This window comes from Cytobacillus sp. MT66, assembly GCF_058792595.1.
Window position 1 is genome coordinate 57,672 of sequence record NZ_JBXAFB010000007.1, and the last position, 57,671, is coordinate 115,342.

Here is a 57,671-nt window from a genome sequence, read left to right on the forward strand (position 1 = left end):
TCTGCATTTCCAACACCAGGATCTGCAGATTTATGCTTCATTACAGAAACGCCAATAGAAGACTGCATCGTGAAGCTTAGAAATGAAAATATAGAAATCGAGGAAGGGCCCGTTACGAGGACTGGGGCACTAGGTCCCATCATTTCCCTCTATTTCAGAGACCCTGATCAAAATCTCATAGAAGTTTCAAATTATCTATCCTTGAATCAGCCTTAGGGTGTTCTTTTCGGAGGTTTTTTCTCCAACCGGCAGCTTTAAGGAAAAGGCTGAAATATACAAGCTTATTTATATATTTCAGCCATTGATTCTTCAATAAGTGTCTTTGGGAGTGAATGGCCCAATGCCCTTTAATTCATAGTCGAAAAATTGAAGAATGAGCTTATTTTCAGTCTCGATGCAATAATATTTGTCAATGTCGGCTTTTCCGCCTTGCAGAATGTTTGCAAGTATAGGGGAGAAGAGCGGCAAATCGGTTAAGCTAAGATGTTTTGCACCTTTAAAATGGACCGTATAGGCATCTTTGAATGGTTCATTATTGAGTTTATTCGCTGTATAAGTAGAGTTGCTGTTGAGCTGATCCCAAACATCGTCAGAATAAATGTTGAGAAGCGGGGTTGTAAAGGGCACGCTTTTTGCCACAAAATCATTCATCTCTTTCTTATAGTCAAGCTCACTAAAGAAAGGAGCATCAATATTTACAACCGCACCTATATCATCACGTTCTCTTTCAAGCCAAACACTGGCTGCGCCGCCCATTGAGTGCCCGAATACACCAATTTTCTCTGTATTAATAAGCTTGTAAACGGGGGTATTGTCACTCTTGGCTTTCTCAAGTATCGTATCGATGACAAAATTCATATCATCTGTTCGCAGCTTCATCCATTTTTGAATAAGACCATACATTTCTTCTTTCGTGTAAATGCCTTCTTTATTAAGATTGCTGATTTCACGGTTATAATCCGCATTGATCAAAGCCATTGTTCCATCATCTGATGCAGTATAAAAGGAGTGATAGGGATGATCAATTGAAACGACTACATACCCGTGGCTGGCAAGCTCTGTATAAGCTGAGGTATTGCTCGCCTTTATTCCGTATGCTCCATGTGAAAACACCAGAAGCGGAAATGATTCATCTGCCTGTTTGGGATACCAGAATTCTACGTTAACAAATCTGTTTTTCCCCGTATCAGTAAATTCCTCACTGCGGCTTTTGTCAATATAGGTGTAAGCAGCAGTTGTGACTTTATATTCACCTGTAGCTTTAGGTGCTTTATGCTGCGGAAAAATAATGGCAGGTGTAAGGGCAAATACGGTTGCCAATATGGCCAAGGCCGATTTCCACAAAACTTTAGATGTTTTGTATTGCTTGGTATTTGTTTTGTTGCGGATAAGTGAAACCGTTCCGAAAACCGCCAATATAAAAAGCAGGCAAGCAAACATAATCCAGCGGAAGCTCCAAACAATCACCGATAAAAGTGTAAGAATGACAAATGCCGTAAATAGAGCAATCCTAATCCAATTTTTAAATTTTTTGTGGTTCTGTTTCGTTACGATACAGTAGACGGCAAAAGCAATCTCCAAAACCAGCATCATCAATAAAATCCACATAGCAGCGGCACCTTCTCTTTCGTCTCATTTTTATAAATTCATCATAAAAAATGGCGGGAAAAGTGTATATAGAAAAACAGTAAGTTGCCGTTTTGAGCAAATAAGATGCAAAAAAAAGCAGTGAGCTCTCTAAGGCTCGCCGCTTTCAAAATCTATAGAGATAATTTTATTGCTTTCTCATATAACGTCATTTTTAAATGCCTTTAATTTTTCATTCATTTTTTGAGCCTCTTTTTTATCAATTTGCCATGATAGGAGCCGAACTAGGGTGTAGATCACGGCAATTTGCAGTGCCAAAATGATAACATCAAACACACTGTCCACAATAGCAAAAACGCTGGCAATGGCAATTAATATAAACTCCAAAGTGATAAAATGAATGACCATTCTTATGCGCATGTTCTTATCACTTATATTATTGGGAGAATATAATATAAACCCTGTTAATGTACTTAAAAATGAAAAGCCCATAATGATATAAATTGACTTCAAATCGAAGGCCATATCGGGATAATAAATTTGCCTTAAAAAGGTGATGACAATCATGATGAGGGCAAAGATAATCAAGAAATCTTTAATAGCCTTTTGTATAAATCCAGATAGTGGCATGCCTATCCCTCCGTTTATAATCCAAGCATATTTTTAAGCACAGGCACATACTGCCTGGATATAACAGCACGTTCCCCGTTATCAAGCACCGCTTCGAACCGGCCGCTTATGGACGGATAAACGGAAGAAATTTTGGTTAGATTTAATATCGTTGATTTGGATGCACGAAAACAGTTTTTTCCTTTGCAAATTTCCTCTAACTCATACAGCTTTTGTTTTACTTCAAAAACATTGTCCCTGCAGTAAGTAAATACTTTTCCGTCCACTGCCTCGAAATAATAAATATCCCTAAGGCTAATACGGTGAAATTTATCATTCTTATAGCCGAGCACAATGATATTTTCAGTTTTTAGCTTGTTTAGGATTTCATTTATTTCATCATCTACTTCATGACACCTAATGAGGATTTCTTCTGCCAGTTCTTTGCTTATTTCTTCAATTGAAATTTTCATCCTATCACCCGCGAAAATTCAAACTATTCTTTATCATCTTTTATATTTTATCAGATTTGCACTTTGAATGGTGGATAATAAAGGAATAGCCATACCGTTATTATAAGATTTGTTTTGGGCAAATTACTATTGCCTGGCTATTATATATTGGATTAAAGGGGATAAGAGATGGAAGCAAACAGAGTTAATGAAACGCGAATTGTTCACACCGATCAAGTCCTCCTTAATGACTTGAACAATTACCATACATTATTCGGCGGAGTTCTCATGAAAAAGATGGATGCCTGTGCAACGCTATCCGCAAGAAGGCACACAAGGGTAGAGCAGTGTGTTACAGCTTCAACAGACTCAGTCAATTTCGTGGATCCAATCCGGGTAAGTGATTCGGTCTGTATTGAGGCATTTGTCTGCTATACCGGAAAAAAGTCAATGGAGATTTTTTGTAAGGTTATTGCAGAAGATCTTGTAACTGGACACAGAAGAATTGCAGCAACTGCCTTTTTAACCTTTGTTCCTCTTGATGAAAATAAAAGGCCGGTTGAAGTACCGCCTGTCATTCCGGAGTCCGATGAAGAAAAGTATTTGTTTGAAACCGGTAAGGAACGCGAGAGAATTCGAAAGTTAAAAAGGCAACAGAATAAAGAACTTGTATCAAAACTTTCTATTGCCAAGCCATGGGATCATTTATAAAAGAAGTTTGATTTGCTGATGGTATGCTTCCCTGAAGAAACAGCTATGCCTAATGGACTATTGGTGAATAGGTGGCCTTTTAGGTCTTTAGCTCCAATTTTTCCCAAAATAACCCCAAATGAATTTGTAAATGCTATGATACATTTGTAAATATATAGTAAAAGGGGAAACGGGGATGAAATTAAAGAAGTTGGCGGTATTTGGGCCTGTTTTGGCTGCGCTATTGCTAGGAGCATGCGGAAGCGAGACAGACGACAAAGAAGCGGCAAAGCCAGCTGCTGCTGAGGAGAAGGCAGATAATAACGAAGCGGCTGAAGCGGGTACGGAACAAAAAGATAAAGCACAAAAAGACGATGGAACAATATTGAATCCGTATATTGCAGAGGATTTAAATGCAGATGTAGAAGTGGTTTATACAAATAAAGAACCTGAATTGAAACATGCGTACAGCGATGACGTAACCATTCAGATCGATGAATATCAAATTGTGCATGTATCAAATATGAATGAATCGAGTAAGTCAAATTTTGACGGCGAAGATGAGGGTTACATCCTTACATATAAAATGACATTGGATAACAAATCAAATGAAGATGTGTATTATGCAGGAGGAGTTTCATTATTGTCAGATGATGGAGCGGATTACATCATCCCTAGGCAGCATCTTGTTGACCGCAATCAATGGCTAAAGGATGACAGCAGCGAGGACTTTTCTCAATACTCTAAAGGGAAAAGTTTTACTGGGATGAACGCTCATTCGATGACCAAAGCTCAATTTGAAAAGTTAAGCTCTCCAACATTGAAAATTGATGCATTATTCCTTAATAATAATGTATCGCAAAAATTAGGAGAGGAAGCAATATTCAAAATACCTTTTAATGATGAGGGCGCTGAAAAAGCTGCTGTCTCATCGCAGTTATACCAAGATAAATTAGTAACAGACAATATCGCAGATAAAAAAGTGTTTTTTGAAAAAATGGATATCAATGAAACGAAGGAAATTGACGGTGTAAAGATCACTTTAAACGGGTTACAATATGCGGATGTAACTCCGACGGCTGCTTATAAGGATAGTTTTACCGATTTTGGTGATACCGGAGTAGTCGCTTTGACTTTGAAGCTAACCGTTGAAAATGGAAGCAAAACGCCGTTTGATAAATTCTTTGTGGACAGGAAATTGATTATCGATGACAATCGCGGGACAATGTTCAATCAAGGCATGCTTGAACCAAATTACAGCGGTGTATCCAATCCTGGAGACAAAGATGAGTTCCTGACTGTTTTCTTATTTAGAAAAGACGAGTTCGGTATCTATAACAAGTTTGATCTTGTTGTCGGTCCGCTTAAAGACAGTGATGCCAAAGAGCTGTTTAAAGAGAAAACTGTGACATTTGAATTGCCTGTGAAAAAGTAAAATGAAATCCGGCTTAAAGTGAGGTGTTCACGTTAAGCCGGATTTTTTGTTTTTTGCCTGAAGGATTTCAAACATAGGGAAAAGGAAAGTGATAAAATGAGGAGTATACAAAATATTCACACTTGATATATAGGAAAACACATTTTTATAAAGGGGACATAATGAGATGGAGAAGCTATCTAAACCAAAGGCTGCACTCGGAATTGCCTTTGTTATTATTATTTGGGGATCTATTTGGCCAGTTTATAAAGTGTCCCTTTACTATTCTCCGCCGCTTCTTTACGCAGGATTGCGAGGAATGATAGGGGGGATTTTCCTATCGCTTATCCTCATTCCCCAATGGCGGAAAATTCAATGGCGAAAGACATGGCCTATTTACTTTATCTCAGCCCTTTTTAATATCGTCATTTTTAGTGGAGTTCAAATGCTTGGATTACAGTATCTGCCTTCCGGGCTATTTAGTGTGATTGTTTATCTTCAGCCAGTCCTTGTGGTGTTTCTGGCTTGGGCATGGCTTAAGGAATCCCTATCAGTAAAGAAGGTTCTTGGTATAGTAATTGGATTTCTTGGTGTGGTTGTTGTAAGTTTTGAGGGCATATCGGGAAATATTTCATTGCTTGGAATTGTTCTTGCCCTTACTAGCAGTTTTGGCTGGGCCGTCGGTGTTGTTTATGTGAAGAAAACTAGTACCCTGGTTCACGGATTATGGCTGGTAGCCATTCAAAATATTATTGGCGGCATGTTTATTTTGGGAGCGGGATTGGTTACTGAAGATATGCATGCGATCGAATGGAACCAGCCATTTATATGGAGTTTGCTGTATGGAGCAATCTTCGGAGTAACTCTGGCGACAGCCGTATATCTAAAGCTAATGAATACTGGTGAAGCAAGCAAGGTTGGCTCTTATACTTTTTTAGTTCCGATGATCAGCGTCATTATTGGAACATTGATGTTAGGCGAGCCTTTTACAGCCACTTTACTGGCGGGAATGGTATTCATTCTATTTAGTATCTATCTTATTAATAATAAAGCCTCACGGAAAACAAAGACCGAATTGGAAATGGGCTATGTGAGTTCAAAACAAACACTTAATAGATAAATGCAATGTGTATGATGAATGGGGGAAAAGGGGGACAAGGTGCCTGTCCCCCTGTCCTTTAGTTATCTTTATTCATAGCTTTTTGGATGGCTAGCTTGGCTAACAGTAGGGTTGGGTCTATCAGCTTCATATCTGTGTTAAAGTGTGGGAAAAGAAGGGGGATTTCCGTACAGCCCCCAATTATCGCTGAAGTGCCCTTTGATTGGTATGTTTGTATGAGTTGATTTAAACCATCTAAATAAGGGTTTGTCTTTATATTGCCTTTTTTCACCTCTTTAATGGACCCGTTTACTAACTTCTGTTCTTCTTCATTAGGGATAACAATCGTATAAGGGCTGCCTTTAAATGCTTGTTGATATAAATGATGCTGAATGGTTGATTCAGTGGCAAAGAGCAGTACCTTTCCATTTATATCTAATTTACTCTCCATTAGATGTTGAACAGTATTGTCGATCATACTATAAACTGGAATGTTAACGTTTCTTTTAAGTTCATCTAACCAGATATGGGCTGTATTACAGGCTATAATAATGAAGTCAGCCCCCGCATGCTCTAAAACTAATGCTGATCGGATTAATTCTGGTAACGGATTTTCCGCTCCTTTATTAAAAGCTTCTGTTCTTGAAGGGATTTTAGGATTATTATTAATGAGGATTCGGCAATGATCTTGGTCAATATTAGCAGGGGTATTTGAAATGATCTTCTCAAATAAATCTAATGTGGCAAGGGGGCCCATTCCACCAAGAATTCCAATAGTCTTTTCCATTTTATTTAGAGCCCCTAGAACCATGATTTTTTTCTTCCTTGGGAAACCCAGCTAAATATTTTGCATAATGCAGCCATGAGTCTTTTATTTTAGAAACCGTATCATCATCTCCAATATGTGAAAAAATACTGTCATTCGGAGAACTATTATTTATTTCAATGAGCCAAATGTGATGCTTTCGGTCCATGCCGATATCTACTCCATACTTATATATGCTTTCATATTTGTCCAATTCTTTGACAGCATGAATGGCAATTTCGGACATTTGCTTCCGATAACTAAGCATCTCGGCTGTGGTTAGATTAAAAGAATTTAAAAGCAGCGTTTCTCCTCGTTCTACTTTTCCTCCGCTTGAACGATTGCTCACAACACTGCCTTCCACTCCTTTTCTGCCAACCATGCCAACATCCTCCCATTGTCCATCCTGATTTTTTATCAGAACAATCCGAAAATCAATGAGGCAATTTTTTTCAATTTCTAAATCAATTTCTTGCTGTATGACATACTTCCCGCTTTTAAATTTACTTCTTACATAATTCAGCAGTTCGGTTTCAGAAGAGAAATCAATTGTCTTATTTTCCTTATCGCTTCGAAATTTAACACAATATTTCTCAGGCGTGGATATAAACTTTTCAACACCCGCGCCCTTTAATCCTGATTTTGGCTTGACATAAACTGTATGAAAGCTTTTTAAATAGTGGAGAATATCTTCTGGTTCTTTATATAGATATGTTTTTGGCAGATGGGGGAGCAAATTTTTATTTAAACTGAGCAATTGATACATTTTCCATTTATGAATAGAACCTGAATTGAAAAAACGGGGACCATACAGTTTTTTTAATTCATTTTGCTTTTTTATGGACAAGGACACTCTCTTAATGATTACTGAAGGAAAAGGAAAAGTTCTATTTTCCCAGCTTCTTGAAATTGGGTTGAAAATAAGGCCATTTATTATTTTGTTTTTTTCATCCATACCTTCCAGCGAAAATGCTGCTATAACTCCATTAACTAAAGGATATTGTTGAATGTTAAACTTAATCTTTTTTAGTTTTTCTCTAAGTTCAGATTGATAGTTTGCAATTAACAGGCCAATAAACGGCCCTATAATGATTTTATTGTTTTCAATGGAAAGTTCATATTCAGCCTCTAATAGAAGCTGCAGTTTGTCTATAACCGTCTTGGATAATCCAATTTCATTTTCTTTCAATGTATTTAACTGTTTGCAAGCAACCTCCATTTTTTCAAAGCCAAATTCAATCGTTGTTATCTTGCCTATTAGATGACTTTGATTGGGATGGAAAAAAAGACACTGACTTTGACTATTTATGGATACTGCTTTAAAAATACCTCTCAAACGAACACCCCCTACATAGATCTTGTACATAGTATGTTTTAATAAAAGACACGTATAAACGCTTGCCCCTTAAATCAATCCCAACTGTCAAGATCCTTTAAATTGGGTGTTAAAACAAACTCTTTTTAAAAAAGCTTCATATGTTAATGGTAAATGTCCGAAACAAAAGTGACACACACTGGAGTGAAAAGAGATTGTATTCAAAAGTCCAATTAATAGAAGACAGCCAGTCAGAGGATACTGTATGTGTACATCCATTAATAGCAATAAAGATGAGACTAAAAAAAGGGACGGGATCACTTCAATTTGGAACGCAAAAAGATACGGTGAAGATAGGAATTAATGGACAAATTCAAATAAATGAATTACTCATTTCAAGTAATGTAGTAAAGAGTCTAAAAATTCCTTTATACTGTGAGTTTGATCTTATTAACGACCAGCAAAATCTTATCATTGGGCCATTCATTGGTATTGTGGCAGCAAAGCGTAAAAATGAATTAAATAAAAAATTGAATGAATTTTTAGATTATCTTTATCACTATGATCAAATAGGCGGAGCAATCATGGTTTTCTCATTAGACCAGGTTTCACCAAACGAACAAACCATACATGGCTTTATGTATAATCCCTCCAGTAAAAGCTGGGAAGAAAACATATATCATTATCCTTCCTCACTCCATCTGCGTATCCCATGGTTTCGTTCAAAATGGCAGCGTCATTTTGAATCATTCATGGGTGATACTATTTTTAATAACTTCCACTACAATAAATGGAGCATACACAAACTTCTGATGGATACACCTGAGGTAGCCAGCCACCTTCCCGAAACCATTCTGTATACAGAGCCCTCTGATGTTATTTCTTTTTTAGAAAAGCATCCTTCAGCCTATCTTAAACCTATAAATTTTTCACGGGGAAAGGGTATTATAAAAATCAATCAAATAGGGATGAATGATTTTCAAGTTAAATACACAAAAGGCAAGAAAGTCATTCAAGAAGCTTTAAATAATGAAGATGAGATCAATCACTTTTTAAGTCAAAAGTTAAAACCAAAAAGGTACATTATTCAAAAAACAATCGATCTCATTTCAAAGGATACTAGTATTATTGACTTTCGAATTTACCTGACAAAGGATGAAGCAGGAAATTGGAAATGCATTGAATTCTTTTATAAACAAGGAGTACCGGGGCAAATTGTCAGTAACTTTTTTAGAGGAGGAAGTTTTGGTATGGGACTTCACCCGCTAAAAGAGACACTTAACCTCTCAGATCAAGAAGTAAAAAAAATGGAGGAAACCATCAGCACGATAGCGCTAAAGGCTGTTAAAGCCGTAGAAAATACAGGAGTCCATTTTGCTAATACAGCCATAGACATAGGAATTGATACCAGCAAAAGGGTATGGATCATTGAAGTACAGCACTGTGTGCCAGGGCATATGGATATTGATGAAACATATTATAACTATTTAACCACTATTATGCTTTATGCTAAAAAACTAGCAGGGTTTTAACACCAGAGAAGTCTCCAGTCTAACATGAACTGGAGATTTTCTTTATCATTTAAATCTTGTCAGGCTTTACTGCCACCAGCCTACTCTAATGGACAAGTTATCCATTTATCACCTTAATTAGGTGTTAAAACAAACTTTTTAAAAAAAGTTTCATATGTTGATGGTAAATGTCTGTAACCATTTTACCATATAGGAGTGAAGAGAGATTGAATCCGAAGATTTATTTGATAGAAAATAACCATTCAGTGGATACTGTATGCTTACATCCACTTACAGCGGAAAAGATGAAAATAAAAGAAGGAACCGGATCAATTAAATTTGGAACGCAAAAAAATACTGTGAAGATAGTCATTAATGCAGAAGGAGATAAAACAAATGAATTACTCCTTTCAAGTAATGTAGTAAAGAGTCTCAGAATACCATTATTCTGTCAGTATGATCTTATTAACGACCAGCAAAATCTTATCATCGGACCATTCATCGGTATTGTGGCAGCAAGGCATAAAAAGGATTTAAATAAAAAATTAAATGAATTTTCAGATTACCTTTATCACTATGATCAAATAGGCGGAGCAATCATGGTCTTCTCTTTAGATCAGGTCTCAACAAATGAACAAACGATACAGGGTTTTATGTATAATCCTGCTAGTAAGAGCTGGAAAAGGGGCATATATCATTACCCTTCCTCACTTCATCTGCGTATCCCATGGTTTCGTTCAAGATGGCAGCGTCATTTTGAATCCATCTTGGGTGACACCATTTTTAATAACTTCCACTACAATAAATGGAGCATACACAAACTTCTGATGGATACACCTGAGGCAGCCAGCCATCTCCCCGAAACCATTCTATATACAAAGCCTTCAGATGTTTTATCCTTTTTAGAAAAGCATCCTTCAGCCTATCTTAAACCAATAGATTTTTCCAGAGGAAAGGGAATAATGAAAATAAATCAACTAGGGATAAATGATCTTCAAGTTAAATACACAAAAGGCAAGAAGGTCTTTCAAGAAGCTTTAAATAATGAGGATAAGATCAATCACTTTTTAAGTCAACACTTAAAACCTAAAAAGTATATCATCCAAAAAACAATTAATCTTATTTCTAAGGATACTAGTATTATTGACTTTCGTATTTACCTAACAAAAGACTACACAGGGGATTGGAGATACATTGGAATATTCCATAAGCAAGGAAAGCCAGGACAAATTGTCAGTAATCTTTTTAGAGGCGGAAGTTTTGAAATGGGACTTCACCCGCTAAAAGAAACACTTTACCTCTCGGATCATGAAGTAGAGGAAATGGAAGATTCCATTAATAAAATAGCTTTAAAGGCAGTTAAAGCCGTAGAAAATGCAGGAGTCCATTTTGCTAATACAGCCATAGACATAGGAATTGATACCAGCAAAAAGGTATGGATCATTGAAATACAGCACTGTGTGCCTGGTCATAAAGGTTTTGAAGAAACCCTCTACTATAATTACTTAACCACTATTATGCTATATGCTAAAAAACTAGCAGGGTTTTAACATGAAATCTCCAGTCTAATATGAACTGGGGATTTCCTTTTACAGTTCTGTCAATAAATAAGTTAAAGGAGTGTTCATTCATTGTCTAAACAATATATAGGATTTCTTACACAAAAACACTTGTATACCAGTTTGAAAAAGTATAATCAAGCGTCAATAGATATTGTTTTTCTCGAAGAAGCAGCAGAGAAAAATCATTTAGTTCCTTGTTATTTCCTTATGAGCAGTCTCTTGGAAGGTCAGGATTCCATTCCTGCTCTAGTAAAAGAAAATGGCCGTTATCAAGAAAAAACGATCCAAGTTCCTCGTGTCATTTATAACCGCGAATGTAATTTCCCACGCAGACAAAGAAAGTTTAAACATTTGGCCAAAAAGGGAATTATGGTGTTTAATGAAACTAATTTTCTCAAAAAGTATGAATTTATGGCTCTCTTGGAAGAAAATCATGAGTTTCGCAAGTATTTGCCGGAAACCAAAATAGCAAATACCAAAAATCTTAAAGAAATGATGCAAAAATATAACCAATTAATTTTAAAGCCAGACATGGGTTTTGTTGGGAAGGGGATTCATAAACTTCAAAGGATTAATGAAAAGCAATGGTGTTTATCATACCAGTCGAAAGAGGGGAAAAGAGGCACTTGGAAAGAAATCACTTTTAGTGATACGATTCCAGAAATTTTACATCAGCTTATCGAAAAAAACCTCTATTTGATTCAGAATTTGCTTCCTTTAGCCACTTATAGAGGTGCGCCGTTTGATTTAAGAGTAGCGACGCAAAGGAATGGGTTAGGGAAGTGGGAGGTATCAGCCATTATCGGAAAAGTAGCAAGGGAAGGGAATTTTTTGACTAACATTGGTCAAGGAGGCACCTCCTATGCTCTCGATGAATTAATTCAAGAGTATCCGCACCTAAGTGCTGATCATTTAAAGGAGCAAATAGTCGCACTGGCTATAAAAATAGCCAATTTATTTAGTTCTCACTTACCTCATATTGCAGACCTTGGCTTTGACCTTGCTATTACGCCGGAGGGAGATATCTATTATATTGAATGCAATTTCAGTTCGGCCTACAATAAACTTACAACAAAAAACGGAGTCTTGCTGCATGAGGGTTGGGAGGCTGTTTTTACAAAGCCTGTAGAATACGCGCGATTTTTATTAGATAACAAATTGCTAGACTAACATGGTGACAGGGGGACAGGTTTAATGTCCCAGAATGTTAGGAATTGTTTATTTTTGGCTTAAATCAGAGCAATTACTTTCATCCCAAAATCAGTTAAACGTGGTATGATGACGTTAGCAATATTTTAAGGGGTGTAAAATGATGAGCAACAAGATTAGCCAATGGCATGACGTATACGGTCCCAACCTTGGTTATTTATTAGAGCAGTATGATTTATATGTGTCTGATCCGGAGCAAGTAGATGATAGTTTAAAAGAGTTATTCGCTTCATGGGGAGACCCGCAGCCTGAAACGGCTGAAATAAATGATCAGCAGCCGCAGGTGTCTGTTTCACCGGCAGTTATTATGAACAAATTGAAAAAACTAATAGATGTTTTAAAATTTGCGGAGAATATTCGCAAAAATGGCCATTTAGAAGCAAATATCTATCCATTGGAAAAACAGCCGCCCGCAGATCTTCTTAAATTATCTTATTATGGGCTGACAGAGGCTGATGTGAAGGAAGTCCCTGCAGAAATAATTCTTTCGCAGAGCAACGGGCAATTAGGGGATGGATTAGCGGCTATTGCTCACTTAAAACAGGTATATACAGGTGACATAGGTTTTGAAATACAGCATGTTGATCCTGAAGAAAGAGCCTGGCTGCAGCAAAAAATTGAGAATGAATATAGTAAAACGGCGCTGCCAGCAGATAAAAAGGCAGATTTATTAACAAAACTATTAAAAGCAGAGGGCTTTGAACAATTTATTCAAAAGACCTATGTTGGGCAAAAGCGTTTTTCTGTTGAAGGATTAGAAGTGCTTGTGCCAGCAATGAATGAACTGGTTCAGTTGGCTGCAGAAAAAGGCATTGAAAACGTTATGATATCCATGGCACATAGAGGAAGATTAAACGTTCTTGCCCATGTACTTGAAAAGCCTTATGAAGCAATTTTCTCCCAATTCCAGCATTCTTCATGGACAAATGATGATCCTGATTATTCCGAAACAGCTGGAAGCACCGGCGATGTAAAGTATCATATGGGTGCTTATAAAAATAGGGACATTAAGGGCAAAAAAATTAAGGTTAGCTTGGCATATAACCCAAGCCATTTGGAGTTTTCCGGTTCTGTTGCTGAAGGTGCTGCAAGAGCCGCTCAAGATGACCGATCACAAAAGGGATATCCAAAACAGAATGTATTAAAGGCGCTTCCGCTGCTAGTCCATGGCGATGCTGCTTTTCCAGGCCAGGGGATTGTGGCAGAAACATTGAACTTTGCCAGAACAAAAGCGTATCAAACAGGCGGAACCATCCATATTATTGCAAACAATCGAATTGGTTTTACAACAGAGAGTGAAGATTCAAGATCTACTAGATATTCCAGTGATTTAGCAAAAGGCTATAACATTCCGATTTTTCATGTGAATGCGGATGCTCCAGAAGCTTGTCTTGCGGTTATGCAATTAGCGTTTGAATACCGCCAAACATTTAACAAGGATGTTTTGGTTGATTTAATTGGCTATAGACGGATGGGCCACAATGAAATGGACGAGCCGATGGCAACGAATCCAGTTACTTATCATGTAGTCCGCAAGCACCCAACCATAACGGCTATCTATAAACAGCAGCTGCTCGACGAGCAATCCATGTCAGAGGAACAAATAAAAGAGATGGAGTCTGCGGTATCAGCACAGTACCGCGCTGCCTATGAGCGTATTGACAAAGAGCATGCAGCGGTTCAATCGATTGCAGAATTGCAGGCAGCCCATCACCGTGACATTCCAGCAATTGATACGGCTGTAGACAAAGCGGCTCTGACTAAGATTAATTCTGAGCTATTAGCATGGCCTGAGGGCTTTAATGTGTTTGGCAAGCTAAAGAAAATCCTAAACCGCAGATTAGATGTTTTTGAGAAAAAGGGAAAAATCGACTGGGCACATGCAGAAGTGTTAGCGTTTGGCTCTATTTTGCAGGATGGCACGCCTATCCGCTTAACTGGACAAGATTCAGAGAGAGGGACATTCTCCCACCGGAACATTGTTTTATCAGATGAGAAAACAGGCGAGAAATACAGCCCGTTGCATAAGGTCAGTACGTCAAATGCATCTTTTGCTGTTCATAACAGCTCGCTTTCAGAAGCCGCTATTCTTGGGTTTGAATACGGATATAATGTGTTCTCGCCAGAAACGCTTGTTATGTGGGAAGCACAATTCGGCGATTTTGCTAATGGTGCACAGGTCATTATTGATCAATTTATTGCTGCAGGCCGTTCAAAATGGGGCCAAAAATCAGGGCTTGTTATGCTATTGCCGCATGGCTATGAAGGACAGGGTCCGGAGCATTCCAGTGCTAGATTAGAGCGCTTCTTGCAGTTGTCAGCTGAAAATAACTGGACGGTGGCGAATCTGTCATCATCAGCGCAGTACTTCCATATTTTACGCAGACAAGCGGCTATTTTAAATACAGAAGAAGTACGGCCTTTAGTTATAATGGCACCGAAGAGCTTATTGCGCCATGCTTCAGCCGGAGCTTATCTAGAAGAATTCACCAATGGCCAATTCCAGGCGGTTATTGAACAGCCTGGGCTTGGAAAAGAACAAGATAAAGTAGAGCGATTGGTCTTATGTACAGGCCGTCTTGCCGTAGAATTGGCTGATCACGTTGCAGATCCTAGCGATTTCAACTGGCTGGATATTGCTAGAGTTGAGGAATTATATCCATTCCCAGAAAAACAGATTAAGGGAATTATTAATAAATATAAAAATCTAAAAGAGCTTGTTTGGACGCAAGAAGAACCTGAAAATATGGGCGCATGGAGCTATATTGCACCAAAATTAGAGAAATTAGTTTCAGAGCAAGTTAAGGTTTCCTATAACGGCCGTCCTGAGATGTCCAGCCCGTCTGAAGGTGATCCTTTGATCCATAAAAATGAACAGCAAAGAATCATAAACAATGCTTTAACACAGACAGATACAAAGGAAACTGTTGAAGTTTGACTTTCCATATAAAGATTGACGATCAGACAAGGTTGCCCAAAGGGTGACCTTGTTTTTTTGTGTGTTTGAAGGGAGGAGTAATTTGGACATATAGCTATGAAAAGGGCTTTGATTGTCTGGAGCTGAGCTTTTTTTAGACAGAGGGCAGAGAAAAAGGTCTCCGGCGGTCCGAAGAATAGCAGCCTTTAGACAGAGAGCAAAGAAAAGGTTCTCCGGCGGTCCGAAGGGTATCGCTCTTTAGACAAAGAGCAGAGAAAAAGGGTTCCGGTGGTCCGAAGAATAGCGGCCTTTAGACAGAGAGATAAGAAAAGGGTCTCCAGTGGTCCGAAGAATAGCGGCCTTTAGACAGAGAGCGAAGAAAAGGGTCTCAAGGGTATCGCTCTTTAGACAAAGAGCAGAGAAAAAGGGCTCCAGTGGTCCGAAGAATAGCGGCCTTTAGACAGAGAGCAAAGAAAAGGGTCTCCGGCGGTCCAAAGGGTATCGCTCTTTAGACAAAGAGCAGAGAAAAAGGGTCTCCAGTGGTCCGAAGAATAGCGGACTTTAGACAGAGAGCGAAGAAAAGGGTCTCCAGTGGTCCGAAGAATAGCGGCCTTTAGACAAAGAGCAAAGAAAAGGGTCTCCGGCGGTCCAAAGGGCATCGCTCTTTAGACAAAGAGCAGAGAAAAAGGGTCTCCGGCGGTCCGAAGAATAGCGGACTTTAGACAGAGAGCAAAGAAAAGGGTCTCCGGCGGTTCGAAGGGTATCGCTTTTTAGACAAAGAGCAAAGAAAAAGGGCTCCGGTGGTTCGAAGAATAGCGCTCTTTAGACAAAGAGCGAAGAAAAAGTACCGTGAGAGTCTGAGGCCGCAAGCTCTTCAGACAATACTTCATAGAAAACAAACACACGAGTCCAAAGTATCGCAAACCTCGGACCGATGAGGCCGGAAACCAGGCAATTCTGCCTTAATTCCAGGCGTCTCTGGTCAGATCAAGCTCAAAAATCCATAAAGTTGTCCAAAGACTGTCGCGTACTAATGCAAAGAAATTAACAAAAGGGAAAAATCATTCATAATAAGTGTCACTAGTATGCCCAAAGACAGAAAAGTGTTTCTGTAAAATACGGCAAATGGTCTTTTTGCTCAAGTCAACCTTGCACCACTCGTAAATGCCAGTGGTTGTAAGCCTTCTTTCAGGGAATAAGAGTTTATATTCCTTTGCACTTCGCAAAATAGCAAGTTCCAGCCTTTCCTGTTCTCCACATTTTTCGCATATAAAGACGTTCCGTTTCTTAGCAATCTGGAAGGACCCACAGTGATTGCAATAAGTCCCTTTCTCCAGGTGGTCATAATGATAGGCAGGCAGTACTGTATAACGGTTTTTAGTTTGATGCAGCGATATTAGCCTTTGAGCTAATTTTTTGTGTCCATCATTCAATGTTGATGGCGTTTTATCAAAGTCTTTTAAAAAACGATTAACTTGCGTTGGCAGAATAATGGGAATATCCCTAGGGGCTTGATATAAGGTGAATTCAGGGCTGATAAAAATAACAGATGCTTGAATAAGGTAATTTTGCTGAAGTTTTTGGAGCAGCATGCGCAGTAAAGTAGCACTTCTATCAATTTGGTTAACTGGATTTTTGTATTCTCGGTTAGTCGTAACAGAAAAAAGCCTGTCTGATTCTAGGTAATAGTCCCCTTCAAAATTTTTTATATCTAATAGGTGAATAAAGCTATGGGTAATGATTAATGAATCAATTTGAAATTGAGAGTTGTTTACCTCAAGCAGCAAATCATTAATAATAAACTTTTCTTCCTGAAGCTGATTTGCAAGAAGATCAAATTTTAATTCGCCTTCATAGCCTTTTTCGAGGTTTATGTAACGGAATTTTTCCTTTTCAGTTAACACCATGCGCCTGTTTAAGGATCTTAATACGAGTAACTCCTCTGATTCAGTTCGTTCCTTCAGTAACATAGCCCGCCTTCCTTTCTTTTTATATAAGCTCATTTTATAAAGATTCCCATTTCTGTCAAACGGAGAAAATTGATTTTTCGGCCGCTCTGCTTTACTAATAAAGCACCCTTTGATTGAATAAACTTTATTATTAAGCAAGGTTTATATGGGAGGAGTTCATAATGGCAGTTGAAGGTAAAGTGGTGGTTATTACAGGTTCGGCGAGCGGAATTGGGTTTGAAATAGGGAAAAGCTTTGCGGAGAATGGCCATAAGGTTGTTTTAACAGACATCAATGAGCAAGGGGTACAAAAGGCTGCAGAGGATCTAAAAACCCAAGGTTTTGAAGTTTTGGGGTTTAAGGCAGATGTGACGAGGGAAGAAGATATTAAAAGCATGATCGAATCAACACAAAAAGCCTTTGGCCGTTTGGATGTTTTAATTAACAATGCTGGTCTTCAGCATGTTTCACCAATTGAGGAGTTCCCGACATCGAAGTTTGAATTGATGATCAAAATTATGCTGACAGCGCCTTTTATAGCCATCAAGCATGCATTGCCTATCATGAAGCAGCAGGGATTTGGAAGGATAATTAATATTGCATCCATAAATGGGCTTATTGGATTTGCCGGAAAAGCGGCCTATAATAGTGCCAAACATGGTGTGATTGGTTTAACAAAGGTAGCTTCACTTGAGGCCGCGCCGTTCGGTGTAACAGTGAATGCGCTTTGCCCTGGTTATGTAGATACCCCGCTTGTTCGCGGCCAGCTGCAGGACATTGCAAATACCAGAAATGTCCCTTTGGATAAGGTGCTTGAAGAGGTAATTTATCCATTGGTTCCGCAAAAGAGATTATTGAATGTCAGTGAAATTGCCGATTATGCGCTGTTTATTGCCAGTGAAAAAGCAAAGGGGATTACTGGACAGGCACTTGTAATTGATGGAGGCTATACGGCACAATAGATGAAGGGGAAAAAGTTGACGTATAAAACAGAAATATTCTGTTTATATGTCAACTTTTTCGGGTAAATATGCTATACTAAATAGTGTTAATATTAGATATGTGATTTACTTTTTGATTTAAGCAAGGTTGTTAAATACTAATTGCCATATATGTAAAAATAATTATTTTAACCTATAAAAAAATTATACTGGACTATTTATGTTATAATTGTTACAGAAAAGTTGTGTGACTTGGTTGCGCCCTGGCTTGCTGAATGCAAAATGCAGGACCGACTGCACCCTTTCTGCAAATCTTACGGGATAAGGATGGGAAAAATGAGCGACAGACAAACTAATACAGACGTTATTTTAATCGGTGCCGGTATTATGAGTGCTACCCTAGGGTCACTGCTTAAAGAATTAGTACCGGACTGGAAAATTTCCGTGTTTGAGAAGCTCGAAAAAGCAGGAGAGGAAAGCTCTAATGAATGGAATAATGCTGGGACAGGGCACTCTGCACTGTGTGAGCTTAACTACACTCCAGAAAAACCAGATGGTTCTATAGATATTACGAAGGCTTTAAAAATTAATGAACAGTTTCAAGTTTCCAAACAGTTTTGGTCACATCTAGTTAACAGCAGCCTTATAAGCAATCCGCATGATTTTATCATGCCATTGCCTCATATGAGTTTGGTGTTAGGGGAGAAGAATGTTTCTTTCTTGAAGAAACGTTTTGAGGCTCTATCAAAAAGCCCGCTGTTTAAGGGTATGGAATTCTCCGATGATCCGAAAAAATTACAGGAATGGATTCCCCTTATTATGGAAGGCCGTACATCAAATGAGCCGATTGCTGCTACTAAAATTGACTCAGGAACGGATGTAAACTTTGGCGCTTTAACGCGCATGCTGTTTGAACATTTAGGAAATCAAGGCGTTGATATCCAGTACCAACGTCAGGTTGAAGATATTAAGCGCACTGAAGATGGCTTATGGGAAGTTAAGGTCTGGAATATGGATAATGGTCAAATTGAACGCCATTATGCCAAGTTTGTCTTTATCGGCGGAGGCGGCGGAAGCTTGCCATTACTGCAGAAGACTGGTATTCCAGAAAGCAAGCATATAGGTGGATTCCCTGTAAGCGGACTTTTCCTTGTATGCAACAAGCCTGAAGTTGTTAATCAGCATCATGCTAAAGTATATGGCAAAGCAAAAGTTGGCGCTCCGCCAATGTCTGTGCCGCATCTGGATACAAGATATATTGACAACAAGAAGTCACTGCTATTTGGACCTTTTGCAGGCTTTTCGCCTAAGTTCTTAAAAACCGGATCAAATATGGATTTATTGGGTTCAGTCAAGCCGAATAATGTCTTTACCATGTTAGCTGCAGGTGCTAAGAACATGGGACTGACAAAGTACCTGATTAATCAAGTAATGCTATCCAAAGAACAGCGTGTAGAAGAGCTGCGTGAATTTATTCCGAATGCAAAAAGCGAAGACTGGGATATCGTGGTTGCTGGCCAGCGTGTTCAGGTCATTAAAGATACTGAGTCAGGCATGGGGACATTGCAGTTTGGTACGGAAGTAATTACTGCTCAAGATGGCTCAGTTGCTGCATTGCTAGGTGCTTCACCAGGTGCTTCAACTGCCGTTCAAGTTATGCTTGAAGTGATTCAAAAGTGCTTCCCGCAGCATATGCAAGAGTGGGAGCCGAAATTAAAAGAAATGATTCCTTCTTACGGATTATCATTAATTGATCATCCAGAGCTTATCGAAGTAATTCATGAGACAACAGACAGGGCTCTTGGTTTAGAGAAAAAAAAACAAGATAGCCCGAAAGTGAATACACGCGTGTTACAGGAGGTATAATTGCCAAACGGCAATTATACTTTTTTTTTTACAATCTGAAGAAAGTTTACATGTTTACAAAATGTAAACAACTGTATACAAATTTGTTTACATGTATACAAACCTGTTTACTTTCAGCAATGACGCTATGTATACGTATTTGTCATCAATGTTTACAAAAATGTATACAACATTTAAATGTTTACGGAATGTTTACAATTTAAATACTTTTCCAATAAATGATTGAATCTTTCCTCGTTTTCTTTTAACCTTTAATTATACTGCCGTTGAAAAATAAATTGAAAAGGAATGATCTGCTAATGTCAAAGTCTAGAATTGCAGCTGTAGACGTTGGAAATGATTCAATTAAAGCCATCTTTGGAGAACTAGAATATGAACTTAACATTCCTAATATTGTCGCTCGAGATATTGAAGACCGTCCAGTAATCGGAATTGAAGAATTAGATAATAAAGACCCGCTTGATGGGATACATATCAAGGTACACTCCCCTGCCCTCAAAGAAAACAATGCTATATACCGTATAGGCAACCTTGCAGCAAAGAGTGATAATGCTACAGAGCTTGATCCAGGCAGCAGTAAATCAGAGGAAGATCAAACTCTCGTCATGCTTTTTGCCACATTAGCATTGGATGCAGTGAATGAGCGAAATAAAGATATCTTTCCTAAAGAGAAGAATATCATCGATGCTAATTACATACTTGGAACCGGATTGCCATTAAGGGAAGTAAAGGAAGGCAAGGATGTAGGGTATCGCTCTAAATTGCTAGGATCGGTTCATCAGGTTGAATTTCTTGTTACGCCTAAATACCAGGGATTAAAAGTAAATATTAAATTCAATGATCTAAAGGTCTACCCTGAAGGTTTTGCCGCCTACATTAATCTTGTGATGGATAATAATTTAAAGATTAACTATAAAGATTTAATAGATAAGCGCATCTTAATTCAGGATATTGGCGGATTATCAACAGATATAGCCGTTATTAAGAATCGGACAGTAGATGACGATAAAGCTCAGGGCTTTAATCTGGGAGTTTCAGAATCATTAGAGGCCATAAGAGAAGAAATCCTATCAAAATATGGGGTGGAATTGGACAGCCGCCGCGACGTCGTTGAAATTATTACGAGGAAAAATGACCGCAATCATATTATGGTGAAAGGAAGCCGGACAAGCGTTCATGATATTACCGACCGCATCCTATTGGATTTAGCCAAAAAGCAATACCGATTATTACGAAATGTCTGGAAGAAAAACTCTCAGACCGAGATTTGCTATTTCGTGGGAGGCGGATCTATTGTTTTAAAAGAATATATAAAAACTCTCAATAATAATCTGGACGGCTATAATATTGAGTTTTTTGAGGATGAAAAAGAAAGCATCTGGATGATGGCCAATGCCTATTATAAGCTAATTGCTAATTATGTTAAAAAGTCTGAGGCCAACACTGTAAAAAAGGAAACAAAAGAAACGGTGAAGAAGTAATTTAAGGTGATCATATGAAAAAGTCTGCTTCAAATGAAATTAAAAGGGGCCAAGCTATATCCTTTCGAGTGCCTTCAGATACACCGGATCATTTGTTAAAGCAATTGCAAAAGGTAAAAGAAACAGAACGAAGGAATTTTTCCAGTAAAATGGCTGAATTTGTCCTGCATGGTGTCAGCCAATCTTTAAAAAAAGATCAGGAGACCATTACGATTCCTCTTCCGCATAAATTAAGCAAGTCACAGCGGGACTGGCTGAAGCATGAGCATTCAGAAGCACTGCTGGGCAGTATTCTTTATCATCTGTTAACGGACCCAGTTCGGGCAACAGCCTTGCTAGCCTCGCTAAACAGCAGCTCTTTGGATATTAATGAAGCTTTATATCTTCAAGAAGAGGCGTCTGCGGAAGAAACTCCTATGGAAATCGAGCAAGAAGAAGTCTTGCAAGCAACTGAATTAGAACCATTTGAGGATGACCTCGAATCCTTTGATTGGTATCAAGCGAAACAAAGCCACTCAGACCAGCAAGAAGATGAAAAAGATGAAAGTGAAAATGATGACGATGACCTGGAAAGTCTTTTAGGAGATTTTCTTGCGGAAATGAATAAGTAATTTTGTAAAGCCATCCAATAAGGATGGCTTATTTAAATGCTATTTTAATATAGTAATAATTCCACGATAAAAACAGAAAGACAGGCTAGCAGAGACACATTAAACAAGCTGGAACCTCGATAGGCGAGAAGGATGGCCGTTATAAATCCAACGAATGCTGACCAGGGTGAAGCAGTTGCATCCAAGATGGACGGAAAAACCATAACAGCTAAGGTCACGTATGGAACATAGTATAAAAAGGACCTGACGTATCGATTTTTAATTTCCCTTCGGACAAAAGTGAGCGGCAATACTCTAATCAGATAGGTGACTGCTGCCATGATGAATATATATAGGTAGACATGATTCATGATACAGCTTCCTCCTCTTTAACAGGAAATAGCACAGCTGCCATGCCCGCAATGATAAATGTTAAAACAATAATTTTTACACCGGAAGAAATAGAGCTAAGCAGCGGGAATTCTGCAAATAATAGACTTAAAATCATTGATAAAACAATAATTCCGGATAGGATCTTGCTTCCTTTTGCCGGAGGGACAATTACGGCAATCAGCATTCCATATAGTGCCACGCTTAAGGCGCTGTTCAGCCTTGGAGGCAGGATGTTTCCGGAAATAATCCCTAAAAGTGTACCCAGAGCCCATCCCGGCAATGCCACGCTTATGGCTCCATATGTATAAAAAGGATTTAATTTCCCGGGAACTGCCATCGAAACCCCGAACACCTCATCCGATATGCCAAACGCCATAATGGCCCGGTGAATAAATGGCGTGCTTGGATCAATTTTTTGTGACAAGGCGAAAGACATAAGAAAATATCTTGAGTTAATAATCAGCTGCGTCAGCGCTATTTCAAAAAACGCTGCAGAACCAGCTATTAATGTAAGTCCTGCGAATTGCCCGGCTGAAGTAAAGTTTGTTGCCGACATAAGAACTGCTTCAAACGGGTGGAATCCTGTTTGTTTGGCAATAATTCCAAAAGTAAACGACACTGCCATATAGCCCAATGCAATGGGAATGCCATCTCTTACGCCGTCTCTCCATGCTTTGAAGTTTGCATTCATCTTGATTTTCCTCTCTATGATGTTTCTAGCAATTTTGTGAATTAAATATCTTTAGAAATTTGATTCTAGCATAGAAATTTACATTAGTGAAATTAATATATATAATTATTGTATTAGTAAAACTTATTTAAGGGGGGATCTTAATGAATCGTTATGAAGTCTTTATAAAAGTCATAGAAAAGGGGAGTTTTACAAAGGCGGCTGAGGAATTGGGTTACACGCAATCGGCAGTCAGTCAGATGATTCATACTTTGGAGGAGGAACTCTCCACTACGTTAATTTCCCGCTCCCGTAAGGGGATTACGCTGACTTCCGATGGAGTCGAGTTTCTTCCCTATATCACAAAAGTTTATAATTCGTTCAGAGAACTAATTGAAAAAAGCAAGGAAATGAAAGGGCTTGAAAGCGGTAATATTCGAATTGGGACTTTTTCCAGCGTATCCTGCCATTGGCTGCCAAGCTTAATTAAAGATTTTAAACAAATATATCCATCTGTTCATTTTCATTTACAGCAAGGCGAATATACAAGCATTGTACAGTACATTAAAGAGGGCAGTGCTGACTTTGGCTTTGTGAATCCGGAGGCTGGAGGCGATCTGCATACTGTTCCCTTAAAGGAGGACGAGATGCTGGCTGTGCTTCCTGCTGGCCACCCGCTTGCTGAACACTCTACTGTAACATTGGAGGAGCTTTCGAAGGAGCCGTTTATCCTTTTAGAAGAAGGCGAATACAGTGAACCATTGGAGATTTTTAAAGAAAATGGACTATATCCTAATATTCAATACCGGGTATTTGATGATTATACAATCATGTCCATGGTGGAAAAGGGTTTGGGCATTTCCATCCTGCCGCAGCTGGTCCTTAATCGCGTAAACTATCAAATCGTAATGAAGGAAATAACCCCAAAAATTGTCCGTACGATTGGCCTTGCCTATAATAATAAAAAAACATTGCCAATCGCAAGCAGGTACTTTATTGACTTTCTCATCCAGCAATTTCACCCTAAAAATTAAAAAAGGGATCCCAGGCTAAACTGCCGGGATCCCTTTTTTATCTATTAATTCCGAATGAGATAATCAAATGCGCCTAAGGCTGCAGTTGCACCTGATCCCATTGAAATAATAATTTGTTTGTAGGCACTGTCTGTACAGTCACCAGCTGCAAATACACCTGGGAGGCTAGCAGCACCACGCTTGTCTACAATAATTTCCCCGGTTCTTGTGCGTTCAACTGTATCAGAAAGCCAATCGGTATTTGGCACAAGTCCAATTTGAACAAACACACCTTGTAATTCAATATGGTGTTCTTTGCCTGTTTCACGGTCAATATAGGTAATGCCGTTGACCTTATCAGTACCTGTAATTTCCTTTGTTTGAGCGTTCTTAACAACTGTAACATTTGGAAGACTGTATAGACGATCTTGCAAAACAGAATCGGCTTTTAGCTCAGGGGCAAATTCAATAACTGTTACATGTCTCACAATTCCTGCAAGGTCAATGGCAGCCTCAATGCCGGAATTCCCTCCGCCAATGACAGCTACATCTTTTCCTTCAAATAGAGGTCCGTCACAATGAGGGCAGTAGGCAACACCCTTATTTTTAAACTCCGCTTCCCCAGGGACGCCAACATTACGCCAGCGGGCACCAGTTGATAGAATGACAGCTTTACTCTTAAGAACAGCGCCGTTTTCCAATTCGACTTCGATAAAGTCCTTCTTTTCTAAACGTTTGGCGCGCTGTAAATTCATCACATCAATGTCATACTCTTTCACATGCTCTTCAAGACTTGCTGCTAGTTTTGGCCCTTCGGTGTATTTAACACTAATAAAGTTTTCAATTCCTAGTGTATCCATAATCTGGCCGCCGAAACGTTCTGCAACAATTCCTGTTCGGATGCCTTTACGAGCAGCATAAACGGCTGCACTTGCGCCAGATGGGCCGCCCCCAACGACAAGCACATCAAATGGCTCCTTATTGGATAGCTCAGAAGGATCCTCAGAGTTGCCCATTTTCGCAAGAATTTCCTCCAGTGACATACGGCCGCTTCCAAAGACTTCACCATTTAGGAAAACAGTTGGAACTGCCATTACGTTTTTGCTTTCCACTTCTTCTTTGAATGCTGCACCATCAATCATCGTATGTGTAATGCCAGGATTGAGGACACTCATCACATTCAGTGCCTGTACAACATCAGGGCAGTTATGGCAGCTTAAGCTAACGTATGTTTCAAAGTGATATTCGCCTTTGATATTTTTAACTTGGTCAATGATTTTCTGATCAACCTTAGGAGCTCTGCCGCTCACTTGAAGCAAAGCTAGCACGAAAGAAGTAAACTCATGCCCAAGAGGGATGCCGGCAAAAGCGATGCCAGAGTCTTCTCCAATACGGTTGACACTGAAGCTAGGTGTTCTATCTAAGGTTGTTTTTTCTGCCTTAACTTTAGATGACATTGTTGCCAGCTCATCAACTAGAGACAGCATGTCATTTGATAATTTATCAGTTCCTGCACTGACTTTAAGCAATACATCGTTTTCCATAAGCTGAAGGTATTGATTGAGCTGTGCTTTTATTTCTGTGTCTAATATCATTTATAGCACCTCTTAAATTTTTCCAACAAGGTCAAGGCTTGGTTTAAGTGTTTCAGCGCCTTCTTTCCATTTTGCTGGGCAAACTTCACCAGGATTGTTGCGAACATATTGAGCTGCTTTAATTTTGTCAATAAGAATGCTGGCGTCACGGCCAATGCCATCTGCATTAATTTCAACAGCCTGGATGACTCCGTCTGGATCAATGATAAATGTACCGCGGTCAGCAGCTCCTTCTGCTTCTCTTAAAACTTCAAAGTTGCTGGAAAGGACATGTGCAGGGTCACCAATCATTGTATAAGTAATTTTTCCAATAGCTTCTGAAGAATCATGCCATGCTTTATGTGTAAAATGAGAATCTCTTGATACAGAGAATACTTCTACACCAAGTTCCTGAAGTGCTGGATATTGCTCCTGAAGATCCTCTAGTTCAGTTGGGCAAACAAATGTAAAGTCCGCTGGATAAAAACAAACAACACTCCAATGACCTTTAAAGTCTGCATCTGTTACTTCAAGAAATTCTCCGTTTCTATAAGCTTGTGCTGTAAAAGGTTTAACCTCTGATCCAATAAGTGACATAATGATAATTCCTCCTAGTGATATATTAAAATTACAGACTGATTGTTTAAAGAGAATGATAAACACTATCAATCTATAATTATTTCTTATTTACAATTATTATTATATGGGTTTAATTATTAATGTCAATATAAATACAATAATTATTCTAATTTAATAGTTGGTATGAAAAAGAAAGAGTGACGCCAGAGGCATCACTCTTATTTCCCTATGTACTTGACTGAATACATATGTGTCCTTGCAAGGTCAATGACCTCTTTAATAAATTCCTCCTGGGGTTCTTCAAAACCTGTATGGATCCAATGCCGAATGAGCCCGAAAAATCCATAGGCGGTATAGCGTTTAAAATAATCCATATTGACTGGCATATTGTTAATCGTTTCAAAAGCAAACTTTTCCTGATAAATCTTGAGAATGGTTTGCGGAAACCTTGTGTGAAGGCCAGGTAATGTGTCATCATACTTAATCAATTCAAAAAAATCCCGATGCTCATATATATAAGAAACAATATTCATTGAAGGGGGATGTATTTTAGCAGTATATACTTTTTGCCCTGGTACATATGGTTTGCCTACAGATTCTTCTAATCCATCTAGCATAGAGTTGAGTAAATCATCAGCCAGTTCAATTTTATCCTGATAATGGACATAAAAGGTACTGCGGTTATAGGCCGCGTAATTGACAATGTCTTTAACAGTGACGGAATGATAGCCTTCTTTTTTTATAAGTTCTATTAGTGATGTTTTCAAATGATCCTTTGTCCGATTTTTCTGCTGAGATGTTCCGCTATTCAAATTATTCATGACAAAACCTCCCCGAAGGTAGACAGTTAAATCCAAAGTGTCTAACTAGTAGACACTTAATGATATCTTGATGATTGTGATAAATAAACAGCGTAGTAAAATGAAATTGTGAACAAAATAGTACAAATTCAGTTTTCACTTTTCATTTTTGTGAAAATAGAGTATGGCTATTGAATCCATTATACAGGGGGAATTGATGATGGGAAAATTACAAGACAAAGTAGCGGTCATTACTGGGGGAGCATCAGGAATTGGTGCAGCAACAGCGCGATTATTTGTTTCAGAAGGGGCAAAAGTAGTGCTTGTTGACTTAAACGAAGAAAAAGGAAAAGCTTTTGAGGCAGAATTGAAAGCGCTTAACGCAGAAGCTCTTTTTGTAAAGGCAAATATAACCAGTGAAGAAGATGTAGCAGATATTTTTAAACAAACGATTGAAACATTCGGTAAAGTAGATGTTGTCTTTAACAATGCAGGAATCGGACGTGTTCATTCATCACATGACTTGGAATATTCCGAGTGGCGCAATACAGTCAATGTTGATTTAGATGGTGTATTCCTAGTAGCGCGTGAAGCAATCCGCGAAATGCTAAAAGCTGGCGGCGGTACAATCGTTAATACGGCTTCTATGTACGGCTGGGTTGGCTCACCAGGTTCAGCTGCTTATAATGCTGCAAAAGGCGGTGTCATCAACCTTACACGCTCACTTGCACTGGAATATGCTGAAAAAAGTATCCGTATCAATGCTTTATGCCCAGGTTTCATTGATACACCAATCATTCCGGAAGAGAGCAAACAAGTTTTATCGGAAATGACTCCAATGAAGCGACTAGGCAAAGCTGAAGAAATGGCTAAGGCTGTGTTATTTATGGCTTCTGACGATTCTTCATTCATGACTGGTAATACGTTAACTGTTGATGGCGGTTATACTGCTCAATAATACACTTTTAAATAGATAAGATTCACTTTTTAGGGGGACATTTAAAATGGGTAAATTTGATGAAAAAGTTGTTGTTATAACAGGTGCAGCTGGCGGAATTGGAAAAGCAGTCGCAAAAAAGCTTGCTGACGAAGGGGCAAAGCTATCTTTAGTAGATTTAAATGTTGATGCAGTTAAAGAAGTGATCTCTGAGCTAGGCCTTGATGATTCAAGAGCAATCGCTCTGCAGGCCAACGTTGCTAAAGAAGAAGATGTCATAGCATACGTTGATGCTACAGTTGAAAAGTTTGGAAAAATTGATGGATTTTTCAACAATGCAGGGATTGAAGGAATCACAGCAAATATTGAAGATTACCCAACTGAAACGTTTGAATTAGTCTTTAATGTCAATGTGAAGGGTGCCTTCCTTGGACTTAAATATGTTGTTCCTGTGATGAAAAAACAAGGATCCGGCAGCATTGTCAATACAGCATCAGGTGCCGGTCTAATTGGTGCACCAGGCATGGTTGGCTATAATAGCTCAAAACACGCTGTCATTGGCATGACCAAAGTCGTTGCATTAGAGGCAGCTCCATTTGGTGTCAGAGTCAACGCAGTAGCTCCCGGAGTAATTAACACTCGTATGATGCGTCAAATTGAGAAGAATACAGTTCCGGAGGATGCGGAAGGAGCAAGAAAGGCATTTGGTGCAGCTGTGCCGCTTGGAAGATATGGCGAAGCGGAAGAAGTAGCAAATGTAGCAGTCTTCTTACTATCTGACGATGCTTCCTATGTATCACAATCCATCTATACGGTTGATGGCGGACAAATTAACCAGTAATACATTAAAACCTCTCATGTAATCCGTGAGAGGTTTTAACTTTATCTTTGTTTTGTAATCGAGACCAATGATTTAAACACGACACTGTTGTCCCTTTGATTGATGCCCTCGATGTAGACGGCATTCTCATCTATCCTGGAAACATCTTTATATAAGGTAATAGAGTCTCCTGGAAGTGCCTCTTGGTTAAAATGAAGGTCAATGGTTTGAATGGTGTAGTTCTGATGGTCTTCGACAGGAAAACAATCCATGATATAGTCGACATACTTGGAATTGTTTAAGTGCCCGTTAAAGTCAATATCACTATAGCCAATGACTTTGTTATAGGCAATGTCTAATTGGCCAAAATCCTTTAGCTTAGCTAATCTTCCTTCCATTGCCCGTTCTGTCCGATCAGCCGGATGGTGGAAACCAATGAGTTCGCTTCGCTTAAGTTTTCTCTCCTTTATGTCCATGATCACCCATTTAGAAACAGCCTTAATAATGATATTTCCGTTCGCATCCTTTACAAGGTAATCCCGGTCAAATTCCACTTTACCCGGTGTTAGCGGCCAAGTTTCAATTGTAATTTCCTCATCCCATGTGGGGATTCTCTCAATATTCACCTGAATTCGGGTTAAAACCCACGCAACACCAAACTTCTTTTCCAGTGTGGCAATACCAAAGCCAAGCTCGTCGGCAGCCAGACTGGCAATATCCTGAAAATAGCTAAACAACGTGCTAAGCTTGAGCTTTTTTGTAAAATCAACATCCCTTAAATCAACATGATATTTTCCCTTAAAAACGGATGAAACAGCTGTCATTTCTATTTCTCCTTTATAAATATATTACTTAATTTTACCACATTTGGCAGGGGGCATGTCATCCTCAGCATCTTAGGAGGAGCGGGATTTCCCTCGATTTCCTATTAGCCCTTACTTGTAAAATTTGTTTTATTGAAATATTATTTTTACCTGTTTATCATAGAATATAGGAGATTAAAAAGATTAATAGAACTTTATATATTTTTTAAGTAAGGAAAGGAAGTATTAAGACCAAATTGAAATTAAAAAAGAGTTTATTTACCTTACTATTCATGTCCGTGATTTTTATTTTGTCTGGCTGTGGTCAGGAGGAAATGGTTACAAACGTAGGGAAGTTAAAGTTTGAACAGCCATTAAACATCCCTCCTTTATTGGAGCCCGAAATTCAGTCGGATGGCACCAAACATTTCACATTAACGATGCAAAAGGGACAGACAGAATTTTTCCCTGGGAAAATGACGGATACGTGGGGAATCAATGGTTCTTATCTTGGCCCTGTCATCAGGGTGTCACGCGGAGACAAAGTGGCCTTTGATGTTGAAAATAACATTGGTGAAGTTTCAACACTGCACTGGCATGGGATGAAACTGCCTGCGGTAATGGATGGGGGCCCGCATCAAATGATTGAGGCCGGTGAAACGTGGAAGCCGCACTGGACAATTGACCAGCCAGCAGCCACTACCTGGTATCACCCGCACTTGCACGGAAAAACTGCTCAGCATGTTTACCGGGGACTAGCAGGGATGTTTATTATCGACGATGAGGATTCGAAGAAATTACCTTCAAATTACGGTGTAGATGATATCCCGCTCATTGTCCAAGATAAATTGTTTAAAAGCGATGGCCAATTATCCGAGAAAGATGACACCACCTTCGGCTTGCTTGGTGATGAGATTATTGTCAATGGGACGCATGACCCATATCTAGAAGTCACATCAAATAAAGTACGTTTTCGTCTGCTGAATGGGTCAAATGCCAGAGCCTATCATTTTGGCTTTACGGATGGCCGCTCTTTTCAGCTGGTGGGCAATGATGCCGGTCTATTAAATGAGCCGGTCACAATGGATCGAGTTATGCTCAGTCCCGGAGAGCGCGCAGAGATCGTTGTTGAATTTAAGCCGGGAGAGGAAACTATTCTTCACAGCTTTAATGGGGGCGTCGGTATTGAGAATGGAGAATTTGATCTGTTAAAAATTAAAGCAGCTGATCAATTGGCAGAGTCCGCTCCAATACCTGACAAACTTTCTTCCGTACCGCCAATTGAAGCGCCTGAGCATGCAAATGTCCGGACGTTTAAAATGACTATGGAAAATACGATTAATGAGAAAAAGATGGATATGTTCCGCATTGATGAGGTCGTTCCAGCAGGCACTACGGAAATATGGGAAATCAGCAATATAGGCTGGTCACATAATTTCCATGTTCATAATGCAGCCTTTAGGGTCTTAGATGTAAACGGGCAGGAACCTCCAGAATACGAGAGAGGCAGAAAGGACACGGTGTTCATTGCTAATGGGGCGAAGGTACGGATTGCGATTGAATTCGGCAATTATCCTGATCCTAAAAACCCGCTGATGTATCACTGCCATATCCTGCTGCATGAAGATGCCGGCATGATGGGGCAATTCATGCTTGTAGAGCCTGGGACTGAATCGCAGATACCAGCTGAGCTTCCGCGTAAAGAGGATGAGTCACAGCATAGCGGCCATTAAATAACAGCATATTGCCAGGAAAGAAGGGCACGGGATCGAGATAATGATCTCCGTGCCTTTTTATGTGCAGATTTTTGATTCTTAGTGTGCTAAAGGCGTAGTAGGGCGGGGTGCCTTTGGACAGGGATAATGGAAACTGTGGATATGGAGTCTGAAGAATACCTTGGTTTAGACAGGAAAGGCAAAAAGAAGAGAGACAGAGTCCGAAGTGATGCCCGCTTCAGACAGGAAAGGCGAAAAAAAGAGAGACAGAGTCTGAAGCGATGCCCTCTTCAGACAGAAAAGGTGAAAAAAGAGAGACAGGGTCCGAAGTGATGCCCGCTTCAGACAGGAAAGGCGAAAAAAAGAAAGACAGAGTCCGAAGTAATGCCCGCTTCAGACAGGAAAGGCAAAAAGAAGAGAGACAGAGTCCGAAGCGATGCCCGCTTCAGACATAACCAGATAAACTAAAGGGCCCTTGTGTCCGAACCAACGCTCCTCGTACAACTTAAAATAAGTTTTTTTGGACTTTGGACGGGGTATTTTTGGCAGTGTAGTTAAGATGTTTAGGCGGTTCTGTAATAGGTTAAACACAAGAAAAGGGAAATCCGTTATATTTTCCATAATCAAAGGGATAACTGGAAATAATAAGACGGAGTTAATAGGGGAGGAATTCAATGGACAAGAATATTTGGAAAAACCCCGTGTTTTTAGTTTCAGCATCCGTTATTTTTATTTTGGTTATTATAGGAGCTTTGGCGCCAAAAGGGTTTGGCGCAATTGCGGGGAAATTGTTTGATTTCACGACTGTTAATTTTGGTTGGTTCTACCTGCTGGCTGTCTTTATTTTAATAATTTTCCTTGTAGGACTTGCAATCAGCAAATATGGGGCCATTCGGCTTGGCGGAGACAAGGATCGCCCCGAATTTACCTTTTTTACATGGATTGGAATGCTATTTTCTGCTGGTTTTGGAGCGGGGCTTGTTTTTTGGGGAATAGCCGAACCAATGAGCCATTTCTTTGAGTCACCTGTGGCTGGAGTTCAAGGCAGAACGGAGGAAGCAGCCAGGGTTGCAATGGGGTATGCCTTTTTCCACTGGGGGGTTAGCCAATGGGCAGTGTTTGCGATTGTCGGACTAGTGATTGGCTTCCTCCAATTTCGAAAACAAAAAGATGGACTAGTCTCCACCGCATTGGAGCCTGTTACGGGCGGTAACCGCATCGTAAAAAATACAATTGATTCGTTCGCGGTTATTGCAACTGTTATGGGGATTGCTACTTCAATTGGCTTAGGCGTTTTGCAAATGAATGGGGGATTAAATGCCGTATGGGGGATCCAGAATTCAGTGGGGGTTCAGATGCTTGTGATTGCAGTCATCTTTATTGCCTACATGCTTTCCGCTACAACGAGTCTAGAAAAAGGGATAAAGATCTTAAGTAACTTAAATTTAGGATTGGCGCTGGCGCTTCTGCTTTTTGTTTTTATCGTCGGACCAAAAGTGTTTATTATGGAATCCTTTACATTGGCTATCGGTGATTATTTGACGAACTTTATTCATTACAGCTTAAGGCTCCAGCCATATATTGGCGGTACATGGGTGCGTGATTGGACCATTTTTTATTGGGCATGGGCGATTGCCTGGTCTCCATTTGTTGGTGCTTTTGTGGCAAGGGTCTCCAAGGGGAGGACTATTCGTGAATATATATTAGGTGTAATGATTATTCCTCCGCTCATTGCTTGTGTATGGATAGCTGTTTTTGGAGGCACAGCTCTATGGCTTGATCTAAATAATGGGACCAATATCGCTGTTGCTGTAAATCAGGATTTAACATCAGCCCTCTTTAAAACATTGGAATATTTGCCGTTCAACACGATTCTTTCTTTGCTTTCCATTTTGTTAATCTTTACTTTTCTAGTGACATCTGCTGATTCCGCTACTTATATTTTGGCGAGTATGACCATGTTCGGTAGCCTTGCACCACCGCGTTTTGTAAAATTTGTATGGGGAGTGCTGATGGCAGCGATTGCCGCCGTTTTGCTTTATGCCGGCGGATTAGAGGCTTTACAGACTGCGTCACTAATATCTGCATTGCCATTTACAGTGTTGCTGCTCCTTCTTCTCGTCGCTATCGTCAAGCTGATCCGGCATGAACCATTGCCAATAAGAAAAGCTGATTTAAGGCGATTTCGCAGGCTTGAAACCGCTGTTAAAAAAGCAAAAAAGGAATAAAAGAGTAAGTCCTATCCAAAGGGGGACTTGGCCATCTAATTACAGATAGCTTGCATTTTGGCAATCAGTACTTCAGCAGGTGATTTCATAAATTGTATAAAGAATAAATTCGGATTGCCATTTTTTCGCAGGCGGAGTTTTGCTGGATGCTGTTGACATAAGAGTAATAAGACACTATGATAATTATATAAATTGTATACGTTTCTCCTAAAGGGGAGTAGCTTTTACAACAAGGTCGTCATTTCGGAGCTTTGGCTCTCGGCTTTGTTGGCAACTTACACGGTTGTTAGCAAGACCTTTACCAATGGTAAAGGTCTTTTTTGATGTTTTTAAAGCCTTTACCATTGTCGGTAAAGGCTTTTTCTATTTGCTGAGGAGAAATTAAATAAAAAAGGAGGATTTGTTGGATGGAACTATCGATTTTATTTGAGTACTCATGGGTATTATTGCTTCTTATTGCTTTAGAGGGATTGCTTGCTGCTGATAATGCGCTTGTGTTAGCGATTATGGTTAAGCATCTGCCGGAAGAACAAAGGAGGAAAGCTTTGTTTTACGGGCTTGCAGGGGCGTTTGTGCTTCGCTTTGCATCGCTGTTTGCTATTTCCTTCCTTGTGAATGTATGGCAGGTGCAGGCGATCGGAGCACTCTATTTGCTGTTCATTGCTATCAATCATATTTTTAGAAAACTAGTTGTAAAAAAGAAGTCGAAAGACAAAACAGAGAAGTCGAAGTCGGGATTTTGGGGAACGGTTTTTAAAGTAGAATTGGCTGACATTGCTTTTGCTGTTGACTCGATATTAGCTGCTGTTGCGCTTGCGGTTACTCTGCCAAACACATCTTTGCCAAACATTGGGGGACTGGATGGCGGGAAATTCCTTGTTATTTTTGCCGGTGGAATCATTGGATTAATCATCATGCGCTTTGCGGCTAATTTCTTTGTTAAGCTGCTTCATTCTAGACCGGGTTTAGAGATTGCTGCCTTTATGATCGTTGGCTGGGTAGGTGTGAAGCTTTCTGTCTATACCTTATCCCACCCGGCATTAGCGGTATTGCCGGAGGGATTTGCTACATCACCAGGATGGAAAATTACTTTCTATGCCGTTCTGTTGTTAATTGCAGCGGGCGGGTGGTTTTTTACAAAGGAAAGGAAACAGGAGGAGGCACCTTTAGTTTCCAATGAAGAGGTAAGTTAGATTCCTTGAGGATTAATGAGGCTGAGGGAGGACCCGCGGATACCTTAGCCTTTAGTATCCGCAAAAGCCCCCCACAACGCATCTAAATGAGGTTAACTTGGTTTTTTAAAACATAAGAAGTTGTATCTTTAATTGAGTAACCAGTGAAATTTAAAATAGGCGGATTGCAGGGAATTTGCTGTGAATTGAGTGATTAGGTTTGTGCTTTACCATTTTGCTCCTCAAAGTAACCAGTTGGTATTTTACTCCCTCTTAATTTTTTATTTAAAACAGTTTAAATTATCTGAAATGTGTTAACACTGTGGGGGAAAATATTATTTTGAGGTGGTCTATTTTGAAAAAGTCAGTTGTTTATGGAACGTTGGGGGTTGTTTTAGCAGCGGGGCTTGGGACTGCGTTGTTATGGGATAAAGATGAAGCAAACAATGCGGATGTGAAAAAAGATCCTGTTCAGCAGGAATCCGTCCAAAAACAGGATGCCGTTGAGGTTATGGAAAAGGCTGTGGAGGTATCCGTTTCAGATGATGGGGCAGTGAATGCCAACCATTTATATATCCCATGGACAATCAATAAGGATGGCAGCTCCTTCTTCCTAAGTCAGCGTGAAGGTTCGGTGATTCAAATTGATGGCGATCTTGGCTTGGTCAGTGTCCAGGATGTGAAGCTTTCCGAAGAGATTTTCAATGAAGGTGAAGGGGGATTCCTTGGCTTTACTCTTGGGGAAGATTTTGCAAAGTCAAAGAAGGGTTTTGCCTATTACACGTACCAGAAGAACGGTGAAATCCTGAATCGGATTGTTTCACTAAAGCTTGAAAATGACACTTGGACAGAGGAAAAAGTTTTACTGGATAAGATTCCGGGCGGAGAAATTAATAATGGCGGCCGAATCAAAATTGGTCCAGATGGCATGCTGTATGCAACAACCGGTGATAATGGCGAATCAGAGAATGCACAAAACCTTGATAGTCTAGCAGGGAAAATTCTAAGAATGGATGTCAATGGCGGCATTCCGGCAGATAACCCATTTGAAAATTCATATGTCTATTCCTTTGGCCATCGCAATCCTCAAGGACTAGCCTGGGATAGCGACAAAAATCTTTATAGTTCAGAGCATGGCGAGTCGGGCCACGACGAATTGAATCTGATTCAAGCCGGAAAAAATTATGGCTGGCCAGAGATTCAAGGCGATGAGGAAGCTGAGGGCATGATGAAACCGCTGATCCACTCAGGTGACGCCACTTGGGCACCGGCAGGAATGGCGTTTAATGATGGGAAACTATTTGTAGCTTCCTTGGCAGGTAAGAAAATTTTTACCTATGATCTGGCTGATAAAGAGTATTCAGAGTTTTACACAGAAGCGGGAAGATTGCGTGATGTATTAGTTGATAACAATGAGTTATTTACTATCACAAGCAACCGTGATAATCGAGGTAATCCGACGGATAAAGATGATCGATTAATTCATATTCCATTAACGGAAAAAGCATCGGCAAATTAAAAAATGGGCAGTCACTATAAAGAGTGACTGCCTGTTTTTTTTAGGATCTTGCCGGCATTAGCCTCCGCCAAGGGTTTTTACATATTTGGATACAGCCTGAATTTCATCTTCAGATAAGGTATCTTTAAACGGAGGCATCGATCCGGCTCCGTTTTTCACTTGATTTATGACGGCATCAAGGTCCATCTTGGTCTTCTGTAAATTTGGTCCATTATGACCGCCAGCTCCAGCGGCTCCATGACAGGCTAAACAATTATTTTTATAAACTGTTTCTCCGGCTGTTGCTGAGACGGCTCCTTCCTTTTCTTTCTTATTTTTTTGATCAGTTGGCTGCTTTTCCTTCTCTTTGCCTTTAACAGGCGACACATTGATTTGATCCTTAGGAATATCCTTTATAGATCCGTACTTGCCTTCAAGCGAGAAGGTATAAATTTTATCACCATGCGTGGTTCCAGCCAGTGAATTCCCCGCAGCAAAAATAGAAATATACTGTTTCCCGTCAATTTCATATGTGATTGGCGGAGCATTGGCGCCAGCGTCCATTTTAAACTCCCACAATTGGTCGCCGGTGGTTGCATCATAAGAAATAATGCGTCCGTCATTATGACCGGTAAATAGGAGATTTCCTTTAGTTGTCAGGAGACCGCTGTAGGCAATGGTATCCCAATTTTTCTGCCAGACAATCTTATTTGTTTTAATATCTAGGGCGGTGATTGTTCCGCGGCTAGGAGAGTTCTCTACCGGCTGCCAGACACTGCCGATATATTCTTTTCCCTGTTTAAATTTTTCTTCTTCCTCTTCTCCATAGTGGGCAAACGCAAAATAATTGTCATTTCCCATGACATAAAAGTATTCAGTGTTCGGATTATAGGCCGATGGCGGCCAGTTGGCCCCGCCCTGCGGCGATGGTTTTAGGGTTAATGGTTTATCCCAGAACGGGGTAAAAATACTGCCATAGTCCCCTGCAAAATCCTTAGGCAAATCCCGTTTCACATCTTCCTCTGTAACGGTTTGCGGTACAAATGCATCTCCAATCGGGAATGGCTGTGTAGGCGAAGTTTTTTGGTTGGCATTTTGCGGAACCGGCTTTTCCTCAATACCAATTAGCGGCTTTCCATTTGTCCGGTCCAAAATATAAAGCCATCCTGTTTTCCCTGCTTGCACAATTCCCTTTCTCATCTTGCCATCCATTTTTACATCAAATAAGACAACCGGGTTTGCCGGGTCTAAATCCCAAATATCATGGTGTACTTCTTGGAAATGCCATTTATACTTTCCGGTATCTGCGTCTAAGGCAAGAATGGAGTTGGCGAATAAATTATCGCCCTCACGGCTGCTGCCGTCCAAGTCAGGTGATGTATTACCGGCAGCAAAATAGATCATCCCAAGTTCGGGGTCAATGGCCGGAGTCTGCCAAACTGGGGCTCCTCCCGTCAGCCAGTCTTTGCTGTCTTTTGGCCATGTGTCGCTTCCGATATCTCCCGGAGCCGGAAGAGTATAGGTTCTCCAAATTTGCCTGCCTAGTTCAGAATCATAGGCAGCGACATAACCTCTAATACCATACTCACCGCCAGCGATCCCTGTATACACTTTCCCATCATAATAAAGAGGAGCACTGGTGATGGTGTATCCTTTTTCCCAATCGTCAACTCTTGTTTCCCATAAGACTTTTCCGGTCTTTTGATCAAGGGCAACAAGTCTTGCATCTAATAATCCAACAAAGACCTTTCCATCTCCAATGGCAACACCGCGGCTTGTCCATCCGCAGCAGACTGTGTTAAGACCATCAGAAAGCGCTGGTTTGTACTCCCAAATCATTTTTCCAGTTTTAGCATCTAGAGCCTGAACATCGTTGGCCCCAGTAATCGTAAACATCACTCCATCATAGACAAGCGGTGTGGACTCACCTGAATATTTAAAATCAAATCCCGAGCCTAAGCTTGTGACCCACTCTACTTTTAAATCCTTTACGTTTGATGAGTTGATTTTATCCAGGGGTGAATATCTTCCATTATGGATATCTCCACCATTGGTGATCCAATCGCCTGATGGCGGCTTTGTTAACTCTTCAGCAGAAAACTTTGGTGCAGTCTTCTTCTTATAATCCATATGCTGATAAGAACGATAATTCGTGTCAGCCAGTTGGTCAATTGGCATATTATCATGGGTTTCCTCCTGCTGGCCAGCACCCTTGTTTCCATCTTTAACTTCACTGCCTTCCTGTTTGTCGGTATTGCCGCAAGCAGAAACAAACACAAGCAATAATGCAATAATCGTACATAACCTTTTCACTCTTTTACCACTCCTTTCATCCTTTTACAGTAATTTGCCCGCTTATAGGGAAAATTATTGCAAATGTAAATTCACTTCACAGGTTAAATTTGATTCTTTTTTCATGCGATGAAAGTGATGCCGATGATAAAAAATGAAACTTTATTTTGAATAAAGCAGTATACTGTAGTAATGGCTTTTTTTGACAAAGGGGGAATCCGATCATATGAGCATCATAACGAGGTTTAAGGATATTATGGCAGCCAATATCAATGCTTTGCTTGATAAGGCAGAAAATCCCGAGAAGATGATTGATCAGTATTTGAGAAATTTAAACAAAGATTTGGGAAAAGTCAAATCGGAAACAGCTTCGGTAATGGCAGAAGAACAACGTGCGAAAAGAGTGTTAACTGAGTGCCAGGAAGAAATGGAAAAAATGGAGAGATATGCGATTAAGGCAGTCGAGGCAGGGAATGACAGCGATGCAAGAAGATTCCTTGAGAAAAAGGCGGCTTTAGCAGCAAAGGAAACAGAATTGCAAACATCCTATCAGCTGGCGCAGACCAATTCTTCGCAAATGAAACAGATGCATGACAAGCTTGTGTCAGATATTGGTGAACTGGAAGCACGAAGAAATTTGCTAAAGGCAAAATGGTCCGTAGCCAAAACACAGGAGCGGATGAATCAGCTTGGTGCCTCTGCAACACATTCAGGTCAGTCCATTTCTGCTTTTGACCGCATGGAGGAAAAAGTGAATCGTGCGCTGGATGAGGCAAAGGCAATGGCCGAATTAAATGCTGATCCCCAGGATGAATTAGCCGGCCTAACAGCTAAATATGATAAGAAAAACAATGATATTGAAGATGAACTGGCGGCTTTAAAAGCAAAAATGAAGAATAATCAATAGGGAAGAAAGCTGCGGCTATGAGGCTGCAGCTTTTCGGCGCCTGCTTTTAAAATGAATGGACAAAAGGGTGATTAGTAATGATCCTTCACTATAAATGCCCCAGCTGTGGCAGTGATATGAGTTTTGACGCCGATTCAGGCGAATTATCCTGTCAAAGCTGCGGCAGACATGAAAATATTGCAAACTATCCGGAAGAGCTGAAAACATACATGTTTTCTGAGGATGAAGCTAAGGAATATCATTGCGAGAATTGCGGTGCTGTGCTAATGACAGCAGCGGAAACCGCTGCAACTCGATGCAGTTTTTGCGGAGCGGGTGTCGTGATTGCTGACCGGCTATCAGGCGATCTTGCTCCGGCAATGGTCATTCCTTTTACGATTAGCAAAGAAGAGGCCGTGGCTGCCTTTAAAAAGTGGTGCAGGAAGGGCGTTCTTACGCCAAGAGGTTTTATGACGGCCGATCGCATCAAAAGTATTACAGGTTTGTATGTCCCTTTTTGGTTATTTGATTTAAATAGCAGAGTACAGGTCAATGCTGTATGCACAAAGGTCAGGACATATAGCGACAGTGAGTATATCTATACAGAAACGAAGTTTTACGATGCCTATCGCGACATAAATCTTGATTATATTAAAGTGCCTGTTGATGCCTCTGAAAAAATGAATGATGCCTTAATGGATAAGCTGGAGCCTTTTCCTTATGATCAGCTGAAGGACTTTAAAACACCGTATTTGGCGGGCTTTTTAGCAGAGAGATATAATTATTCAGATAAGGAACTGCTCTCAAGAGCAAAAGATAAGATCAGCAGCTATATTGACTCCTATACTCGATCAACCTTATCAGGTTATCAAACCATAAATTATAAGAGTAAAGATATTCATACGACAAACGTTAAAAGCGATTATGTTTTATTGCCTGTATGGATGGTCAGCTATGATTATAACAGGTCTGAGTATATCTTTGCTATGAACGGACAGACAGGAAAGGTTGTCGGGAAACCGCCCGTTAGCAAAGGCAAAGTGGCGATGTGGTTTAGCAGCATTGCGGCTGGATCCTTTTTAGCTTTAAAATGTGTCGCCTTTATGATGGGAGGCGGTTTTTGGTGAGAAGCCGTATGTTTGCGCAGAGTTTTCTTTCATTATTTACTGCACTAATGATTTTTTTATTGCTGGGAATAACAGCAGCGGCTGCAGATGCAGATGCTTTTGATCGGGACCGGTATATTTATGACTTTGCCGAGCTTTTGACGGATCAGGAATTATCGGAATTGCAGTCTTTGGCCAGCGGATTGGGCAAGGAAAGAAATACGGCATTTATTATTATCACATTAGCCGATTCACAAGGAAAAGACATTGTCCAATATGTTGAGGATTTCTATGATGAACAGGCTCCCGGCTTTGATCAGCCCCATGGAAATACAGCTATATTAGCGATTAATATGCAGGAAAGGGACGTGTATTTAGCGGGTTTTAAAAAGGCAGAGGAATACCTAGACAGCGGCCGGATGGATCAAATACGCAATAAGATTACGCCAGCTCTATCAGATGGACAGTACTTCGAGGCATTCTCATCCTTTATCCAGACTTCCTATGATTATATGGGTTATGATCCAGGGGTTAATCCGGAAAACCTCCTTTTTAAATGGTGGTTCCAGCTTGCTGTTTCACTTGGGTTAGCCGGAAGCATTGTTGGTCTTATGGCCTATCGCTTAGGCGGAAGAGTGACAGTCAATGCAAGAACCTATATGGATAGCAATCGATCGAAAGTACTTAGCAAGCAGGATCGTTTTATCAGGCAAACTGTCACAAGACAGCGAAAGCCTTCAAATGACTCAAAAGGAGGCGGCGGTGGCGGCGGAATTACCGGGGGCGGCCACTCGCATAGCGGAAGCAGGGGAAAGTTTTAATCGTTCTGTTTTAAGTAAAAAGTGAAAGGAGCAGAAATAGATGTCTTTTTTTCGAAATCAATTTGCCAATGTAGTGGAGTGGCAGGAATTTAGAGATGATATGATTTTTTATAAATGGAGCAATCGGGAAATCAAAAAAGGGAGCAGATTAATCATCAGGCCGGGCCAGGACGCGGTATTTTTTAATAATGGAAAAATTGAAGGCGTATTTTGCGATGAAGGTGATTATGATATTGAATCGCAAATCATTCCTTTTCTTTCAACCTTAAAAGGGTTCAAATTTGGGTTTAACAGCGGTATGCGGGTTGAGGTGCTGTTTGTTAATACAAAGGAGTTTATTGTTAAATGGGGCACGAAAAATGCCATTAACATCCCTGCACTTGGTTTTCCCGGCGGTATGCCCATCCGAGCGAATGGAACGTTTACTTTCAAAGTAAATGACTATGTGGCGCTAATTGACCAGATTGCTGGGGTTAAGGAGCAATATCTTGTTGAAGATGTGAAAATACGCATAACCTCTATTCTGGATCAGCTGCTGATGAAGTGGATATCACGGGAAGGGAAGGATATGTTCAATCTTCAATCCAATTCATTTGAAATTGGGAAAGGCATCCAAGAGGATCTTGATATGGAGATGATCAAAAGCGGTATGACGATCACCGGATTTACCATCATGAGCTTTAGCTATCCGAAAGAGATTCAGGATATGATTACAAAAAATGCTTCGCACGGCATGGTCAGCAATGTGGAAAGATACCAGCAAATCTCATTGACAGATGGAATGGCCTCCGGAAAAATGAGCGGCGGCGGGGCAGCATCTGATATGGCCGGAATGATGATGGGAATGAAATTTGCTGAAAAGATGATGAAACAGACGGATTCGGATGCCAAAAGGGAGACGTCATCAGAAAATACTCCGCTGTCTTCGCAGACAAAGGAAGAAGGAAAAAAAGCGCCTAATTTTTGCCCTAATTGCGGAACAAAGACAAGCGGCGGCAACTTCTGCTCCAATTGCGGGCAAAAGCTTGTTTAGTATTCACAAAAGAATATCAAATTTTTAAAAAGCGAGACAGCAATGTCTCGCTTTTCTTCTTGAAAAAATAAATCAGCTGGATAATTCCCATATGAAAAAGAAAATGCTAAGCAGGTGAAAGCTAGGATTCTCATGAAAAAGGGCGTGTTGGATCTTGCAATTAGACGGGAAAGGGGTGTTATTGTGTTAAAGAAGTATCTATTTGTTCTAGCTATCTTTGTTATGATGTTTCCTGGCTTAACAGGCTGGGTGAACCCTGTTCAAGCCTCAACTGAATATACAGGTGAGGGAAAAAAGGAATCCAAACCAGTAACGGTTTACCTTGTTCGCCATGGAAAGACAATTTTGAATAACACAGATCGTGCACAAGGATGGATCGATGCCCCGCTTATTCCTTCTGGAGAAGAGAAAATTAAAGAGACGGGAAAAAGGCTGGCGCATATCCCCTTTGTTGGAGCCTATTCAAGCGATAGCGGAAGGGCGATAAAAACAGCTAAATTAATTTTAGGAGAAAATCAAACAACGGCAAAAAGTTTGCCGGTTCTTTTAAACAAGGATCTTCGAGAGGCGTATTTTGGCAGCTTTGAGGGGGAAAAAATGAATGTCCTCTGGAAGGAGACTGCGAAGCACTTAGGCTTCAGCAGTAGTGAAGAACTGTTTGCAAGCAATGGGAATCCCTATGAAAAGCTAGTAAATGCTCTTTCAGAATTGGATCCATCAAAAGAAGCAGAGAATTATCAGATGTTAAAGGATCGCGCATTCAAGGCAATAACGGAAATTGCAGAAAAGACCTATCAAAAAGGCGGCGGAGATTTATTGGTTGTCTCCCACGGGATAACAATGAACGCTATATTGGATCAAATAGATAAGAACAAAGTACCAAAGGGGCTTTTTGCAAATGGAACGGTTATCAGGCTTGAATTTAACGGAAAGGATTGGAAGGCGGCAGAATAGGTCAGGAGGCGAACGAGTACACAAGATATTCTAATCAACTAAGGAGCTCTACTTATATGAATCATAAGCTAGAAGCAAGGGTACACTTGCTTCTTTTTAGGACAATCTTCCTGTTCCATGATAAAATCTTTAATTAAGAGTAATTGTTACAGGGGGTATTGGTTATGGAGTTAGGAATTACTACGTTTGTTGAAACAACGCCTGATGCAGAAACAGGAGAGATAAAAAGCCATGCAGAGCGACTGCGTGAAGTGGTTGAGGAAATTGTCCTTGCCGATAAGGTAGGATTAGATATCTTTGGTGTTGGTGAGCATCACCGCAAGGATTATGCGGCATCGTCTCCGGCGATTGTCCTGGCTGCTGCGGCCTCACAGACAAAGAAAATTCGCCTGACAAGTGCGGTTACTGTTCTATCATCTGCTGATCCAGTACGGGTTTTTCAGGATTTTTCCACACTTGATGCCATATCTAATGGCCGTGCAGAGATTATGGCGGGGCGGGGTTCCTTTATTGAGTCTTTTCCATTGTTTGGCTATGACTTACAGGATTATGATGAGTTATTTGATGAGAAGCTAGAGTTGCTTTTAAAAATCCGTGGGTCTGAGAAGGTAACATGGAAGGGAGGGCATCGTCCGGCTATAAACAATCTTGGGGTGTACCCAAGACCTGTTCAGGATCCGCTTCCGGTATGGATTGGCAGCGGCGGGAATCCACAATCAGCAGTTCGCGCAGGCATGCTTGGTTTGCCGCTTGTTTTAGCGATCATTGGCGGAAGCCCTGTCCAGTTTGCACCGATTGTTAAGCTATATAAAAGGGCAGCAGAAAGGGCTGGTTATGATCCTGCGAAACTTCCAGTAGCTTCTCATTCTCATGGTTTTATTGCAGAAAATACCCAAACAGCTGCAGATAAGTTTTTCCCGTCAACCCAATATGCAATGAACATTCTTGGCAGGGAGCGGGGCTGGGGGCACTATAGCAGAGCAACGTTTGATCAGGCCAGAAGCTTTGAAGGTGCTTTATATGTGGGAGATCCGGAAACAGTGGCAAAGAAAATCATCCATCTCCATGACCAGGTTGGGGTGACCCGTTTTATGCTCCATGTACCGGTAGGGAGCATGCCGCATGTGGATGTATTGAAGACAATTGAACTATTAGGTACAAAGGTAGCGCCAATTGTCCGTGAGGCGACTGCGAAGTAAATCAAAAAAGGCAGGGGAAGGTTCCCTTGCCTTTTATCTTACTTTGTATAGTTATCGAAATAGCCTTGAATATAGATAATTGGTGTACCTTTGTCTCCGCTTCCTGAAGTTAAATCAGATAGGGAGCCGATAAGATCAGTCAGTCTTCTAGGTGTTGTGCCTTGTGATTCCATAGCTCCAACAAGGTCAGCGTCTTTATTTTCAATATACTCAGAGATTGCCTTTTTAAGTTCTTCGCCTTTTAAGCCTGCGAAGTTGTTGTCAGCAAGATACTTAAGCTTTACCTCGTTAGGTGTGCCGTCAAGTCCAGCTGTATAGGCTGGAGAAACAACTGGATCAGCAAGCTCCCAGATCTTTCCTACTGGATCTTTAAACGCTCCGTCGCCGTATACCATGACTTCTACTTCTTTGCCTGTTTTTTCTTTAAGAGTTTGCTGAATGCGGTCAACAACAGGCTGACAATTGCGTGGGAAAAGCTTAACGCTTTCTTCGGTAGCTTTATTGGATCCCAATAAGCCATATGCTTCATTATAGCCGCTGCCGTCAACAGGCTCTGATAAAATATTATCAAGACTATACACTTTTTCAGCGCCGGCAGCTGCCAAAATCCGCTTTGTGCGGAATCTTGTATGGATATCACATGTAAGAACGCTCTTTGTATATTCAAGAATTGATTTTGGATGATTAGAGAAGATAACCTCGCACTCTACCCCATATTCTTCAATTAAAGACTTGTAATAATCAATATAATCAACACCAGTAAAAGGATGTTTATTATAGCCGAAATGTTCACGAAATTGCTCTTCTGTTAAAACATCTGTCCAAGGGTTGACGCCTTTTTCATCAAGCAGATCGATATCTACTAGGTGGTTTCCAACCTCATCAGATGGATAGCTTAGCATTAAAACAACCTTTTTCGCACCCTTTGCAATACCGCGAAGGCAGATAGCAAAACGATTGCGGCTTAAGATTGGGAAGATAACACCAATTGTATCATCGCCAAACTTTTCACTGACATCTTTTGCAATATCATCAATCGTTGCATAGTTTCCCTGTGCGCGGGCTACGATGGATTCTGTTACAGTCACAATGTCTTTGTCCTGAATAACAAAGCCCTCTGCTTCTGAAGCATTTAATACACTGTCGACAACGATTTTTTCAATAGAATCGCCTTTATTAATAATAGGTGCACGAAGTCCTCTAACAACTGTTCCAACTAATCTTTCCAAAATAAATCGCTCCTTAAGCTATGTGGTAAATATTGTGTTTTCTACCTTTTTACTATACATCAGCATAAGGATATAAGTAAAATTAATATATCTAATGGTAGGTATAAGGAGTGTTTATATGATAGCCAAGCTCGATTTATATCAAATTTTTTGCATAGTCGGTACAAGCGGCAGTTTTTCTAAGGCGGCAAAGTCCCTATTTATGACGCAGCCAGCTGTAAGCCAGGCTATTATGCAATTAGAGAAGGAGCTGGACACCAGGCTGTTTAATCGCACACCTAAAGGGGTGACATTAACCAACGAGGGCAGCATTCTTTTTGATTATGTTCAATCGGCGATTCATTTGGTTGAAATGGGAGAGGAGAAGATCCAGGAATTTAAAAACTTAACCATTGGCGAATTAAGAATCGGGGTTGGCGATACGATCTCAAGATATTTTTTGCTCCCTTATTTAGAGGCCTTTCATACGGAGTATCCAAATATTAAATTTAAGATTGTTAATGGGACAACCCTGGAGATCTGCGCTTTATTAAAGCAGGGAGAGGTCGATATTGCCATTTGTAATTTCCCAATTGATGATCCGCAATTGGAGCAAAGGCCATGTATTGATATCCATGATATTTTTGTCTGCGGAAAAAAAGATAAACATGAGATCCAGCAGCCGCTTGATGTCTCCGATTTAGTCGGTCTGCCTCTAATATTTCTTGAACCAAAGTCCATTTCAAGGAAGTATGTAGAGGATTACTTATTATCTAAAGGCATTAAGATTTCACCAGAATTTGAACTGGGTTCCCATGACCTGTTATTGGAATTTGCCAAAATCAATTTAGGCATTGCCTGCGTTACAAAGGAATTTGCTCAGGATTACTTAAACAAAGAATTAGTTTATGAAGTGCCATTAAAAGAGGCGATACCCAAAAGAAGCATTGGCATCTGTTCCTTAAAAGGCGTACCGCTGTCACAGGCCTCAACCAAATTTGTTGAAATTATAGAGGGGCTTTAGCACGTTAATAAAATGGGGGACAGTCCCCCGCCGCTTTAATGCGGCGAAGGGACTGCCCCCTATTTTTAAAAAAAGGATCATTCATTTTAAAGCCGTTCTTGTGCTTGTCTAGTTTTCCTGCACTTCTTTTCTGTTTTTCTTAAATAGTTTAGAAAGTATTTCATAAACCATTGGCACGACGATTAGCGTCAGAAGTGTGGAGCTTGTTAAACCTCCGATTACAGTGATTGCAAGTCCTTTAGAGATTAATCCTCCGCCGCCTGCGCCAAAGGCTAATGGAAGCAAGGCACCGATGGTTGCAATGGCTGTCATGAGGATTGGGCGAAGACGGGTTGCCCCAGCTTCAAGAATGGCTTCACGCATACCCATTCCGCTATGTTCCATGCGGACAATTCGGTCAACAAGGACAATAGCGTTCGTAACGACGATACCAATGAGCATTAATAGACCCATCATAACGGATACCGAAATCGTTTCTCCGGCGAGATAAAGTCCTGCAAACGATCCAATGACCGCAAATGGCAGGGAGAAAAGAATCGCAAATGGCGCAAGCCCCTCGCCAAATGTAACAACAAGAATGAAGTAGACAATCGCAATGGCTGCAAGCATCGCTGCACCAAGCTGTGTAAAGGTTTCATTCATATCTGCCTGTACACCGGCAACGTCAACATGGACACCTTTAGGCAAATCAAGCTTATCAACAGCTTTTTCTACCTTTGAGGACACCTTTGAAATGTCCTTTTGGGTGATTGTGCCTGAAACGGTTGCATAATACTCGCCTTTGCTGCGGGAAAGGGTATTTAAGGTTGTTCCTTCTTCCACAGTGACAAGCTCAGACAGAGGCATAACTGTGCCAAGAGCTGTTGGTATTGGCGTATCAAGAATGTCGTCAATTGATTCCGGCTGAGATGATTGTTCCTGCTGGACAATTACATCAAGTGAATTTCCGTCTTTTTCAACTGTAGTAAGCACATCTTCTGTTCGATTAGGGTTTAGCATCATAACAAGCTGGCCTGCTGTCAGACCATACTTGATTAATTCGTCTTGGGCTACTTTAAGGGTGTACTCAACATAAGCATCCTCTGCATTGCTTTTAACATCCTTTAAGCCATCAATATCCTTAATCGCTTCTTCTGCCTTAGCAACAGAATCATTTAGTTTGTCTAGGTTTTCACTATAGAACGTATAGCTGATCTCATCTGTTGAACCTGACATAGAAGAAAAGTTCTGGCTTTTCCATTCACCTGATTGGCCGGCGTTAAAGACATATTCTTCAATTTCATCTCGAACCTCAGGGAAGTTTTCCATATCTGGATCAAAGATTAGATACATTAAGGCACCGTCGCCTGAACCGCCCATCATCGCAGACATTTGGTCACCGGATTTAGTAATCGATACTTGGACAATGTCAATATCGTCTCTTTCCAGCATCTTATCCTCAATCTCTTGAACATTTGCCTGCGTCTCCTCAGGAAGCTCACCTGTATGAGGAGTGTAAGTTAAATACATAACTTTATCTTCCTCACTGCCCATGAAGCTAAAACCAATTAATGGTGTCAGCGCTAAGCTTCCGCCGAGCAGCAGAATAGCAAGGATGGAAGAAATAACTTTATGGTTAAGGGATTTGTTTAAAAATCCTTTATACCCATTTGCTAATTTTCCAGCTTCCTTATGGCTGCTTTCTGCCTTTTCACCATATAATTTCTTCTTAAATAAGAAGTGGGAAAGAGCTGGAACGATGGTAATCGCAACGAGCAGCGAAGCGCCCAGGGCAAATGTCATCGTTAAGGCAAAAGGCATAAACAGTTCGCCAACCATTCCGCCGACAAAAATTAACGGAGCAAATACGGCAACCGTCACCAGGGTGGAGGAAAGGATCGGCTTGAACATTTCAATCGTCGCTTCCCGAATAAGGGCACGGCCGTTTAGCTTTTCTTCTTTTAAATGCATTCTCCGGTAAATATTTTCCACAACAACAATCGAATCATCAATGACTCGGCCAATAGCAACCGTAATCGCCCCAAGGGTCATAATGTTCAGCGTGATATCCATCCAATGAAGGAGGAGCAGCGCCATAAAGACCGATACTGGTATAGATACAATGGAAATGATCGTTGATTTAAAATCACGCAAGAAAAGAAGGATGATTAAGACAGCGATTAAACCGCCGAAGACAGCTTTTTCAATCATTGTCGCGATGGATTCCTCAATTGGCTTCCCTTGGTCAAGGGATATATCAACGACAAGACCGTCAATTTTCTTCTCTTCATCTTTCATTAACTTTTTCACCTTATTGACAACGTCAACGGTATTAGCCTGCTGGCCTTTGACAATTTGAATGGCGATGGCATCCTTCCCGTTTGTCCGGGAAACGGATTCTATTTTTCCAACCACTTTTATGTCTGCAATTTCGCTCAGCTTTACAAATGGAGAAGGGTTGGCAGCCGATGGGGTAACAGGAATCAGCATATTCTTTAATTCATCTGCTGTCATGAACTTTCCGTCAATGGCTACAGCCTGTTCGCCCTCTTTAAATTCGTAAAGTCCCAGGGAAACCGCCATATTGCTTGCCTGAATGATTTCCTTTACCTTATCCTCGGTGAGGCCGAATTCATCTAGCTTTGCTTTACGATAAGTCAGGTCAACTTCTTCGATGTGCTGGCCTGTAATTGTCGCTGAGGCGACACCCTCGATTTTTTCAATCTTCGGAAGCAAGCTTTCTTCTACTGTTGAGGTCAGCTCAACAATATCCTCTTTTGTACTGCTGACGCTTAGTGCGACAACTGGCATCATATTCATGCTGATCATCGAGATGGTTGGCTCTTGTGCACCTTCTGGCAGCTTAACTGTGTCCAAGGCGGACTGCAGGGCACGCTTTGCCTCATCCATATCAATGCCATATTCATATTCTACTTGGATACTAGACATGTTCGAATAAGAATTCGAATACACAGCCTTCACATTTTCAAGGCCTTCTGCCACTTTTTCAATAGGGACCGATATGTCCTCCATGATTTTTTCGGGAGTGGCACCTGGATAGACATCCATGACCATCAGGTAGGGGATAGAAATGTTTGGGATTGTCTCCATATTCATTCTTGTGCCCGAATAGATCCCTGATACCGTAATAATGATCGTTAGAAGCCATACAGCAAGTTTGTTTTTCAGAACAAAATTAACTAATCCTTTCACTATAGCACCTGCTTTTGATAAATTGACTTGGTAAACTCAATTACTTATAATAGTGACCAACCAGTCATTTGTCAATCAAAGACAATGGGAGAGAGAAAATTATGGCTAAGAAGCAATTTATTATGGATAAAGCGCTGGAGCTCTTTGCCAAGCAGGGGTTTGCCGCTACATCCGTTCAGCAAATTACAGAGCATTGCGGAATCTCTAAAGGGGCATTTTACTTATCCTTTAAATCCAAGGATGAACTGATCCTGGCATTAATTGACCATTTTATGATGGAAATTGTTTCAGATATTGACCGTATAGTCAGGAACGCATCTAATGATGAGGTTCTTTATGCGTTTTATTATGAAATGTTTCATTCCTTTCTTAAGCGTTCCGATTTTGGCAGAGTCCTTTTCAAGGAGCAAACCCAAACATTTAATGAGGAGCTCCTTTTAAAAATGCGCTATTACGACAATATCATGAACCAATCGATATTGGTGATGATCGACCGATTATATGGCGATACAGTCAGCAAAACAAAATATGATTTACTTTTTTGCATAAAGGGGCTAATGCAGAGCTATTCTTCTTTGTTTTTCTTCAATCAGGCTCCGTTAGACCTGGATCTGCTGGCAAGGACGCTCGTTGAAAAAACGGACCTGCTAGCGAGGCATACAGCCATCCCGTTTTTTTCACAGGAGATTTTTCAATTGTTTAAGCACTCACAAAGCGGCAAAATGACACGGGAACAAATATTGGCTGCAATCGAACATAAATTAGAGGAATTGGAAGAATCAGTGGAAAAGGAATCATTAACACTGCTAAAGCAGGAGCTGCTCGAACCCGCTCTCAGCTCAGTAATTGTGAGGGGGCTGGTGGAAAACCTTCAGAGGAATCCGCACTGTAAATGGATTTATTATCAGCTTTGCAATTATTTTGGCTATTAACGCGTTAAAAGAATGGGGGACAGTCCCCCGCCGCTTTAAAGCGGCATAGGGACTGTCCCCTCTTTTACTGATATTGTTTACATAGAACTTGCTTGGTTCATGCTGGTGTGGGCGGCAGTGTGTTCGCCTTTGCCATGCATGAAGTGGTAAAGGATGGCTGTTGCCATTACTAATAGACCCAAAATAACATATAAATGGCTGTATCCTGTCAGCGGTATGATGAAACCAAGTACGTATGGACCAAAGCCAAGGCCGGCATCAAGAAAGATAAAGAATGTTGATGTAGCAAGCCCCATGCGATGAGGCGGTGTTTTTTTAATAGCGATTGCTTGTGTGCTTGATTGCATGTTGCCAAACCCAAGTCCGATTAGTACCCCGGATAATAAGAGAATGGTGCCAGATCCAGCTGTGCTTAACAGCAGCAATCCGCCAGCATAAAGGATAAAGGCTGGGTACATGACAAAATTAGCGCCTTTGACATCCATTAAGCGTCCGGAAAAGGGGCGTGAAATTAAGATCGCAACGGCATAGACAATAAAGAAAAAGCTTGCGATTTCGACAAGATTGATTTCAATGGCATAAAAGTTAATAAAAGATAGAACACTAGAATAACAGAAAGCTAAGATAAGCGTCACTAATGCGATTGGCAGTGCTTTAGGCTCAATAAAGCTTGAGAGGCTAAGGCCTTTTGTTTTAGCAGCCTTTGCCTCCGGCGCTTTATATTCTGGTGCTTTCATAAAGAGAGCAATAAGCAGGCTGATGACCCCTAAGCCTAGGCAAAAGCTGAATATCACTTCATAGCTTGTATGCTGGCTCATAAAAAGTCCGATGAAAGGGCCAACGGCGGTAGCTAATGTCGTGCTCATGCTGTAATAGCCAATCCCTTCCCCTTTGCGTGCAGGAGGGATGATCTGTGCAACAATTGTTCCGGTTGCTGTACTCGCTACACCTAGTGCCGTACCGTGCAATAAACGGCTAAATAGTAAAAATCCGATGCCTAAATCGAAATAGTAAAGAATGGATGCCAGGGTAAAGGAGATGAGTCCGATCAGCAGTAATTTCTTGCTGCTCATCATCTCAATCAGGCGGCCAATAAACAGTCGGCCAATCAGGGTACCGATAATAAAGATTCCTGTGACAAGTCCTGCCTGGCTTTCAGACGCGTTAAATTGATTGACTGCAAAGACCGCCATGGTCACTAACAGCAGGTAAAAAATTAAATATAAGAAAAAGTTGACTGATGAAACAATGATAAAGTCTTTCGTCCAAAGTTTCGATCTATGCTGATTCACTTTATCGATCTCCTTATTGAATGATATTATTTCTGATTTCCTCCATGATGCGGATGGCTTCTAGCTGCTGTTCTTCAGAAATTCCTTTTAAAATTTCCTCTTCATATTCATCAATCGAAACACGAACCTTGTTATACAGGTCTCTGCCAAGCTGTGTCAGATGCATGCGTTTTTCCCGTTTATCCTTTCCAGGAATTTGTTCAACATAGCCTAATTCCTCCAAGCGGGCAAAGGTTCTAGTAATGGTAGGTTTCTCCACGCTTTGATAATTGGCAATTTCTACCTGTGTAGAAGGGCCGTAATTAAATAAATAATATAAAATAGTCCATTGCGCGCGATGAAGCTGATGCTTACTAAGATGAAGATTTAAATTATTTTCAAAAGGCCGGTACATCATCAACAGCCGATGAAAGAACTTTTGCGAAGTCTTTATGCCAAACTCCTCCTTCGAAAATAGTTACCAATGATAATAGTTACCGAAGATAACTTTATATATACTACAACTATTCCGCAATAATGTCCAGTGTGCTTTGGTGCTTTAACGAAAAAGGGCTCAGTCGCTTTAAAGCGTTGGGGGACAGGCCCCCAATCCTTTAAAGCGCTAAAAACAAAGCGTGAATATTGGAATTTTCCGCGGCTTCCCATTAAAATGAAGGCAAAAGGAGTTGAGTGATATGTCTGAACAGTTGGAGTTAGCAACATTTGCGGGCGGCTGTTTTTGGTGCATGGTTTCGCCGTTTGATGAACAGCCGGGTATTAAAGAGGTAGTCTCAGGTTATACAGGCGGTCATAAGGAAAATCCGACTTATGAGGAAGTATGTTCAGATACCACCGGACATTATGAAGCGGTTCAGATTACTTTTGACCCTTCTGTCTTCCCTTATACAAAGCTGCTGGAGATTTTTTGGCAGCAAATTGATCCAACGGATGCAGGAGGCCAATTTAATGACCGCGGCTTGTCATACCGGACAGCGATTTTTTATCATAATGAAGAGCAGAAGGAGCAGGCTGAAAAGTCTAAAGAGAAGCTTGCAGCAAGCGGACGCTTCCAAAAGCCGATAGTAACAGAAATTCTCCCTGCGAAGGAGTTTTACAGAGCCGAGGAATCCCACCAGCATTACTATAAAAAGAATTCATTCCACTATAATCTGTACAAAGAAGGTTCCGGACGTGCGCCGTTTATCCGCAAGACTTGGAAGAAGGGTAAAAGTGAGGAAGAACTGCGCAAGGAATTGACACCCATGCAATTTGAGGTCACAAAAAGGAATGCAACAGAGCCGCCATTTAGAAATGAATACTGGGATAACGAAAAAGAAGGGATTTACGTTGACATTATCTCCGGAGAGCCGCTTTTTAGCTCAAGGGATAAATATGATGCAGGATGCGGATGGCCGAGCTTCACCAAGCCTATAAGACGCTTTGAAATTGAAGAGAAGCTCGATACGTCGTATGGCATGAGGAGAATTGAGGTCCGTTCGAAAACATCTGATGCCCATCTTGGCCATGTATTTGATGACGGGCCTGGCCCAGACCATGCAAGATACTGTATTAACTCAGCTGCTCTTCGCTTTATTCCAAAGGAAAAGCTTGAAGAAGAGGGATACGGGGAGTTTGCCGGTCTATTTAAATAAGCTCAAGTAAAAAGGACTGTCTCAAGTGGTGAGACAGTCCATTTTGTTAAAAATATTCATTTTAAGAAGGGTCTAGCTCCAGGATCCTTGCGCTTTATTAGCTTCTTACAGCTGTTAACGGCTGTAGGGCCTTTTTCAGGGAAGCTAATTCAACTTCATTTAATGGAATCATTGGCAGGCGAACGCCCCCGACTGGGACTCCGTTCATATTAAGTGCTGCTTTGACTGGACCTGGGCTTGGTGCAGCAAATAGGGCTTTCATGATTGGCAGCAGGCTGCGATGCTTTTCGGCGGCTGCTTGAAGGTTTCCGCTTCTAAAGCTGTTAACCATGTCCTGCATTTCATTGCCGATAATATGGGATGCAACAGAAACAATTCCAGCTCCGCCAATAGCAAGAACAGGCAAGGTTAATCCGTCATCACCGCTGTATAGTGAAAAGTCATCCGGTGTTTCACTGATGATTTGCGCCATTGCATCCAGGTTGCCGCTTGCTTCTTTAACAGCGACGATGTTAGGAATTTGCGACAATCTTACAATGGTTTCTACCGAAATATTGACAACGCTTCTACCTGGAATATTATATAGCATGATTGGCAATGCCGTTGCTTGGGCAATTGCCTTAAAGTGCTGATATAGTCCTTCCTGTGAAGGTTTGTTATAGTATGGCGCCACGAGCATAATCCCACCAACTCCAGCTTCTTCCGCTAGTTTTGTTAAGCTGATAGATGCTCTGGTGTTATTTGAGCCTGTGCCTGCAATGACTGGTACACGTCCATTTACTGTCTTCACAACAAACTTGAATAATTCGACCTTTTCCTCTGTTGTTAACGTAGGAGATTCTCCAGTTGTGCCTGCTACGACTAACCCATCTGTTCCATTGGCGATTAAATGTTCAACTAAATTTGTTACTGCAGGAAAATCAATTTCTTCATTCTGATCAAATGGTGTTACCATTGCTGTTAAAACTTGGCCAAAGTTCATTTCCTCACACGCCCTTTTTAATAATTTTAATTAGAGGTGGATAGATTGGGTCCAAGCCTACGCAAAAAAGCAGCATCGAGGAATTCGCTGCTGCTTATAGAAACAATATAATATAACGTAATCGTTTCTTGTGCGATAGCCCTCCATATAGCGGTTCTATATGACAGTCCTGCACTTATTCAATGCAGGCCCAGCCTTAAGTACATGAGATTCTTAAAGCTTCGGCAAATCCCCCTTTCCACAATCGTCAGCGGATCTCATTATCCTCGGATTTGTGTACTAATGGTTTTTGCACCTCTATCCTCACTTCAAAAGATATTGAAATAAGAAAATATATAATTACATTCCATTATAATTGAGGACCCAGTGAAAGACAAGGAGTATTTTCGGCAGGAATAGTTTGCGGACAAAAGGGAACTCTACACATGTAATTTGAAATAAGGAGAGATGGAAGATGAAAAAGTTTGGCCAAAACGAAGAACATGACCAGCAAAAAGTGATTGAAGCACAGAACCAGGCAAATCAGTTTAACAGGGCAGATGTTGAATTCTCCTTAGAGGAAAATGTACAGGAGGCTATTGCAAAGAGCCAGCAATATCAGGCTCAAAATCAGCAGCCGACCTATCAGCCGAATAAACCTTTCTAAGCTGAACTGAATGGAACAGTAAACCGAGTAAGAAATCTAAAAAAATCTGGCACTTATAAACGTGTCAGATTTTTTATTCACTTAAAGAGTTCAATAGAAAGTTTCATGTTAAAATAAATAGGTAATGGTTCAAATACTTTTTGTAGGAGCAGTCTGACATGTTCAAATTTATTAAACTGCAAGCAGAAAATCTTTTTCCAGCCTATTTTGCCCTTGTTATGGCTACCGGAGCTCTATCAATAGGCACTCATCTTCTAGGTATGGAAATCTTCTCAAAGTCCCTTCTTTATGTAAATATTGCAGCCTATCTAATCCTATGGCTTCTAACGCTTACCCGTATTGTTTTCTTCTTTCCAAAATTAATTTCCGATTTAACAAGCCATCAGAATGGTCCTGGATTTTTTACTTTAGTTGCAGGAACAAGTGTGTTCGGAAGCCAGCTTATTATTGTTGCCGAAAATCACACCATTCCTCTTTATTTATGGGGTGTGGCTATCTTTTTATGGTTAATTATCATGTATACATTCTTCACAGCGGTTACCATTCGCAAGGATAAGCCGGCCATCCAGCAGGGAATCAATGGAGCCTGGCTGATCGCGGCTGTCGGAACTCAATCGGTTTCCATTCTTGGCACATTGCTTGTTCCATTTGTACATAGCGGGCAAAATATCATTTTGTTTTTTACCTTATGCATGTATTTTTTGGGATGCATGCTATATCTGAATATCATTACCCTTATTTTTTACCGGTTTACTTTTGTGGAGTTTAAATATTCAGCCCTTACACCGCCATACTGGATCAATATGGGTGCAGTAGCTATTACCACGTTAGCTGGGTCAACATTAATTCTGCATGCTGAATACTTTCCTTTGCTTATGGAGATTACGCCATTTTTAAAGGGGTTCACGCTGTTTTTCTGGATTACAGGGACATGGTGGATTCCTTTGCTGTTTATTCTTATGATTTGGCGCCATCTTTATCACCATTATCCCTTTTCATATGACCCGCAATTCTGGGGAATGGCGTTTCCGCTTGCCATGTATACAACAAGCACTTTCCAGCTGTCAAAGGCACTGGGAGTTCCGCTGTTAATGGCTATACCGCGTTTTATGGTATTCATTGCTATCGTTGCATGGATGGTTGTCTTTTTCGGCCTTATTCACCATTTGTATCTTAAATATAATCATTATCGAAGACTGGAAAAGAGGTATAGATAAGAGGTATAGATAAAGGCGATTTGAGCTAAGCCTTAGGTTATTGTGCTGCTCCCAAATTCTTGCAAAACGTCAATTATTCGGTATTATTCCAAAAAGTCAAAATACTAATATTGTAAAATATAAGTCAATCAATTATGATTAGTTGAAAAAGGGATCGCTAATGCGGTTCCTTTTTTTCTAAAATAGGAGTGAAATCATGCTAGTTTTGTCAGAAAGGCAAATCCGGTCCTTATATACCATGAAAGACGCAATAAGGGATATAGAAACAGCTTTAATACAGTACATAAAGGGAAATATTGAAAACCCTCATCGCACAGTTATTGAGTTTCCGAGAAAACATGCATCCGCCTTGTATATGCCATGTGCGATGGAAAAACAAGGGACGACAGCTGTGAAGGTTGTAACAATTTTCCCAAATAACCCATCAGTGGGGAAGAAAACCACACAGGGGATTATTTTATTAAGTGATACAGAAAACGGTAATCATCTTGCCTGTATGAATGCCTCATTCTTAACCCGGCTTCGCACAGGTGCCATCAGCGGTGTAGCGACGAAATACCTGGCAAGGACATCAGCATCCACTGTTGCAGTCATTGGAACGGGGGCGATGGCTGAAGAGCAGCTGCAAGCAGTGCTTGAGGTCAGAGATATTAAAGAAGTTTTCTTATTTAACCGGACAAAGGACAAGGCGCAGATATATGCTAAGAAGATTACGGAAATATGCCCGGAATATAGTGGCGGCATTACGTTAATGGACGATCCCGACGAGGCAGTGGCAAAGGCGGATATTGTTATTTGTGCGACACGTTCAGAAACGCCTGTTTTCAATGGAAAAGCCCTGCAGCCAGGGACCCATATCAATGGCGTTGGATCATATCTTCCGCATATGCAGGAAGTTGATTTGGACACACTTAAGCGATCGGCAAAAATTGTTGCAGACACCATTGAAGGGGTAAAGGACGAAGCGGGAGACTTCCTTATCCCTGTTAACAGAGGCGAATGGGATTTTTCACAGCTTCATGGAGAGCTGGGAGAATTGGCAGCAGGAAAAATTGCC

Annotated in this window: 49 protein-coding genes and 1 riboswitch (2 of these 50 cut by a window edge); of the genes, 31 read left to right on the forward strand and 18 right to left on the reverse strand. The window is 40.6% G+C overall.

Annotated features, from left to right (window positions below):
• Nucleotides 1-216, forward strand: partial view of a VOC family protein gene (locus AC1Q59_RS14055; protein WP_492366473.1) — the 3' portion only. Its footprint begins 180 nt before the window's first position; only the last 216 of its 396 coding nucleotides appear in the window; the start codon falls outside the window, past its left edge; it ends in the stop codon at nucleotides 214-216.
• 93 nt (nucleotides 217-309) lie between these two features.
• On the opposite strand, the gene AC1Q59_RS14060 is transcribed toward AC1Q59_RS14055, so the two are convergent.
• The 3 genes from AC1Q59_RS14060 to AC1Q59_RS14070 all read right to left on the reverse strand — a co-directional run bounded on the left by AC1Q59_RS14060 (nucleotide 310) and on the right by AC1Q59_RS14070 (nucleotide 2,669).
• On the reverse strand, nucleotides 310-1,608 hold the full coding sequence (locus tag AC1Q59_RS14060) for an alpha/beta hydrolase family protein (protein WP_492366474.1): 1,299 nt from the start codon (nucleotides 1,606-1,608) through the stop codon (nucleotides 310-312).
• A gap of 177 nt (nucleotides 1,609-1,785) precedes the next feature.
• The gene (locus AC1Q59_RS14065) at nucleotides 1,786-2,217 is read right to left on the reverse strand and encodes a hypothetical protein (RefSeq protein WP_492366475.1); all 432 of its coding nucleotides are present in this window, start codon (nucleotides 2,215-2,217) and stop codon (nucleotides 1,786-1,788) included.
• Nucleotides 2,218-2,231: 14 nt separating this feature from the next.
• A complete protein-coding gene (locus AC1Q59_RS14070; RefSeq protein WP_492366476.1) occupies nucleotides 2,232-2,669 on the reverse strand; it encodes a LytTR family DNA-binding domain-containing protein in 438 nt (145 codons plus the stop codon).
• 168 nt (nucleotides 2,670-2,837) lie between these two features.
• Between AC1Q59_RS14070 and AC1Q59_RS14075 the strand changes: the two genes are divergently transcribed.
• The 3 genes from AC1Q59_RS14075 (at nucleotide 2,838) to AC1Q59_RS14085 (ending at nucleotide 5,872) form a co-directional block, all read left to right on the forward strand.
• The gene (locus AC1Q59_RS14075) at nucleotides 2,838-3,359 is read left to right on the forward strand and encodes an acyl-CoA thioesterase (RefSeq protein WP_492366477.1); all 522 of its coding nucleotides are present in this window, start codon (nucleotides 2,838-2,840) and stop codon (nucleotides 3,357-3,359) included.
• Nucleotides 3,360-3,534: 175 nt separating this feature from the next.
• Entirely contained in the window at nucleotides 3,535-4,773 is a 1,239-nt protein-coding gene (locus tag AC1Q59_RS14080; RefSeq protein ID WP_492366478.1) for a DUF5068 domain-containing protein, read from the forward strand.
• A 166-nt stretch (nucleotides 4,774-4,939) separates the two neighbouring features.
• The gene (locus AC1Q59_RS14085) at nucleotides 4,940-5,872 is read left to right on the forward strand and encodes a DMT family transporter (RefSeq protein WP_492366479.1); all 933 of its coding nucleotides are present in this window, start codon (nucleotides 4,940-4,942) and stop codon (nucleotides 5,870-5,872) included.
• A gap of 58 nt (nucleotides 5,873-5,930) precedes the next feature.
• Here AC1Q59_RS14085 and cuyB read toward each other — a convergent pair whose 3' ends face one another.
• Together cuyB and AC1Q59_RS14095 are read right to left on the reverse strand one after the other, a co-directional pair.
• A complete protein-coding gene (gene cuyB / locus AC1Q59_RS14090) occupies nucleotides 5,931-6,638 on the reverse strand; it encodes a cysteate racemase (protein WP_492366480.1) in 708 nt (235 codons plus the stop codon).
• A 1-nt stretch (nucleotide 6,639) separates the two neighbouring features.
• Nucleotides 6,640-7,992: a YheC/YheD family endospore coat-associated protein gene (locus tag AC1Q59_RS14095; protein WP_492366481.1), complete on the reverse strand. Its 1,353-nt coding sequence runs from the start codon at nucleotides 7,990-7,992 to the stop codon at nucleotides 6,640-6,642.
• 194 nt (nucleotides 7,993-8,186) lie between these two features.
• On the opposite strand from AC1Q59_RS14095, the gene AC1Q59_RS14100 reads away from it, so the two are divergent.
• The 4 genes from AC1Q59_RS14100 to AC1Q59_RS14115 all read left to right on the forward strand — a co-directional run bounded on the left by AC1Q59_RS14100 (nucleotide 8,187) and on the right by AC1Q59_RS14115 (nucleotide 15,191).
• On the forward strand, nucleotides 8,187-9,503 hold the full coding sequence (locus AC1Q59_RS14100; protein ID WP_492366482.1) for a YheC/YheD family endospore coat-associated protein: 1,317 nt from the start codon (nucleotides 8,187-8,189) through the stop codon (nucleotides 9,501-9,503).
• A 206-nt stretch (nucleotides 9,504-9,709) separates the two neighbouring features.
• Entirely contained in the window at nucleotides 9,710-11,032 is a 1,323-nt protein-coding gene (locus tag AC1Q59_RS14105; RefSeq protein WP_492366483.1) for a YheC/YheD family endospore coat-associated protein, read from the forward strand.
• An 81-nt stretch (nucleotides 11,033-11,113) separates the two neighbouring features.
• On the forward strand, nucleotides 11,114-12,214 hold the full coding sequence (locus tag AC1Q59_RS14110; RefSeq protein ID WP_492366484.1) for a YheC/YheD family protein: 1,101 nt from the start codon (nucleotides 11,114-11,116) through the stop codon (nucleotides 12,212-12,214).
• A 139-nt stretch (nucleotides 12,215-12,353) separates the two neighbouring features.
• On the forward strand, nucleotides 12,354-15,191 hold the full coding sequence (locus AC1Q59_RS14115; protein WP_492366485.1) for a 2-oxoglutarate dehydrogenase E1 component: 2,838 nt from the start codon (nucleotides 12,354-12,356) through the stop codon (nucleotides 15,189-15,191).
• Nucleotides 15,192-16,231: 1,040 nt separating this feature from the next.
• Here AC1Q59_RS14115 and AC1Q59_RS14120 read toward each other — a convergent pair.
• Nucleotides 16,232-17,140, reverse strand: a complete 909-nt coding sequence (locus AC1Q59_RS14120) for a nuclease-related domain-containing protein (protein ID WP_492366486.1) — start codon at nucleotides 17,138-17,140, stop codon at nucleotides 16,232-16,234.
• 161 nt (nucleotides 17,141-17,301) lie between these two features.
• Between AC1Q59_RS14120 and AC1Q59_RS14125 the strand changes: the two genes are divergently transcribed.
• From AC1Q59_RS14125 to AC1Q59_RS14140, 4 genes are all read left to right on the forward strand, one after another.
• Nucleotides 17,302-18,081: a 3-hydroxybutyrate dehydrogenase gene (locus AC1Q59_RS14125; RefSeq protein ID WP_492366487.1), complete on the forward strand. Its 780-nt coding sequence runs from the start codon at nucleotides 17,302-17,304 to the stop codon at nucleotides 18,079-18,081.
• A gap of 315 nt (nucleotides 18,082-18,396) precedes the next feature.
• A complete protein-coding gene (locus AC1Q59_RS14130; RefSeq protein ID WP_492366488.1) occupies nucleotides 18,397-19,926 on the forward strand; it encodes a malate:quinone oxidoreductase in 1,530 nt (509 codons plus the stop codon).
• A 299-nt stretch (nucleotides 19,927-20,225) separates the two neighbouring features.
• Nucleotides 20,226-21,407, forward strand: a complete 1,182-nt coding sequence (locus AC1Q59_RS14135) for an Alp7A family actin-like protein (protein ID WP_492366489.1) — start codon at nucleotides 20,226-20,228, stop codon at nucleotides 21,405-21,407.
• 14 nt (nucleotides 21,408-21,421) lie between these two features.
• Complete coding sequence (locus AC1Q59_RS14140; protein WP_492366490.1) at nucleotides 21,422-22,018, forward strand: hypothetical protein; 597 nt, start codon at nucleotides 21,422-21,424, stop codon at nucleotides 22,016-22,018.
• A gap of 44 nt (nucleotides 22,019-22,062) precedes the next feature.
• On the opposite strand, the gene AC1Q59_RS14145 is transcribed toward AC1Q59_RS14140, so the two are convergent.
• The gene (locus tag AC1Q59_RS14145; RefSeq protein WP_492366491.1) at nucleotides 22,063-22,368 is read right to left on the reverse strand and encodes an AzlD domain-containing protein; all 306 of its coding nucleotides are present in this window, start codon (nucleotides 22,366-22,368) and stop codon (nucleotides 22,063-22,065) included.
• The gene (locus AC1Q59_RS14150; RefSeq protein WP_492366492.1) at nucleotides 22,365-23,081 is read right to left on the reverse strand and encodes an AzlC family ABC transporter permease; all 717 of its coding nucleotides are present in this window, start codon (nucleotides 23,079-23,081) and stop codon (nucleotides 22,365-22,367) included. The genes AC1Q59_RS14145 and AC1Q59_RS14150 overlap by 4 nt, the downstream gene beginning before the upstream one ends.
• Nucleotides 23,082-23,224: 143 nt before the next feature.
• On the opposite strand from AC1Q59_RS14150, the gene AC1Q59_RS14155 reads away from it, so the two are divergent.
• On the forward strand, nucleotides 23,225-24,094 hold the full coding sequence (locus AC1Q59_RS14155; RefSeq protein WP_492366493.1) for a LysR family transcriptional regulator: 870 nt from the start codon (nucleotides 23,225-23,227) through the stop codon (nucleotides 24,092-24,094).
• A 44-nt stretch (nucleotides 24,095-24,138) separates the two neighbouring features.
• Here the strand turns inward: AC1Q59_RS14155 and ahpF are convergent, their stop codons facing one another.
• The 3 genes from ahpF to AC1Q59_RS14170 all read right to left on the reverse strand — a co-directional run bounded on the left by ahpF (nucleotide 24,139) and on the right by AC1Q59_RS14170 (nucleotide 27,047).
• The gene (gene ahpF, locus AC1Q59_RS14160; RefSeq protein WP_492366494.1) at nucleotides 24,139-25,668 is read right to left on the reverse strand and encodes an alkyl hydroperoxide reductase subunit F; all 1,530 of its coding nucleotides are present in this window, start codon (nucleotides 25,666-25,668) and stop codon (nucleotides 24,139-24,141) included.
• A gap of 12 nt (nucleotides 25,669-25,680) precedes the next feature.
• Nucleotides 25,681-26,244 (reverse strand): alkyl hydroperoxide reductase subunit C, encoded by a 564-nt coding sequence (ahpC, locus tag AC1Q59_RS14165; RefSeq protein WP_492366495.1) that lies wholly within the window; start codon nucleotides 26,242-26,244, stop codon nucleotides 25,681-25,683.
• 200 nt (nucleotides 26,245-26,444) lie between these two features.
• Nucleotides 26,445-27,047: a TetR/AcrR family transcriptional regulator gene (locus AC1Q59_RS14170; RefSeq protein ID WP_492366496.1), complete on the reverse strand. Its 603-nt coding sequence runs from the start codon at nucleotides 27,045-27,047 to the stop codon at nucleotides 26,445-26,447.
• 199 nt (nucleotides 27,048-27,246) lie between these two features.
• On the opposite strand from AC1Q59_RS14170, the gene AC1Q59_RS14175 reads away from it, so the two are divergent.
• Both AC1Q59_RS14175 and AC1Q59_RS14180 read left to right on the forward strand, forming a co-directional pair.
• A complete protein-coding gene (locus tag AC1Q59_RS14175) occupies nucleotides 27,247-27,984 on the forward strand; it encodes an SDR family NAD(P)-dependent oxidoreductase (RefSeq protein ID WP_492366657.1) in 738 nt (245 codons plus the stop codon).
• Between the two features lie 46 nt (nucleotides 27,985-28,030).
• Nucleotides 28,031-28,804, forward strand: coding sequence for an SDR family NAD(P)-dependent oxidoreductase (locus AC1Q59_RS14180; protein ID WP_492366497.1), 774 nt, complete (start codon nucleotides 28,031-28,033; stop codon nucleotides 28,802-28,804).
• A gap of 41 nt (nucleotides 28,805-28,845) precedes the next feature.
• Here AC1Q59_RS14180 and AC1Q59_RS14185 read toward each other — a convergent pair whose 3' ends face one another.
• Nucleotides 28,846-29,607: an acyl-[acyl-carrier-protein] thioesterase gene (locus AC1Q59_RS14185; protein WP_492366498.1), complete on the reverse strand. Its 762-nt coding sequence runs from the start codon at nucleotides 29,605-29,607 to the stop codon at nucleotides 28,846-28,848.
• A 314-nt stretch (nucleotides 29,608-29,921) separates the two neighbouring features.
• Here AC1Q59_RS14185 and AC1Q59_RS14190 point away from each other — a divergent pair, with 314 nt between their 5' ends.
• The 4 genes from AC1Q59_RS14190 (at nucleotide 29,922) to AC1Q59_RS14205 (ending at nucleotide 36,220) form a co-directional block, all read left to right on the forward strand.
• Complete coding sequence (locus AC1Q59_RS14190; protein WP_492366499.1) at nucleotides 29,922-31,319, forward strand: multicopper oxidase family protein; 1,398 nt, start codon at nucleotides 29,922-29,924, stop codon at nucleotides 31,317-31,319.
• A gap of 656 nt (nucleotides 31,320-31,975) precedes the next feature.
• Complete coding sequence (locus AC1Q59_RS14195; RefSeq protein ID WP_492366500.1) at nucleotides 31,976-33,529, forward strand: BCCT family transporter; 1,554 nt, start codon at nucleotides 31,976-31,978, stop codon at nucleotides 33,527-33,529.
• Nucleotides 33,530-33,936: 407 nt separating this feature from the next.
• A complete protein-coding gene (locus tag AC1Q59_RS14200; protein ID WP_492366501.1) occupies nucleotides 33,937-34,722 on the forward strand; it encodes a TerC family protein in 786 nt (261 codons plus the stop codon).
• 334 nt (nucleotides 34,723-35,056) lie between these two features.
• Nucleotides 35,057-36,220 (forward strand): PQQ-dependent sugar dehydrogenase, encoded by a 1,164-nt coding sequence (locus AC1Q59_RS14205; RefSeq protein WP_492366502.1) that lies wholly within the window; start codon nucleotides 35,057-35,059, stop codon nucleotides 36,218-36,220.
• A 57-nt stretch (nucleotides 36,221-36,277) separates the two neighbouring features.
• On the opposite strand, the gene AC1Q59_RS14210 is transcribed toward AC1Q59_RS14205, so the two are convergent.
• Nucleotides 36,278-38,512, reverse strand: coding sequence for an outer membrane protein assembly factor BamB family protein (locus AC1Q59_RS14210; protein WP_492366503.1), 2,235 nt, complete (start codon nucleotides 38,510-38,512; stop codon nucleotides 36,278-36,280).
• Between the two features lie 205 nt (nucleotides 38,513-38,717).
• On the opposite strand from AC1Q59_RS14210, the gene AC1Q59_RS14215 reads away from it, so the two are divergent.
• From AC1Q59_RS14215 to AC1Q59_RS14240, 6 genes are all read left to right on the forward strand, one after another.
• Nucleotides 38,718-39,398 carry a PspA/IM30 family protein gene (locus tag AC1Q59_RS14215; RefSeq protein ID WP_492366504.1) on the forward strand — a complete coding sequence of 227 codons (681 nt, stop codon included), beginning with the start codon at nucleotides 38,718-38,720 and terminating at the stop codon, nucleotides 39,396-39,398.
• Between the two features lie 77 nt (nucleotides 39,399-39,475).
• Nucleotides 39,476-40,504, forward strand: a complete 1,029-nt coding sequence (locus tag AC1Q59_RS14220) for a TFIIB-type zinc ribbon-containing protein (protein ID WP_492366505.1) — start codon at nucleotides 39,476-39,478, stop codon at nucleotides 40,502-40,504.
• Nucleotides 40,501-41,304 carry a TPM domain-containing protein gene (locus AC1Q59_RS14225; RefSeq protein WP_492366506.1) on the forward strand — a complete coding sequence of 268 codons (804 nt, stop codon included), beginning with the start codon at nucleotides 40,501-40,503 and terminating at the stop codon, nucleotides 41,302-41,304. The genes AC1Q59_RS14220 and AC1Q59_RS14225 overlap by 4 nt, the downstream gene beginning before the upstream one ends.
• Before the next feature lie 40 nt (nucleotides 41,305-41,344).
• On the forward strand, nucleotides 41,345-42,337 hold the full coding sequence (locus tag AC1Q59_RS14230) for an SPFH domain-containing protein (RefSeq protein WP_492366507.1): 993 nt from the start codon (nucleotides 41,345-41,347) through the stop codon (nucleotides 42,335-42,337).
• A gap of 183 nt (nucleotides 42,338-42,520) precedes the next feature.
• Nucleotides 42,521-43,291 carry a histidine phosphatase family protein gene (locus AC1Q59_RS14235; RefSeq protein WP_492366508.1) on the forward strand — a complete coding sequence of 257 codons (771 nt, stop codon included), beginning with the start codon at nucleotides 42,521-42,523 and terminating at the stop codon, nucleotides 43,289-43,291.
• 164 nt (nucleotides 43,292-43,455) lie between these two features.
• Nucleotides 43,456-44,490, forward strand: a complete 1,035-nt coding sequence (locus tag AC1Q59_RS14240) for an LLM class flavin-dependent oxidoreductase (protein WP_492366509.1) — start codon at nucleotides 43,456-43,458, stop codon at nucleotides 44,488-44,490.
• Nucleotides 44,491-44,528: 38 nt separating this feature from the next.
• Here the strand turns inward: AC1Q59_RS14240 and AC1Q59_RS14245 are convergent, their stop codons facing one another.
• Nucleotides 44,529-45,719, reverse strand: a complete 1,191-nt coding sequence (locus AC1Q59_RS14245) for a coenzyme F420-0:L-glutamate ligase (protein ID WP_492366510.1) — start codon at nucleotides 45,717-45,719, stop codon at nucleotides 44,529-44,531.
• A 118-nt stretch (nucleotides 45,720-45,837) separates the two neighbouring features.
• Between AC1Q59_RS14245 and AC1Q59_RS14250 the strand changes: the two genes are divergently transcribed.
• Entirely contained in the window at nucleotides 45,838-46,722 is an 885-nt protein-coding gene (locus AC1Q59_RS14250) for a LysR family transcriptional regulator (protein WP_492366511.1), read from the forward strand.
• Nucleotides 46,723-46,830: 108 nt separating this feature from the next.
• Here AC1Q59_RS14250 and AC1Q59_RS14255 read toward each other — a convergent pair whose 3' ends face one another.
• Nucleotides 46,831-49,914, reverse strand: coding sequence for an efflux RND transporter permease subunit (locus tag AC1Q59_RS14255; protein ID WP_492366512.1), 3,084 nt, complete (start codon nucleotides 49,912-49,914; stop codon nucleotides 46,831-46,833).
• Between the two features lie 101 nt (nucleotides 49,915-50,015).
• On the opposite strand from AC1Q59_RS14255, the gene AC1Q59_RS14260 reads away from it, so the two are divergent.
• Nucleotides 50,016-50,846, forward strand: coding sequence for a TetR/AcrR family transcriptional regulator (locus tag AC1Q59_RS14260; protein WP_492366513.1), 831 nt, complete (start codon nucleotides 50,016-50,018; stop codon nucleotides 50,844-50,846).
• 77 nt (nucleotides 50,847-50,923) lie between these two features.
• Here the strand turns inward: AC1Q59_RS14260 and AC1Q59_RS14265 are convergent, their stop codons facing one another.
• Nucleotides 50,924-52,138, reverse strand: a complete 1,215-nt coding sequence (locus tag AC1Q59_RS14265) for an MFS transporter (protein ID WP_492366514.1) — start codon at nucleotides 52,136-52,138, stop codon at nucleotides 50,924-50,926.
• Between the two features lie 13 nt (nucleotides 52,139-52,151).
• Nucleotides 52,152-52,532, reverse strand: a complete 381-nt coding sequence (locus AC1Q59_RS14270; protein WP_492366515.1) for a MarR family winged helix-turn-helix transcriptional regulator — start codon at nucleotides 52,530-52,532, stop codon at nucleotides 52,152-52,154.
• Between the two features lie 280 nt (nucleotides 52,533-52,812).
• On the opposite strand from AC1Q59_RS14270, the gene msrA reads away from it, so the two are divergent.
• A complete protein-coding gene (gene msrA, locus AC1Q59_RS14275) occupies nucleotides 52,813-53,769 on the forward strand; it encodes a peptide-methionine (S)-S-oxide reductase MsrA (protein ID WP_492366516.1) in 957 nt (318 codons plus the stop codon).
• 97 nt (nucleotides 53,770-53,866) lie between these two features.
• Here the strand turns inward: msrA and dapA are convergent, their stop codons facing one another.
• Nucleotides 53,867-54,751, reverse strand: coding sequence for a 4-hydroxy-tetrahydrodipicolinate synthase (dapA, locus tag AC1Q59_RS14280; protein WP_492366517.1), 885 nt, complete (start codon nucleotides 54,749-54,751; stop codon nucleotides 53,867-53,869).
• 128 nt (nucleotides 54,752-54,879) lie between these two features.
• A riboswitch (Lysine riboswitch) is annotated at nucleotides 54,880-55,059 on the reverse strand.
• Between the two features lie 146 nt (nucleotides 55,060-55,205).
• Here dapA and AC1Q59_RS14285 point away from each other — a divergent pair.
• The 3 genes from AC1Q59_RS14285 to AC1Q59_RS14295 all read left to right on the forward strand — a co-directional run.
• Nucleotides 55,206-55,397, forward strand: a complete 192-nt coding sequence (locus tag AC1Q59_RS14285; protein WP_492366518.1) for a hypothetical protein — start codon at nucleotides 55,206-55,208, stop codon at nucleotides 55,395-55,397.
• A gap of 158 nt (nucleotides 55,398-55,555) precedes the next feature.
• Entirely contained in the window at nucleotides 55,556-56,614 is a 1,059-nt protein-coding gene (locus tag AC1Q59_RS14290) for a tellurite resistance/C4-dicarboxylate transporter family protein (protein ID WP_492366519.1), read from the forward strand.
• 196 nt (nucleotides 56,615-56,810) lie between these two features.
• On the forward strand, nucleotides 56,811-57,671 hold the 5' portion of the coding sequence (locus tag AC1Q59_RS14295) for an ornithine cyclodeaminase family protein (protein WP_492366520.1). It continues 129 nt past the right edge of the window; 861 of the gene's 990 nt are visible here — the first part of the coding sequence; it begins with the start codon at nucleotides 56,811-56,813; its stop codon lies off the right edge, out of view.

What these genes read in the sequence shown, in the direction of transcription:
- AC1Q59_RS14060 (WP_492366474.1), bottom strand. Translation starts at nt 1,608, where the DNA reads ATGTGGATTTTATTGATGATGCTGGTTTTGGAGATTGCTTTTGCCGTC.
- AC1Q59_RS14065 (WP_492366475.1), bottom strand. Translation starts at nt 2,217, where the DNA reads ATGCCACTATCTGGATTTATACAAAAGGCTATTAAAGATTTCTTGATT.
- AC1Q59_RS14070 (WP_492366476.1), bottom strand. Translation starts at nt 2,669, where the DNA reads ATGAAAATTTCAATTGAAGAAATAAGCAAAGAACTGGCAGAAGAAATC.
- AC1Q59_RS14075 (WP_492366477.1), top strand. Translation starts at nt 2,838, where the DNA reads ATGGAAGCAAACAGAGTTAATGAAACGCGAATTGTTCACACCGATCAA.
- AC1Q59_RS14080 (WP_492366478.1), top strand. Translation starts at nt 3,535, where the DNA reads ATGAAATTAAAGAAGTTGGCGGTATTTGGGCCTGTTTTGGCTGCGCTA.
- AC1Q59_RS14085 (WP_492366479.1), top strand. Translation starts at nt 4,940, where the DNA reads ATGGAGAAGCTATCTAAACCAAAGGCTGCACTCGGAATTGCCTTTGTT.
- cuyB (WP_492366480.1), bottom strand. Translation starts at nt 6,638, where the DNA reads ATGGAAAAGACTATTGGAATTCTTGGTGGAATGGGCCCCCTTGCCACA.
- AC1Q59_RS14115 (WP_492366485.1), top strand. Translation starts at nt 12,354, where the DNA reads ATGATGAGCAACAAGATTAGCCAATGGCATGACGTATACGGTCCCAAC.
- AC1Q59_RS14120 (WP_492366486.1), bottom strand. Translation starts at nt 17,140, where the DNA reads ATGTTACTGAAGGAACGAACTGAATCAGAGGAGTTACTCGTATTAAGA.
- AC1Q59_RS14125 (WP_492366487.1), top strand. Translation starts at nt 17,302, where the DNA reads ATGGCAGTTGAAGGTAAAGTGGTGGTTATTACAGGTTCGGCGAGCGGA.
- AC1Q59_RS14130 (WP_492366488.1), top strand. Translation starts at nt 18,397, where the DNA reads ATGAGCGACAGACAAACTAATACAGACGTTATTTTAATCGGTGCCGGT.
- AC1Q59_RS14135 (WP_492366489.1), top strand. Translation starts at nt 20,226, where the DNA reads ATGTCAAAGTCTAGAATTGCAGCTGTAGACGTTGGAAATGATTCAATT.
- AC1Q59_RS14140 (WP_492366490.1), top strand. Translation starts at nt 21,422, where the DNA reads ATGAAAAAGTCTGCTTCAAATGAAATTAAAAGGGGCCAAGCTATATCC.
- AC1Q59_RS14145 (WP_492366491.1), bottom strand. Translation starts at nt 22,368, where the DNA reads ATGAATCATGTCTACCTATATATATTCATCATGGCAGCAGTCACCTAT.
- AC1Q59_RS14150 (WP_492366492.1), bottom strand. Translation starts at nt 23,081, where the DNA reads ATGAATGCAAACTTCAAAGCATGGAGAGACGGCGTAAGAGATGGCATT.
- AC1Q59_RS14155 (WP_492366493.1), top strand. Translation starts at nt 23,225, where the DNA reads ATGAATCGTTATGAAGTCTTTATAAAAGTCATAGAAAAGGGGAGTTTT.
- ahpF (WP_492366494.1), bottom strand. Translation starts at nt 25,668, where the DNA reads ATGATATTAGACACAGAAATAAAAGCACAGCTCAATCAATACCTTCAG.
- ahpC (WP_492366495.1), bottom strand. Translation starts at nt 26,244, where the DNA reads ATGTCACTTATTGGATCAGAGGTTAAACCTTTTACAGCACAAGCTTAT.
- AC1Q59_RS14170 (WP_492366496.1), bottom strand. Translation starts at nt 27,047, where the DNA reads ATGAATAATTTGAATAGCGGAACATCTCAGCAGAAAAATCGGACAAAG.
- AC1Q59_RS14175 (WP_492366657.1), top strand. Translation starts at nt 27,247, where the DNA reads ATGGGAAAATTACAAGACAAAGTAGCGGTCATTACTGGGGGAGCATCA.
- AC1Q59_RS14180 (WP_492366497.1), top strand. Translation starts at nt 28,031, where the DNA reads ATGGGTAAATTTGATGAAAAAGTTGTTGTTATAACAGGTGCAGCTGGC.
- AC1Q59_RS14185 (WP_492366498.1), bottom strand. Translation starts at nt 29,607, where the DNA reads ATGACAGCTGTTTCATCCGTTTTTAAGGGAAAATATCATGTTGATTTA.
- AC1Q59_RS14190 (WP_492366499.1), top strand. Translation starts at nt 29,922, where the DNA reads ATGGTTACAAACGTAGGGAAGTTAAAGTTTGAACAGCCATTAAACATC.
- AC1Q59_RS14195 (WP_492366500.1), top strand. Translation starts at nt 31,976, where the DNA reads ATGGACAAGAATATTTGGAAAAACCCCGTGTTTTTAGTTTCAGCATCC.
- AC1Q59_RS14200 (WP_492366501.1), top strand. Translation starts at nt 33,937, where the DNA reads ATGGAACTATCGATTTTATTTGAGTACTCATGGGTATTATTGCTTCTT.
- AC1Q59_RS14215 (WP_492366504.1), top strand. Translation starts at nt 38,718, where the DNA reads ATGAGCATCATAACGAGGTTTAAGGATATTATGGCAGCCAATATCAAT.
- AC1Q59_RS14220 (WP_492366505.1), top strand. Translation starts at nt 39,476, where the DNA reads ATGATCCTTCACTATAAATGCCCCAGCTGTGGCAGTGATATGAGTTTT.
- AC1Q59_RS14230 (WP_492366507.1), top strand. Translation starts at nt 41,345, where the DNA reads ATGTCTTTTTTTCGAAATCAATTTGCCAATGTAGTGGAGTGGCAGGAA.
- AC1Q59_RS14240 (WP_492366509.1), top strand. Translation starts at nt 43,456, where the DNA reads ATGGAGTTAGGAATTACTACGTTTGTTGAAACAACGCCTGATGCAGAA.
- AC1Q59_RS14250 (WP_492366511.1), top strand. Translation starts at nt 45,838, where the DNA reads ATGATAGCCAAGCTCGATTTATATCAAATTTTTTGCATAGTCGGTACA.
- AC1Q59_RS14260 (WP_492366513.1), top strand. Translation starts at nt 50,016, where the DNA reads ATGGCTAAGAAGCAATTTATTATGGATAAAGCGCTGGAGCTCTTTGCC.
- AC1Q59_RS14270 (WP_492366515.1), bottom strand. Translation starts at nt 52,532, where the DNA reads ATGTACCGGCCTTTTGAAAATAATTTAAATCTTCATCTTAGTAAGCAT.
- msrA (WP_492366516.1), top strand. Translation starts at nt 52,813, where the DNA reads ATGTCTGAACAGTTGGAGTTAGCAACATTTGCGGGCGGCTGTTTTTGG.
- dapA (WP_492366517.1), bottom strand. Translation starts at nt 54,751, where the DNA reads ATGAACTTTGGCCAAGTTTTAACAGCAATGGTAACACCATTTGATCAG.
- AC1Q59_RS14285 (WP_492366518.1), top strand. Translation starts at nt 55,206, where the DNA reads ATGAAAAAGTTTGGCCAAAACGAAGAACATGACCAGCAAAAAGTGATT.
- AC1Q59_RS14290 (WP_492366519.1), top strand. Translation starts at nt 55,556, where the DNA reads ATGTTCAAATTTATTAAACTGCAAGCAGAAAATCTTTTTCCAGCCTAT.